The sequence below is a fragment of the Butyrivibrio sp. DSM 10294 genome (genome assembly GCF_028539135.1).
Classification (GTDB): Bacteria; Bacillota; Clostridia; order Lachnospirales; family Lachnospiraceae; genus Butyrivibrio.
The window spans coordinates 1-57,671 of the sequence record NZ_JANSWL010000033.1; the positions used below are offsets into that span (position 1 = coordinate 1).

Genomic DNA, 57,671 nt, shown 5'->3' on the forward strand with positions numbered 1-57,671 from the left:
CGCAAGCAGTAAGACCCCTTAGAGAGTATGAGGTTAGATAGGCACAAGGTGTAAGCACGGTAACGTGTTCAGCTGATGTGTACTAATAGGTCGAGGGCTTATCCAACGAATAGTTGGTATAGGAACAAAGGGAAATGGATTTAAGATATTCAGTGTTCGGTTTTCAGGGTACAAACCTTGAAAAAGCCGGAACTTTTCAGTTCCGGCTTTTTTCATATGCAATCTGTTTGAATAGATTGAAAAGACCGCTTTTGATAGCGTTATTATCATGATCTGCACCTGTGATCTCATACCAGATATGGTCGGCGCCGTTAGCTTCAAGAAGTTCATGATACTGCTTGGGATAGGTTCCGACAACGGAATCTCTGGTTCCGCAGCACACAATAAAAACGTCCGGTGTAACAGCATCCTCGGCAAATCTCATCTCACTCTCAGCCATCTGTCCGTCATGAGTCATGAATTTATCCTTAGTCGGTACAACTCCGGGAGCAGAGGAAATGGCGCATACATATCCGAACAGCTCAGGACGCTTAAGTGTGATATAGATAGTCTCTCTGCCGCCCATCGAGAAACCTGCAAGATAGGTGTTCTCTCTGCCGGTGAGGACTGAGTAGCTGCTCTCGATATGCGGCATCAGATCAGTTACAAGATCATTGATGAAATTGTCGTAGGGAAGGCAGCTCTCGTTATCGAAGGCCGGCTTCTGATTCGGGTCTTTGGCGGCATACATGTTGGGACAAACGATGATTGTCTCCTGAATGAGGTCATCAGCTGCCATATTACCGACAATCTCTTTAATTTTATTGGAACCATCTCCGGAAAAAGAATACTCATCTCCGAAAATTCCATGAAGCAGATACAGAACCGGATATTTCTTATCTTCGCTGTAATCCGAAGGAAGAAGAATGCTGTAGCCACGGTCCATTTCGCAGGTTGTGGAATAATAGGTTCCGTGAGTGAATTCTCCATAGGAAACATCGGATCTATGTGCTTCGTAGGTTATAGGGCAACGCTCCTCAATTTGGTCGTTAAGGACAAATTCGGTGTCTGAGCCGGTTTCCGTATCCTCTGTTTTGATACCTGAGGCAAAAGAACTCATATCCTCGGTGCTGCTTGTTGAGGCAGTGTTGTTTTCTTCGCTGCTGATATTGCTGTCTTGTGTCATTTCTGTATCCCCCTGATTGATATTTTCGGATGTACTTACGGAAGTATTTCCACAGGCGCATAATGTTGCGGTCATCACAGCTAATAGAACTAAAGAACTTTTCTTTTTCATATCAAATCCCCAATCCTTTTAATCACGCGATTAGCTTAAATTATATACAATTAGCGCACTTCTTACAATTTGACATTTATGCGTTTCTATTATGTCAAAATATGATGTAAAATTAATTTATGCGTAGGGAGGGGCATCATATGGGAATTTTCTCCAAAGTTTTCCACGGTAATACAATTGAAATTGCTGCGCCTGTTTCAGGTGAGATCGTACCGATCCAAAGAGTTCCAGATCCTGTTTTTTCTGAAGAAATGGTCGGTAAAGGAGTTGCGATAATACCTGAGGATGGACGTTTTTATGCACCTGCGGACGGCGAGCTTGCGGCTTTTTTTCCGACAGGACATGCTTTCTGCGTGCTGACTAAGGACGGAGCAGAGGTTCTTGTTCATATAGGAATAGATACTGTGAAGCTGGAAGGGCGACATTTTACCACCCATGCTGCTAAGGGTGATACTGTCAAAAAAGGTCAGCTCATCGCCACGGTGGATCTTGAAGCGGTAAAGAGTGAAGGCTTCGAAATAATTACACCTGTTATTATTACTAATCCCGATAATTTCAGCAGTTTAGATAAAAAAGAAGGCAAAGTAGCACAGGGGGATGCGGCTATAATTTTGGAGAAACAGGAGGAAAAATAGTATGATGAAGTATTTGCAGAAAATTGGAAAATCTCTGATGCTTCCGGTGGCGGTACTGCCTGCAGCAGGCATCATGTACGGAATCGGCTATTGGATCGATCCTAACGGATGGGGAGCAAACAGCGTGATCGCGGCATTTCTTATCAAGGCTGCTTCTGCAATCATTGATCAGATTCCGATCCTTTTTGCGATTGGTGTTTCCGTTGGAATGGCCAGGGAACATGACGGAACCGCTGCACTTTCAGGTCTTGTTTCTTTTCTTATGATCACGACACTTCTTAGTACAGATGCGGTTGCAATGTTTAGAGGAGTTGATGCGGCGCTGGTGCCGGCGGCTTTTGGTAAGATTGGCAATGCCTTCATAGGTATTTTATCGGGAATTATAGGGTCAAGCTGCTATAATGGCTTCAAAGATACGAAACTTCCGGATTTTCTGGCATTTTTCAGCGGAAAAAGATGTGTTGCAATTGTTACCGCGGCGGTATCCATTGTGGTTTCACTTATTCTGTATTTCGTGTGGCCCATTGTTTATGCAGGCCTTGTTGCCTTTGGCACAGCTATTATAGGTCTTGGTCCCGTAGGTACCGGAATATACGCGATGCTGAACAGAGCGCTTATTCCGCTGGGACTTCACCATGCACTTAATGCGGTATTTTGGTTTGACACTGCAGGAATCAATGATCTGGGGCTGTTCTGGTCAGGTGCAGACGGCGCTGTTAAGGGCGTTACCGGACAGTACATGACAGGTTTCTTCCCGGTTATGATGTTTGGACTTCCCGCAGGTGCTCTCGCGATGTACCACACAGCACAGACCAAGAAGAAAAAAGCGGTGGCATCCCTTATGCTTGCAGGCGCCATGGCTTCCTTCTTTACGGGAATTACGGAGCCCCTTGAGTTCTCATTTATGTTCCTGGCTCCGGGGCTGTACCTTGTCCACGCGGTTCTTACGGGAATCTCGGCGATGATCTGTACCATGCTTCCCTTTAGACTCGGCTTTAATTTTTCCGCAGGTTTTGTTGACTGGTTCCTTAGCTTCAAGGCACCAATGGCAGTTAATCCATGGTTGATAGTGCCAATCGGCGCGGTATATGCCGTCGTTTACTATTTTGTATTCCGCTTCGTCATTCAGAAGTTCAATCTCAAGACTCCGGGGCGCGAAGACGAGGAGGAGACAGAAGCAACCGAGCGCAAGATTGAGCTCTCCGGAGATGATTACACCGCAATGGCTAAGATAATACTGAAGGGACTGGGCGGAAAAGAGAACATCAAGGATTTCGACTATTGTGCAACCAGAATTCGTGTAGAGACAGTGGACTATACTCTTGTGGATGAAAAGTGTATCAAAGATGCCAAAGTTGCCGGAATTGTAAGGCCCGCCAAGAATGCAGTTCAGGTCATTGTAGGCCCAAAAGTTCAGTTTGTGTATGACGAAATGAAAAAGCTGATGCAATAATTTTTATTTAATGTATTGCATTACCGTGTTAAAAGGTGTATAAAGAGTAAGACAAATTTAACAGACGGGAGCTTGTATTACAGGCTGAGAGGAAGGTGTGACCTTCGACCGATAACCTGATTTGGATAATGCCAACGTAGGGATGCCTGACAATAGGGATTTTTTGAGCGGAAGCAACCACATTGGGGGCTTCCGCTTTTTTGGTGCCCACAAAAGCAAAGCTCACCGTCTGGGAAAAGAGGAATGACATGAAGAAAAACAACTACTTACTGAGGATGGTGACTCTTGCCATGTTTGTGGCCCTGGGGGTGGTCATCTCCCCAATCCTTCGTATTGAAGGAATGTGCCCCATGGCCCATCTTATCAACATCACTTGTGCGGTGTTCCTGGGGCCTGCCTATGCTTTTGTATGCGCCCTTCTCATCGGCATCATCAGAATGTTGATCATGGGAATCCCGCCTCTGGCCCTTACCGGAGCCATCTTCGGAGCCTCTCTGTCCGGAATTTTCTACAAGCTGTCCAAGGGAAAGATCATCGCTGCTGTCCTTGGAGAGATCATTGGAACAGGAATTATCGGCTCCATCGTATCTTACCCTGTAATGACTTATCTCTGGGGAAAAGAGGGACTTACCTGGTTCTTCTATACTCCCTCTTTTATCTGCGGAACTCTGATAGGCGGAAGTATCGCATTTTTGCTGCTTCTTAAGCTGCAGCAGGCAGGAGTCCTCACTAAGATCCAGAGCAGTTTAAGAAATACTGACCCTACCGATGACAAAAAGGATAAGGTGGCATAATGGCAGATCTGATCCATTGTATAACCAATCCAATATCCATGATGCAATGTGCCAACGCAGTCCTTTCCCTGGGAGCCTGCCCCATTATGGCTGAACATCCGATGGAGGTTCGTCAAATTACAGAGACCGCATCTGCGCTCCTACTAAACACGGGCAATATTTCCGACAGCAGGATGGAGGCTATGGAAATATCCTATGAAACGGCTCTTGAGAAAAGCATTCCCATAGTAATCGATGCTGTGGGAGTTGCCTGCTCGGATCTTCGAAGGGATTATGTTTTCAAGCTTCTTAATAAGCACCCGCACCATGCAAAGTCTTTTTTGGTGCTAAAGGGCAATTATTCTGAGATCAAGGCTCTGGCGGTGAACTCTTATAAAGGAAAAGGCGTGGATGCCGATAAGAGCATCGAAGCCGGAAAAATGCAGGAAATTGCGCAGAAACTCGCAGCAGATCTTGGGACTGTGATTCTTGCAAGCGGTGAGACAGATATTGTTACGGACGGAGGCAAGACTATTTTGGTAAAAGCCGGAACGCCAATGCTTGGGCAGATTACCGGGACAGGATGTATGCTGGGGGCTGTATGTGCGACATTTCTGGCTGGAGAGCCTCGTATAGAGGCCGTGGCAGGAGCCTGTGAATTCTTCGGAAACGCCGGGGAGAAGGCATATAAAAAGCTATATGAAAAAAACGGAGAGGTAGGAGCCGGAAGCTATCTGATAGGACTTCTGGATTCCCTGTCCTTCGAAAAATATGGAGAAACCAATGAAAAGAATAGACAGTAAGGACCTAAGGCTCTACCTTGTGACCGACAGCAGCGGTCTATCCACAGAGGAGTTCCTGCAAAAGACTGAAAGCGCTATCCAAGGCGGAGCAACCATAGTACAGATAAGAGAAAAGGATAAGACCACAAGGCAGTACATGGAACTGGCCGGGAAACTTCACGAGATAACAAGGAAATACAATGTTCCTCTGATCGTGGATGACAGGATTGATGTGGCAATGGCAATCGGCGCCGAAGGAGTGCACCTGGGGCAATCTGATATGCCTGTAGACATTGCAAGGAATATTCTTGGCCCGGACATAATAATCGGAGCTACCACCAAGACCGTGAGCCAGGCATTGGAAGCCTACGACAAAGGAGCTGATTATCTTGGAGTAGGGGCAATTTACCCAACTACTACTAAGGTTAAAACGGTGCTGACAAGTGTCGAAACCCTAAAAGATATCTGCGCAGCCGTTCCAATTCCTGCGAATGCAATAGGAGGCCTTAACAAAGATAATATCGGCATTCTGAAAGGCACTCCAATAGCCGGAATATGCGTTGTTTCAGCAATCATGAAAAGTGAAGATCCCCAAAAAGCAGCGGCAGATCTCCGCAGCGCGTTTGATGAATTGGAGGAGACATGAAACAGAGAACAGTTCTGACCATAGCAGGGAGCGATTCCTCCGGTGGTGCTGGGATACAGGCGGATCTCAAGACAATGGAGGCTCTGGGAGTATACGGAATGAGCGTCATCACAGCCCTTACAGCCCAGAATACGCTGGGAGTCAGGGGCATTTCACCGGTTGAGAAGTCTTTTATCAGCTTGCAGTTGGAGACAGTCTGCAGTGATATGCCTGTGGACGCCGTCAAGATAGGAATGCTGCCGGATATAGGTGCCATGGAGGCTGTAGCTAAGGGGATAGACAAATTCGGACTTACAAATGTGGTGCTTGATCCGGTTCTTAGTTCTACGTCAGGAACTGAGTTCACTAAGGAAAATACTTATGAATATTTGAAAAAAGAGCTGTTTCCAAGGTGCCTCATCATTACTCCGAACATACCCGAAGCACAAATCCTTACGGGAAGGGACATCAATTCAAGGAAAAATGCAGAGGAAGCTGCTGCGCATATTTATGAAAGCTGCGGCTGCAATGTGCTGATAAAGGGTGGTCACAGCTCTTTTGACCAAATAGGCGTCTCTGCGGATCTGTTCTACAACAGCGATGCTATATGGATAGAAGGTCGGCGCTATGAGAATCCAAATACCCACGGCACGGGTTGTACGCTCTCAAGTGCCATTGCGTCAGGCCTTGCCATGGGGCTGGAACCTGTAAATGCCGTGATTCAGGCAAAGAAATATATTGAAAAATGCATCGCTGCATGTCTTGAATTGGGACATGGAAGAGGACCATTATACCATTCTATGCGAGCAAATTAGCTCTTTTAATGAATAACGATTGATATTTATACACATCGCAGGTATAAAGCTAAATAATTACAAAATAGGTATAAAAAAAGAAAAGGGGAAATAGATAATGAGAAATTACACAACACAGATGGAGGCAGCCCGCAAGGGAATCATCACTCCCGAGATGGAGAAGGTTGCAAGGGATGAGTACCGCACACCCGAGGAGATCAGGGACCTGGTCGCCAAAGGACAGGTCGCCATCTGCGCCAACAAGAACCACACCTGCCTTGACGCCAAAGGCGTTGGCTCTATGCTAAGGACCAAGATAAATGTCAATCTGGGAGTATCCCGCGACTGCAAGGACTACAACATTGAGATGGAGAAGGTAATGGCTGCGGTCAACATGGGAGCTGATGCTATCATGGATCTGTCTTCACACGGAAACACCCAGCCCTTCAGAAAAAAGCTCGTTGAGGAATGTCCTGTAATGCTGGGAACAGTGCCTGTTTACGACAGTGTAATCCATTATCAGAGAGACTTATCCGAGCTTACAGCCAAGGATTTTATTGATGTTGTAAGGCTTCACGCTAAGGACGGCGTTGACTTCGTGACTCTTCACTGCGGAATCACCAGAAAGACAATAGATCAGATCAAGAAGCACAAGAGAAAAATGAATATCGTATCAAGGGGCGGATCTCTGGTATTTGCCTGGATGAGCATGACAGGCGAGGAGAACCCTTTTTACGAATATTATGATGAGATTCTTGATATCTGCAGAGAGTATGATGTTACCATTTCCCTTGGCGATGCCTGCAGACCCGGTTGCCTTGCGGATGCCAGTGATGTATGCCAGATAGAAGAACTGGTAAGGCTGGGCGAACTCACCAAACGCGCCTGGGAGAAAGATGTGCAGGTAATGGTGGAGGGCCCCGGCCATATGCCGATGGACCAGATCGAGGCCAACATGAAGATGCAGCAGACAATCTGCATGGGAGCGCCTTTCTACGTACTGGGCCCCCTTGTTACCGATATTGCACCGGGTTATGACCATATCACTTCCGCTATCGGAGGCGCAATAGCAGGAGCGGCAGGGGCATCTTTCCTGTGCTATGTAACACCGGCTGAACACCTTGCACTTCCCAATGTAGAAGATGTTAAGCAGGGAATAATCGCATCCAGGATTGCAGCTCATGCGGCAGATATCGCCAAGAAGATACCACATGCCATGGACATCGACAACAAGATGGCCGATGCCAGAAAGGCTTTTGACTGGGAGGGGCAGTGGGACTGCGCTTTGGATCCGGAGACTGCCAGAGCAATCAGAGCCGACAGAGCTCCCGAATATGATGACACCTGCTCCATGTGCGGCAAGTTCTGTGCGGTAAGGAGCATGAACAAGGCTCTTGCAGGTGAGCATATTGATATTTTGTGATAAAACAGCGCACGAAAAAAAGTTAATATGTGAAATATGCATGAATAAAAGGATTTTCATACTGACATCCCGATGAGTTTTGGGTATAATGCTTAATTGAGGGGCGCAAAGCGGGGAAAAAAATCAAAGGCACAAACTAGAAGGTGGGGTACAGACATGATTTTTGCAGTTGATTTCGACGGCGCACTTAGTATGGGGCAGTGGCCTGAACTCGGGCCGGCTAATTTAAATCTTTTCGAGTTTCTTATATGGAAGAGAAAGCTCGGACACAAAGTGATCCTGTGGACCTGCAGAGAAGGCAAGTCACTGGAGGATGCAGTGGATTTTTGCAAGGACTTTGGACTTAGGTTTGATGCAGTTAATGACAACCTTCCCGAAGTAATTGAGAAATACGGCAGCAATCCAAGGAAGATCACTTGTGACGTTTATATTGATGCAAAATCCTGTTACGTGGACGAATTCGAATTCCTGGGTGATGTGAACATCGGCAGGATAGAGACGGCACTTAACAGATTTGCCGAAAAAGTGACAATGGTCGGATAACATGAAGAAAAAAGGCTATCATAATCCTTTCAAGGCACGCAGAGTCAGACAGAAAATGGAAAGAGACCGTGCCCTTCGGGCTTTTCCTCAGGAGGAGTTCGAGGAGTACTGGAAGAAACATTCTGATGAAGTGTGCAAGGCCGTGTATGAGGCATTCCTTGATACATTGGCCACAGAACGAATTTATATGACGGTTCACACCGCTTTCGGGCAGACCCAGAAGCAGGAGATTCACAAGGGAACTATCGGTAGATTCTGCGAGACAATTCCTGACAAATTTAACGGCGTCATCCTTAGAGAGATGATGCCGTCTCTTTCTCATGTCATATACAGTGTTTTACTGAACTGTGACAACATGCCGCTGGTGGACTTTATCATCACCGGTTCTGAGAAAACAATTTCCAAGATTATAATGACATATCTTCGCGAATCCAAGAAGAGCCGCGACATTGTAGACTATATCAAGCCACGTCTTTCTGAGATAGTTGTTTTTGAGCAGGTATCTCATAATCCGAGGTATATTCATGCTGCTGAGAGGCACAAAAAGACCATGGCAGCCAAGAGGCTTCTTTTTGAGAGCATTCAGACCTCAACTCCTGATGATTACACGCAGCTTTTTCCTCTTGCAAGGCAGATGAAAAGGCATTTTATACTGCATATAGGTCCCACCAATTCAGGTAAGACCTATCAGGCCATGCAGGAGCTGATGAATGCAGACAGCGGAATTTATCTGGCGCCGCTTCGTCTTCTTGCCTATGAGCAATATGAGAAGATGAACAGGCAGGGCTGTCCTTGCTCAATGATAACAGGAGAGGAGCGTATACTAATGCCCGGATCCTTCCACCAGTCCTCAACCATAGAGATGATGAACCTGGATGAAGACTGGGATATGGCCGTTATTGACGAGGCCCAGATGGTTTCCGACAGGCAAAGAGGCGGCTCCTGGACCGCAGCGATACTGGGGCTCAAGGCCTCAGTCATTCATCTGTGCGCATCTCCGGATGCAGAGAAGCTTCTGATCCGTATGATCACTTCCTGCGGAGATGACTATGAGGTTCAGTATCACGACAGGAAGACACCTCTTCAGATGGATGATGAGGCGGTGGATTTCAGATTCCCCGAGGACGTCAAGAAGGGCGATGCACTCATCGTTTTTTCCAGAAAAGATGTACACAGCGTTGCCGCAGAGCTTCAGGCCAATGGCATTACCTGCAGCATTATCTACGGATCTCTTCCTTACGACGTGCGCCACAGGGAGGCCGGTAAATTCGCAGACGGCACCACAGATGTGGTAGTTGCAACAGATGCAATAGGAATGGGTATGAACCTTCCCGTAAGACGAATTGTCTTTTTACAGACTATCAAGTATGACGGGGTAAAAGAGAGACCGCTCACTCCCTCAGAAGTCAAACAGATAGCCGGAAGAGCAGGCAGGTACGGTCTGTACGATACGGGCTACGTGACTTCCTACTATGATTATGAGGTAATTGAGAAACTCCTTGAACACAAGCTGATTCCGCTTAATACAGCTATGATCAACATTCCGGAGCAGTTTCTTGAGAAGGACGGCAAGGTCTCCACTATTCTTGAGCTGTGGAACAAGATTCCCGCAGCTGAGTACTATGACAAGGGCGATATCGATGAGAAGATCAAACTGGCAAGAGCCCTTGAAGCCATTGACGACAACAGGGAGCTGATCCGCAAGTTCATAAGGATTCCGGCAAATACCGATAACAAAGAGATCTTTGATATATATTCCAAATATTATAGAGCCCAGGCTGAAGGAGAACCGGTGGATCTGCAGGAGACAATCCGGCAGTTTAACACTGCCTTCGCTGATCCTGAATTCAGACAGTCGCTCCAGACACTTGAGACCTGTAGCGCAGTCTTTGATTTCCTATATTCCTATACGAGGCTCTTTGGAGATGAAGAGGATCTTCCTCAGATCCTGGAGACCAAGAGAGCAATCTCAGAGCGAATCTTCGAGATTCTGGACCTTCAGAAGCTTAGCATGAAGTCCTGCATCTACTGCGGCAAAAAACTGAAATGGTCCTATCGTTACACCATGTGCCAGGAGTGCTACAGGAAGCATAAGTATAGGAAGTATTCGTAAAAGAAGAAATTGTTGTTCAAAGAAGTCCATATTTTAGAAATGTAAACGCTTACAATTGCATTGTTTGCCATGCTATGATTTTTTCAAGGTTATTTGTGTTTGTGAAAAAAATGTAGAATGGAGGATTTGGGAATATGAAAAACGCAATTGTAGGACAATCCGGCGGACCGACAGCAGTCATCAATTCTAGCCTCGCAGGTGTATTTGAGGCAGCTAAGAACCGTGGCGCTGCCAAGGTGTACGGAATGTGCAACGGAATTCAGGGTTTTCTTGAGGACAGATATGTTGATCTTACTGAGATTTTTAAGAAGCCCATCGATATCGAGCTTCTTAAGAGAACGCCCTCAAGCTACCTTGGAAGCTGCCGTTACAAACTCCCCGAGCTTGGCGCTCCGGGGGCTGAAGAAGTATTTGATACAATCCTTGAGAAACTTGAAAGGCTCAATATCGGATACTTCTTTTATATTGGCGGAAATGATAGTATGGATACTATAAACAAGCTGGCGGCCTATGGCAAGGAGAAGGGGAGTGATATAAGATTTATCGGCGTTCCCAAGACCATAGACAACGACCTGACCGTGACGGATCATACTCCCGGTTATGGCTCAGCTGCCAAGTATATTGGCGTAGTAATGAAGGAAATCATCAGAGATGCTACGGTCTACGGCACCAAAAATGTAACGATCGTTGAGATAATGGGCAGAAACGCCGGGTGGCTCACTGCATCAGCTGCCCTTGCCAAAGACTACGACTGTGAGGGCGTTGATATGATCTGCCTTCCAGAGGTACCTTTTAATGTGGACAGATTCGTTGAAAAGGTACGCAGAATACAGGAAAAAAAGAACAGCATCGTCATTGCGGTTTCTGAGGGTGTTAAACTTGAAGATGGCCGTTATGTCTGCGAACTCTCTGATGATGTCCGCGCTGTGGATGCCTTTGGCCACAAGAGTCTTACAGGAACAGCGCGTTTCCTGGCTAATACCGTCGCAAGGAATCTTGATACCAAGACAAGATGCATCGAATTATCAACATTACAGCGCTGCGCAGGTCATCTTGCCAGCCGCACTGATATTACAGAGGCTTATCAGGTGGGCGGAGCAGCAGTGAAGGCAGCTTTTGAAGGTCATACAGGAGAGATGGTGGCCCTTAAGCGAATCTCCAATTCACCTTATCAGTGCACTACTGAGCTTCATCCCATCTCAGAGATAGCTAATCTGGAGAAAAAGGTTCCCATTGAATGGGTGAATGAGGATCATACAGGAATGAAGCAGGAGTTCATAGACTACGCATATCCTCTGATCCAGGCAGAGCTTACTCCAATTTTTGTTGGAGGACTTCCGCAGCATATATTCTTAGGCGAATGATCGGAATCTCTCAAGTTTTTTTGAGGAAGAACAGGTAATATGGAACAGAAAAATAAGATTTATTATCATCTTCCGGGATTATTTGAATTTTATAACCTGTACAGTGAGTTTCTTCCGCTGTTTAGGAAACACAGGGAATATTTCTATGACTGGTGCGAAATAGGTTCCATCTATGGCGCACCGGCCGATTGCCTGTGGGGCGGAGGACGTGTGGGCTTCGGCGAGGAATCCCCCTTGAAGGTTGTGGAGCTTATGAAGGAGTATGGAATCTCCGCAAGGCTCACCTTCAGCAATTCCCTGATTACCAAGGAGCATCTGTCCGACAGAAGATGTAATGAACTGTGCAGAATCTTCGAACAGAATAGTTATGCGAACAATGGTATAATAATATATTCAGACCTCCTTCTGGATTATATCAAAGAAAGCTATCCCGATTTCTATTTCGTTTCATCCACAACCAAGGTAATTACTGACTTCGCAAAATTTACTGATGAATTAAACAGGGTAGAATTTCGCTATGTTGTACCCGATTTTAGATTAAACAAGGAAATCGCCAAATTAACGGACCTTCCGTCTGAACTTAAGTCCAAAGTAGAGTTTCTTTGCAACGAATGTTGCTGGTATGGTTGCTACGATCGGAAAAAATGCTATGAGAATGTCAGTCGCAAGAGCCTTGGAGAAGAATGCGAAGACCACATCTGTGTTTCTCCTGATGCCGGAAGAGGCTATCGCTTCTCAGATGCCATGAAGAATCCCGGTTTTATCGGAATTGATGATATATTGAACGTATATGCTCCCGCAGGCTTTTCCAATTTCAAGATCGAAGGCCGCAGCCTCGGCAGTGCAGTGATACTGGAATTTCTCCTGTACTACATGACAAAACCGGAATACCAGCTCAAGGTCAGGGAGGAGATCTATCTCGACAGTATGTTGGATTTATTCTGATTCAGATTCTTTTTTGCCAAAAAAGAAAAATAAAACCGAAATTTTTGCAAAGGCAACAATGTATTCCTTTCCTGGAGAAGAATATACTTAATTTATCCTTAAGTAAAATCAATCCAATGAGAGGAGGGTGACAATGAATAAGTTTATGAAATGGATTCTTTTTACATTGCTTATTGTCTATGTTGTTTCGCCTGTGGATTTCGTGCCGGGACCTGTTGACGATATCCTGGCAATCTTCCTTTTGCTGGCGGCCAACAAGAGCAAACTTGCAATAGGACGACGCGATGAAGAGCGTATCGAAGTTGTTGATGTAGATGGTTCAGAGATTTGAGGAGAACAAAAGTTATGGAAAAGAAATTATACAGAAGTAATGAAAGAAAGCTTTACGGTGTGTGCGGAGGTCTTGCAGAGTACCTGGGAATTGATCCTACGATCGTAAGAGTTTTGTGGGTGTTATTTATTCTTTCAGGAGAAAGCGGAATACTTATTTATTTCATTGCAGCACTTCTGATGGATAACAGACCTGATTACGTTAGCCGTTATGATAATTGATGGATTGCATACATAATAAAAAAAAGCTTCAGAGCCAAATGCTTTGAAGCTTTTTTATTACAGTAGTCATAATACTTGCATTTTGAATTAGCATATGCTAACATGATGTACTGGTTAAAAATAGATTTTTGATATAAAACAATAGAAAATATGAGGTAATACGATGGTTTCAAACGGTCTTATAATATCAGGTCTTGCAATAATATTGTTTCTCGCTATTAGAGGCTCCGTTAAGCATTTTCTGGGGCAGGGCAGCTGCTGCGGTGGCGGAAGTTCCACTGTCAGAGAACCTGACAAAAAACTTAAAGGTCCCGTTATTAAGACCAGGGTGTTCAAGATTGACGGAATGCACTGCGAGAACTGCACCAATCGAGTGAAGAGGGCAATCAACAGGATTGACGGCGTATCTGCAAGGCTAAATCTTCGCAAGAAAGAAGCAATTGTACAATTTGAGGCAGACCTGGAAGATACAGTCATCACCTCGGAAATAGAGAGGCTTGGTTATCAGGTTCTGCAGGTCATCTCTAAATAAATGTAAGATATATCCTCAGTATGATTGACATATGGGAGGATGGGAATTATCCGCCGTTGGACACTGAAGAGATTACTGTGGAAGGAACTTTTTCCCTGTATGAGGAGAATAACGAGATGTACTGCACTTTGGCAAATGCCAGGCTCGTGGATTAAGCTTTATTAATTGTTTCTAAACATTGTCGGAATATCAATCAATACACTTCCCTTAAATGGTAAAATAAATAATGGTTCACTATAATTATTTTGCCCATGCAGGAGGTGCTTCTCGTGGAAAAATACAGATATGACGACAAAGAACTTGCATTTCTGGAAAGAAGCCAGGTTCCATTTGCGGTATATCAGTTTATTAATAAAAGAGTAGTTACCATAGCTGTTTCAGATGGCGCTATTAAGCTCTTTGGCTATACGGATATGGCCAGAGCGGATCTCTATGACCTCATGGACAATGATATGTACCGCGATATTCACCCGGATGATCTGTCGGACCTTGGAGATGCCGCATATAGCTTTGCTACGGGCGGAGATGTTTATGATGTGATTTACAGGTCCTATATTAATGGACAGTATCGGATAATTCATGCCTACGGAAAGCATTTTGATAAAGAAAATGGCATAAAGCTGGCATTTGTATGGTATACAGATCAAGGCGCTTATGATGAGGATAACAATGCTCAAAAGGATGGCATCTATAATTCCCTGATCAACAAATTGGCCAACAGAAGTTATAACGTGAGAGTGGAGCACGATTATCTGACGGGGCTTCCTTCCATGACCTATTTCTTTGCTCTGGCAGAGGCAGGTTGCAGGGAACTTCGGCAAAGCGGCAAGATGCCTGTCATTTTGTTCCTCGATTTCGACGGAATGAAGGTGTATAACCAGACCTACGGTCTTCAGGAGGGCGACAGGTTCCTTAAAAATTTCGCATCCGATATCATCAAGCTGTTCAGTCATGAAAACTGCAGCAGATTCAGCGCAGACCACTTCTGTGTATATACCTACGAAGAAAAGGCCAGAGAGAGCGCAGCCAAGCTCATAGAAGCAAACAAAGCGATTGAAGATGAGAAAAAAATGCCTCTGCGCGTTGGTATGTACCTGTACGAGGATGACACCATCAGTATCAGCGGAGCCTGCGACAGAGCCAAAATAGCCTGTGACTCAGGCAAAAATAATTATTCTTCAAGGTTCCACATTTTTGATAAGAAGATGATGACTGCCATGGAAGACAAGCAGTATGTAATCGAAAACATTGACAGAGCGATTAAAGAAGGTTGGATCAAGGTCTTTTATCAGGCTATTGTAAGAACCGCCAATGGTAAGGCCTGTCATGAAGAAGCGCTTGCAAGGTGGGTGGACCCTGTAAAGGGCATGTTTAGCCCTGCGGCGTTTATTCCTGCGCTTGAGGAGACCAATACCATTTATAAACTCGATCTGTGTATTGTTGATCAGGTACTAAAAAAGATGAAAGAACAGGCAGACAATGGTATATACGTCGTGCCTGTATCCGTCAACTTGTCCAGAAGTGATTTCTATACCTGCGATATCGTTGAGGAGATAAGGAAGCGTGTAGACAGTGCCGGCATTGGCAGAGACATGATCGTTATCGAGATCACAGAGAGTATTGTGGCGGATGACGTTGATTATATGATCAAAGAGATCGGGCGTTTTAAGGAGCTTGGATTTGACGTATGGATGGATGATTACGGAAGCGGCTATTCATCCCCAAGTATCCTGCAGAAGGTGCCCTTTGACCTCATCAAGATTGATATGCAGTTCGTAAGACAGATGGATGAAAGTGAAAAGGCCAGGATCATCCTTACGGAACTGGTAAGACTTGCTATGTCTCTTGGAATGGATACGGTGGCAGAGGGAGTTGAAACCGCAGAGCAGGCGGATTTCCTCAAGGATATCGGATGTACCATGCTTCAGGGATACTATTTTTCCAAACCTATTTCTTTTGAGGAAATACTGGAGAGAGGTAAATCGGGCATGCAGATAGGCTTTGAAAACCCTGAGGAGTCAGGCTACTATGTCCTTCTGGGAAAGGTAAATCTCTATGACCTGTCTCTGTCCAGCACCGATGATGAGCAGCACACAGACTATTTTGATACCTGGCCCATGGTCATGGTGGAGTGTGGCAAAGACAACATTCTGTCTATAGTAAGGGCCAATATTACCTACAAAAATTATATTGCTGACTATTTCCCCGGTATCTCAGGCAAAAAAGAATTCGATGCATCGAAGCTCAAGGATAAGCCCGGCACACGGTCGCTCCAGGCAGTACTGAACTGCGCAGAGGACGGAAAAAGAGTTATTGTTACCGATGTAACAGCAGACGGCAAATTGATCCAGATTCTGGCATGGAGAATTGCTGTTAATCCGGTTACAGAAGTGGCAGCAGTCATGATAGCCATCCTTTCTTCAGCGGAGGTGAGAGGTGGTCTCCCAGATGAAACTCAAAAAAGAGAATTACACAAGATCTCAGGGGAATATGCCAAGCTGCAAAAAGAAAATGAACTCCTTAAGAAAGAAGCTGACAGCAACAGGAAAATAGCGGAACTGAAAAAGTCCGTGTCCGATCTTCTTACGAATATGCCTGCAGTGACCTTCTCCAAGGATGTTATCACCAGAAAGTATCTGGCCTGTAACCAGGCCTTTGCCGATTATGCTCACAAGGAAACTCCGGAGGGCGTGGTAGGGCTCACGGATTTTGAGATTTTTGACGAAGCCACAGCCAGACACTTTATCGAGGATGATAAAAAGGCACTGTCTATGGACAAGCCATATGTTTTCTATGAGGACGTGCCCGATGCTGAAGGTAATCCCAGGCAGTTCCAGACCACCAAACTCAAGTTCACGGACGATACGGGACGTGAATGCCTTCTGGGACTGTGCCAGGATGTCACCGAAGCTATGCGTATCAAACTCGAATATGTCGCTAAGCTGGCAAAGGTACAGGATCAGGCCTATGTTGATGTCCTTACGGGAATAAAGAACAAGAATGCCTATCAGCAGAGGGAAAAAATTATTGATCGCAGAATTAAGCAGAATCGTCAGGCAGAATTTGCTCTTGTGGTTCTGGATGTCAATGATCTTAAGAAGATAAACGACACTAAAGGTCATAAGGCAGGAGATGAATGCATCATTAATGCCTGCGAGGTCATATGCAGCATTTTTAAAAGAAGCCCTGTATACAGAATCGGAGGCGATGAATTTGTGGTGCTGGTAACAGATGAGGATTATGAACGGGTAGATGAGCTGGTGGAGGCTGTCGCCGCTTATGATAAGGATGCCATTGCCAACGGAGGAATCGTAATTGCCTGTGGTATGGCTAAATACAAAAATGAAGACAGCATGGAAGCTGTCTTCATGAAAGCTGACAAAAATATGTATGATAACAAGAGTTATCTAAAAGAAGCATTCTGAATTATTGACGGGAATTGTGTTGAGTTTTTTAATCCCGGATCTATATCAATCAAGATGATATATGCAAATTCACCGGTTGTGGGATTAAGGAACCAGCTGTCATAAGCAACTCCGGATTTAAGTCCGTCGGTAAAGGTAACATGATGTGTATTACCTATTGCATCTGCAGGTCTTACATCATCATCTATCATATCGCCCGCCTGCATGTCATCGGAATCACCAATGAGTACCTGTACGATAAGGCCATCGATTGTTTCATCAAAAAGTGTTTCATACAGGTCTTGATATTCAATGAAGGCTTCAAGCATATCCTCGTCGTAGGTCTCTTCGAAAATTATGATAGCTGCAGTACTGTCTTCGGTCTGGTACATTACTCCGTTTTCGTCTTCCATGTCAGCAAGTTTGAAGTCATCCGAGAAGTCGAAGGTATATCCGGCAATCTCGATACCTGCTGCCGTATCAGGTGCATTTAAGTAAGCAGGAGTCTTGTGACCTTTGTCTGAGTCTGAATCGCTTGAGGATGGAAGATCGCTGTTTCCCACGCCTGATCCATTTCCCAGAAGAGAAATGTATTTATCAATATCAGCCTTGCTTTTGTCTGAAGAAGATGATGAATCGTCATCGTCCGATTTGCTTTTTTCCTCGCTGGAAGATGACCCTAATGTCTTATCATCATCCTTTTTCTTATAATCATTATCGTCCTTGGAGTCATCGGACTGTTTAGATGCGACTTCTTTTTCATACGGTGCCAGGGGCCCAAGATTCTGAAATTCCTCAGGTAGTTCCCCGGTGCAACCGGCAAGTAGCATAGCTGATGCCATAATCGCTATAACACATTTTTTCATTACATTTCCTCCCAATAAGAGAATTAAATCTTACAGATTAGATGTAATCCATTATATGAATGGCGATATGACTTGTAAACATTTCTGTTGGTGAATTAAGCTATTTTATTTTTTTATTACGCATCTTTGTAATCCTCGGCGGATTCGCCGGTCACTTCGCAGTATCTTTTCAAAAGATCACTGTCTCCCATGGCTTTTAGCTCATCGGCATTTCCATTGCCAAATTCCACAATTACACCAATAGCTTTTTCTCTGAATTCATCACTCATCGTAAGTCCTCCTTTTTTTCCGCCCCGGATAATTCTTCAGGCTGTAATCATAAGTCAGTTACTAACTATACTATCCGAATATGTACAGGATGCGAATGCAAAATTAAACATTCATAAAATCGTTAATTCGATAATAGATAGACATTATAGTAATAGGTGGCAAAGCGCATATTTGCTTGACTTTCTGTGATAATTAATGCTATGTTATTTTGAAATTTTTAAAGAAAGTATTGGGGAAAAATTGTGATTCAAAAGCAAATGAAGCAAAATATAATCGTATTGATTGTCGGAATAATACTGGCAGCAGCGTCAGCGCCGGGCTATGTTGGACACTGTATTGCATGAGATAAGCAGGCACAATCCGCAGGTGATAATCGGCAAAAAATAAGCAGGAGTAGTGATATGAATATTGTAGTATATTTGGGATCAACATCCGGAAACAACAAGCATTTTGAAGAAGCGGCCGTGGCCCTTGGCACATGGATTGGTAAGAGCGGCAACACACTTGTATACGGCGGCGCAGACAGAGGCCTGATGGGTACTCTTGCCGATGCGGTATTGGCTGCAGGAGGAGAGGTTATTGGCGTTCTGCCCGACATTCAGAGGATTCTGGACAGAAAGCACAAGAATCTTACTAAATGTTTTGAGACTGCGTCAATGGCAGAGCGCAAGGCCAAAATGATAGAACTCGCCGATGCCTTTGTTGCTCTCCCCGGAGGAATAGGAACAATCGATGAGATCACAGATGTACTGTCTCTTGCCAGTCTTGATGTGATCAGCTGCCCTATAGTTCTGTACAATACCGACGGTTATTATGAGCCCTTCAGGACACTTATCAGAAACATCATTGATAACGGTCTTGGCAGAAAAGAGTATTTCGAAAGTGCTCTTTTTTCAGATGATATCGAGGAAATTGCTGCATTTCTTACTGCAAAAAAATCGGTGTGAATCTGCCGGAAATAATGTAAAATAGAATAAAGATGGGGATTTGTGACGGAACATTAGAACATAAGGGGGATGCTATGCAATATGTACTGTCATATGATATAGGCACAACAGGACTTAAATCCTGTCTGGTGGAAATAGGAGACACCGCTACTCTCCTCGGAGGAGAATATGAAACCTACGGCCTCTACATTCTGGATAACGGAGGGGCTGAGCAGGACTGCGAAGAGTGGTGGACAGCTATGTGCAGGAGTACCAGGAGGCTCATTGCAGCAACCGGAATATCACCTTCTGATATCTACGGTATTTCTTTTTGCTCTCAGATGCAGGGCCTTGTTCTTGTGGACAGGAGCGGAAATGCACTCCGTCGCCCTATGAGCTATATGGATCAGCGAGGCGGCGAGGTTATGAGGAAGACCGAGCAGTTCGGCCTTACCGTGTCCGGAGTTAATTTATCTATTCTTTTAAAGAGTCTTATTGCCACTCATGCGGCATCAACAAGCGTAAAAGATCCACTGTGGAAATACAAATGGGTTCAGCAAAATGAGCCTGAAATATATGAAAAAGTCTACAAATGGCTTGATGTAAAAGAGTACCTTATCTGCCGAATGACGGGAGAGTGCGTGATGACGCCGGATTCTGCCTATTCGACTTTCCTCTATGATACCAGAAAGGGGAAGATGTGCTTCAGCAGATCTCTCTGCAAGACCTATGGCGTTAAATACGAGCATATGCCAAGAGTTGTGGGCTGCAGCGAAGTTGTTGGGGGACTTAGGAAAAAACAGGCAGAAGAGCTGGGGCTTATCGAAGGAATACCCGTATACGGAAGCGGCGGCGATGCAACCCTGATAGGAATAGGAGCAGGGGCGACAGAACTGGGAGATACCCACATCTACTGCGGAACTTCAGGCTGGGTCAGCACCGTCATCGACAAGCAGGAAGTGGATATTTTCTCAATGATAGCCGGGATTGTGGGAGCTCAGGAGAACAGATTCAACTATTTCGCTGAGATGGAAACTGCAGGAAAATGTTATGAATGGGTCAAGGATCACCTTGCTCTTGATGAGATCGACATTTATCTTAGCAAGGCGGATGTGGGACACTCATCGGAAAGTAAGTATTTGAGCCTCTATGACTATCTGTCGGAGGTTATAGCGCAGGTTCCGCCCGGAAGCGGCGGTGTTATCTTTACGCCCTGGCTTCACGGAAACAGATGCCCCTTCGAGGATCCCAAGGCTGCAGGAATGTTTTTTAACATAGGTCTTGATACCGGTAAGAGACATCTTCTAAGGGCCGTTATCGAAGGAATATGCTTTCACCTTCGCTGGATGCTGGAAAGCCAGGAGAAGAAGATTGATACCTCCCGCATGATCAGATTCGTTGGGGGCGGCGCTCTTTCGCCGGTTACCTGCCAGATTCTGTCGGATATTCTGGGCCGCGAAGTTGCTACGGTTCCTTATTCCAAGGACGTGGGAGCCATTGGTGCAGCTATGCTGGTGGCGGTAGGAAGCGGACAAGTTAAGGACCTGGCATCCATGAAGGAGCATGTCAGGGTCAGTGAGACCTATTCGCCAAATCCGCAGAACAAGGACATATACGACAAGCAGTACAAGGTATTCCAAAAACTATACAAAGCTAACGCCGCCAATTTTGCGGCTTTGAATTCATAGGAGGAAGGAATGGGGGAAACAGAATTAAGGAAACAGATTGTTGAAACAGGCCTTTTATTATTAGAAGAAGGGCTTGTGGCAAGAACCTGGGGAAATGTCAGCGCAAGGACCGATGAGACTCATTTTCTGATAACACCAAGTGGTCTTAGCTATACCAGAACAAGGCCCGAGGATCTGGCGCTGTATGACATGAAGAATGAGACCTATGAGGGCAGTTACAAGCCTTCCAGCGAAAAGGGCGTTCATGCCTGTGCATATGCGAATTTTCCCGAGGTTTCTTTTGTGATCCATACTCATCAGAACTACGCTTCAGCCTTCAGTGTTTCGGGAATCGCAGAGCTGATGATGACTGATGAGGAAAAAGAGAAGCTGGGAGGCATCGCAGTTGCATCCTATGGCCTTCCCGGAACAGGAACCCTCAAGAAGGCGGTTAATTCCTGTTTCGCGGGCGGTGCGCACACAGTCCTTATGAGCTGCCACGGAGCGGTGGTTGCCGGTCGTGACAAGGATGAAGCCATGGAGAGAGTTCAGCTGTTGGAGGAAATCTGTAAGAGAAGTTACAATGGGCATGACGGGTCGGAGACTGCAGCTGTAGCATATTCGCGGCTTGATATTCCTCTTAAGGCTCAGCTGGATGACATGGCTCAGATGATAGGCAAAGAAATCCCGGTCGTAAAAGACAACCCAGAGGCCGCGCTCTCCAAATATCCTGCGGTTCTTGTCCCGGGAAAGGGCATACTTGTAAAGGGAAGGGATGATGACGATACCAAGGCCCTTGAACTCCTTGCGGAAAAAGCCGCCATCACAGCGCTTCACTGCAGATCCCTTGGTATAAAAACCAAGCTTCCATGGCTCGATGTGGCGATCATGAACTACGTATACAGGAAGAAATATTCCAAGAAAAAGGAGGGCTAGGATGAGTGGTGATAAGAAAAAAGAACTGGTGAGGATAATCAAGTTCGTGTTCTTTTCTATATCTGCGGGGATCATTGAGATCGTGAGCTTCGCAGTCCTTACCGAGTTTACACCTTTGCGGTATTGGCCCTGCTATCTTATAGCTCTGGTGCTGTCGGTTCTCTGGAATTTTACCCTGAATCGTAAATTTACCTTCCAGAGCGTAGCGAATGTTCCTGTCGCAATGATGCTGGTGGCAATGTTCTATGCGGTTTTTACCCCGGTGACCACCATAGGAGGGAACTTTCTTGTGGAACACCTTAAATGGAACGATTATCTCGTAACCGGAATCAATATGGCTCTGAATCTATCCACAGAGTACTTGTATGACAGATTTGTAGTATTCAGAAAATCAATAGACACCAATATTTCCAAAAACAGGAGGCCTGAAAATGAAGAATTGCGGAATCAGTCGTTGGGATGATCCCAGTGAGATCAACAAAAAGCTTAAAGAGCTGACCTCTCAGCCCATCTGGGAAGTCACAGACGAGTATTACAACGAAGAAATAATGCCTTATTACAACGAAAAATGTAAGCAGAGCCATGCCGTTTTTGAGGAATCTCAGAAATATATTCCGGGCGGTGTTCAGCACAATCTTGCTTTTAACAAGCCTTTTCCCATGTGTATGGCCAAGGCTGATGGCCCTTATCTCTATGATAAAGACGGCAATCAGTACATAGATTTTCTGCAGGCCGGAGGTCCCACAATTCTTGGAAGTAACTACAAACCGGTAAGGGACAAGGTATTTGAACTTCTGAACGAGTGCGGCCCTGTGACGGGGCTGTTGCATGAGTCTGAGATGCTGATCGCAAGAGAGATCAACAAGCATATGCCAAACGTTGAGATGTTCCGTATGCTTGGATCCGGTACAGAATCCGTTATGGCATCTCTTCGTATAGCAAGAATCGCAACGGGCAAAAAGCATATCATCAAGATCGGAGGAGCTTACCACGGCTGGTCAGATCAGATGGTATACGGACTTAAGATTCCGGGAAGCCGCGCACTTCTTGAATCTCACGGTATTCCCAACAGCAGCTTCGGCAAAACCGACGAGGTAAGGCCTAATGACCTTGATATGCTGGAGAAGATGCTTAAGAGAAACCGTTTGTCAGGCGGCACTGCAGCTGTGCTCCTTGAGCCTGTGGGCCCTGAGAGCGGCACAAGACCTGTTGCCCATGATTATAACAAGGGTGTAAGAGAGCTCTGTGACAGATACGGTGCTCTGCTTATCTTTGATGAGGTAGTTACCGGATTCCGTGTTGCGCTGTCAGGTGCTCAGGGCTACTTTGGCGTTGTTCCGGATCTTACCATCTTTGGTAAGATCATTGCAGGCGGATATCCTGCTGCCGGTGGTGTTGGCGGTAAGAGAGAATACGCTTCCCTTATGGCTGCGGGCCTTGCTACAGGTAAGCATCGGGCCTATGTCGGCGGAACCTTATCAGCCAATCCTCTGTCCTGTATCGCAGGCTACACCGCTATTCAGGAAATCGAGAGGACCAATGCCTGCGAAGTTGCCGGCAAGATGGGAGATCGCCTCTGCGACGGCCTGAAGGAACTTATAGACCGCTACGGACTTCCTTTTGTAGCCTATAACCAGGGTTCCATCGTTCACCTTGAGTGCACCGGAGCCATGAGCTTTGACTTCTCATCAATGTCCTTCATCAAGTCCGCAACGGGCCTTCTCAAGCACAAAGACATGATGTATGTCCGCAAGGATTCCATGGAGAAAATGGGAGCAGCCTACATGGCAAACGGCATCGTAACCCTGGCAGGAAGCAGACTCTATACGTCACTGGCCGACACTCCCGAAATCATTGATGAAGCTCTTAACAGATTTGAGAACGTATTTAAGCATGTTAAGAAGACTGATAAGGGATTGGTGGAGTAATTTTTTAATTGAATTATAAGTACATTGAGATAACTCCGACGGGTTTGATATCCGCCGGAGTTTTTGATTTATTTACCTTAATTGTCAGTTGTGCTATAATTTCGAGCGTCGCGCAGGTGATTTTCGCGATGAAAAAAGTATATAGGGGTACATTAACGAACATGAAAAAGAGAATTGTAAATTGTTTGCTGATCTTAGCAATGATTACAGCAACTTGTGGTTGCAGCATTCTTCCCGGGCAGACTAATACCGATAAGGAGACGAATACAGAGGATGTATCGGTAGAAAAATTAATAGAATTTGCTGCTTCGGATACAACTATAGAAGAGAAAAAAGAAGAGAAAACAGAAGAAAAAGTACAGGAAAAATATGATCCTGAAATTAACGATGATCTTCTTGGAGCAATAGAGCAGCTGGCTCTTTCTTTTGATGAATTTAACTCAGAAGTAGATACAAAAAAGGATTATTGGCAGCGAACTTTTATCGATCACTATATCCGTGGCAATTGGGATGGATATAGCTATAAGAAGATGCTGGAGAAGGACTATAACGGAATTGTCACTAAAGACCAGGTTGAATATATTCATAAATCCCTGACCGGCATCGATCTTTCCTTTGATTCAATGAAGGATGATGAGACTATTGACGTATACAATTCTGTGAATGCTACAAACAACAGGTATTGTAATATCTTAAATTATGAGGTGACAGAAGGCGCAGCATCAGGGGCAGGCACCACCTGTATCTCTGCACAGATTGAGATCGGAAGCGGAAATAGTGACCATGTGAAAACCTATGATATGTATGTTTATCTGAAGGAGAATCCCGACAGCTGCTTTGGCGGATATAGCGTTACTTCACTTACTAAGACGGAAACCACAGTATATGCTGAAGGCGATGGACAGGAGCATTCCTTTTACGGCTGGTACATGAGTGACCTTGATGTAGAAGGCGAAGTTACTATCGAATTTGGCGATTCAGAGGATGAATTTGAATATGGTCATTTTGTCACAGTTAAGGTAACTGATGAGCAGAAAAAGAAGATAGTGGATATCGGCACCTCTGACCGCATTGAAATCACATATCTTTTCTCAGATGGAATGACAGAGCCTGTGGACGAGGTAACAGCTGTTGATGTCAGATTATTCGCAGTAGAAAGGCTTTTTGAATGAAACTTAAGCAGCTGAGTAAAGATGAGGTCATTACTCTTTTCAATGAAAGAATCGTTAATGATTTTGCCAAAGAGGAGATCAAACCTCTTAACATCATACTTAAAGCTATGGATGACGGAATATATGAGTGCCTCGGTCTTTTTGATGGTGACGCCATTTATGGCTATACATTCCTTGTCAAAATGGGAATGAACTATCTTGTAGACTATGTTGCAGTCTACCCTGAGCACAGAAATAATGGTGTTGGCAGTAAGATGCTGTCTTGCCTTTCCGATTATCTTGCTAAGGCAGACCTCGTAATTGGAGAAGTAGAAGATCCGGATTATACAGAAGACGAAGAGCTAAAGTCCCTGCAGAAGCGGCGTATCGAGTTCTACAAAAGAAATGGCTGCAGAGATACCGGACTTCGTGTCAGATGCTTTGGTGTTCCATTCATCATACTGGAAACAGCGGGTAGTACCGGCGCAGGGAAAGATGAACTGTGGGAGGTATATCAATCTTTTTACAAGGCAGTGCTACCCAAGGAAATGTTTGAGCGTAACGTAGAATACGTGGATTATAACAATTAAAAGAAGTATACCAATGGGGACGGTTCTGTTTGGTATAGTTTTCGCTTTTACAAAAACTATACCAAACAGAACCGTCCCCATTGGTATACTTCTTTTTCACAGCGAAAGTCTTCCGGGATATGTCAACAAGACAACATTGCTTTAGATTGACGCTTGTTTTCCTGAAGTATAGAATTAATGCGGTGTGATTCAGCGCACCATCAAATGAAAAAGAGGGGAGAATTGTCATGAGAAAAAACGTTGTGGGACGAGTGCTGGGATTATCTCTGGCACTTATCATGGGCATGTCAGTGCCCGTATGTGCTTTTGCCGAGTCTGGCGAAAGCAATCAGGAAGTAATTATTTCAATTGAAGAAGAGGAGTTCTGTGAGGAAGAACCTCTGGCCGAGACTAATGAGGATGAGATGATCGATGAGAGCTCCGAAGTCGAAATGGTCGAAGATGCTGATGATTTCACAGAAGAAGCAGTCTCAGAAGAAGCAATTGTAGAAAGTGATGTAATCGAAGAAACAGAGCTTCTCGAGGAAACAGCCTCAGACGATGTAACGGAGGACGCAAATGTTTCCGAAGAAAGTGTTTCGGAGGAAGATGTTTCGGAAGAGAGCGCCACTGCGGTTAATGAATCCAAGGTATCCGAACCTGCCAAGACTGAAACATATACAATAACATATGATCTTGGCGGAATAGAGGGCGTCACTGTTGTTAAGCCGGTTAATTCATACAAGACTGGCAAAAAAGTAACCCTTCCCAAGGTTAAATGCCCCGGTTACACCTTCAACGGCTGGCTCTTTGATCCTGCGGCAGAGAGCATTCTCGTTACCAAGAAAACTAAGGTTGCCGGAACCGAGATGACTTTTGCCACAGCTCTTAATAAGACTGCAGCACAGGATATGACTTTCACAGCAAGCTTAACACCTATCAGCATCAAGGTTTCCATAGCTGCTAACGGTTCCGGAGTATACAAGCTTGATGACACCAACAAAAAGATTAAAGTATCCGGTAAGAAGCTCCTTGGAACAGTTGATTATACCGGTAACAGAGATGCTGAAAAGTGCGATTTTTCCTGCAAGAACTGGAAAAGAACCGGCTATGAGCTGGTAGGCTTTTCCGCCAATCCGAAGGCAAAAAGGGGCGATAAATTCTATGGAGTTGATCTTGAAAAAGAGGACCTCTCCAAGCTTTCAACCAAAAAGACTGCCACTTTATATGCCATCTGGTTCGGGGATATGTGGGTCATTGATTACACTAAGAAAGCAATCCTTCTCGATGGAAAAAATGAGACTGAGATTGACTATGTGATATCCGATATCTGGCCGGGAAATACCGAGTACGGAACAGTTCTTAAGCTTCCTAAAGCAGAGCTTGAAGGATATACCTTCCTTGGATGGAGAGCAGTTAATACGGTTAACGAGAACAAACTCAAAAAAGCAAAAGGCTATGTAACTGCAGTAAATGCCAACAATATGGCTGACGTGGCTCTTCAGCCTGTTTTCAAACAGCTTACTTATAAACTCAGCTACAATGCCCAGGGCGGCACATACAACAAGAAAAAGAAGGGTGTCCTCAAGGCTTCTGTCGGATACTATGAAGACATTGCCGAACTTGTAGCTCCTTTAAACAGCACAAATATCAAGAAAAAAGGCTATGATCTTAAAGGCTTTGCTCTTGATGCCAAGGGCGAAACAGGTCTGGTTATAGGCGCAAACGGTAAGCCCATTAGCGAAGATGGCAAGCTGATCCTTAAGGCAGTTAAAGCAGCTACTTTGTATGCAATCTGGGAAGACCATAAGATTCCTGAAGTTTATGTGCTGTCTAAGGTTATAACCAAACTCGGCAGCGACCTGGAATTTTGGGACAGCTCGTTTGATGAAGGTACTCTGACCCTCAAATATGATGAAAACGGTATTTGTACCAAAGCAAAATATAAAAATCATGATGGCTGGCTAGTTGGCCAATCTTATGAGGATATCTTATACGCTGTATTACGTCCGCATCCGCTGGATGAATCATTATTAAAAGATCCAAGAACCGAAATAGTATATGATGATGAAGGAAGAATTACATTTCAGTGGTATTGGCAGCATTGGGACTTGGATAATACCTGTGATGATTGGTACAAGGAGTATTATACCTATGATGAAGCCGGAAGAGTAATTCGTTATGAAGGCTATTACATGTATTTTGATAAGGACGGCAATCCTTTGAGGAAAGAGCCTGATTATTGCATCTATGATTACGAGTATTCTCTTTTGAAAGACGTACAAGGATAAAAAGAAATAATAAAGCCGGGAAGTCACTGATAATTAATGATTTCCCGGCTTAATTTATACCTTTTTGAGACAATATTATTCATCCAATGTGCTTCTCCCAAGCAGTTCCTCATAGCTTACATGCATTGTAATGAACCCTGAAGAAAAAGGTCCCAGATCATAAGGATAGAACATGAAATCAATTCCACCTTCGGTAAACTTAGCTCTGTCGTCAATCGCTGCTGAGTCATAGGCCTGCTGAGCTGCTTCTTCTGCGGTCTGGGCAAAATAGGTGGTCTCTTCAGCGTTGGCAAAATCATCTTTTACCTTATCAGCGATCAGGTGCTTAAACTGTTCCTCGGTACCTGTGTAAAAATCTGCAAGGTGGTATCTTAGTCCTGTTGTAAGGTCGAAGAGGAACTGACCTCTCATAGGCTCTCCATGAGCGCCGCCGCTGTAATAGTAGCTGCTGTAATCTACCGCAAGATATCTGTCTTCAATTATGCAAACATCTGCAACATGGTACTCCGAGGTCTCACAGTGCAGCTCAGGAGATTCCAGATGGTCGTCGCAGGAACTATTGGCAAACGTAAGGCTGTTAGTGTCTGCATTTTGGCTGCCGTCTATGTAGTCGGAGATAACCTTGTTGATGTCATCGGCGTAGTCAGAGTATTTGGAGTCTAAGACAAATTTCTCGCCGTAAAACTTATTCAGAGTTGTGTCGCAATCAGGGCATTTGTAGTCAGATGAAACGTATTCCACTGTTCCATAGTCAAAAACAGGGAAAGTATCTGCTACGTAGCCAAGAGACTTAGGTGATGGATTAGCTTCTTTTGGATCAACAACGTTCCATACATACTTGTTATCCTCAAAGACAGGCACAAAAAATCTGTTTCCAAATATGGAGGTATACGGACTTAAAATGTCCGTTGTATTCGTTCCGGGAACCGTTGTTTCTTCAAAGATGAACTTGCTTGAACCGTCGGTAAGATCGTAGGCATAAACCTTTCTTTTAAACATATCAAGACATATCGACTCGTCTTCACAGTAATAGCAGTAGTTTCCGTAAAACACCATGGTCTGTGGCTCATTGCCTTCGAAAATAGGCCTGGTCTCTTTGTTTGCAAGATCCAGTACAAAATATCCAAGTGATAAATAGTCCTCGTCATATAGCTGCATAACTGCCAGGTCTTCGTTAAAATGGCAGAATGTTACATTTACGCCGGGGGCCGCCTCATAAACAGGAGTAATATTGCCGTCACGATCAGCTCTGTATATGTTCTGATCCTTTTTTACAAGATTAAATCCAAGTTCACTAAATTTCCTTAAAGTGCAGTCACTGATTCCATTACTGTTTCTGCCGCAGGTATCGCAATCTTCAGTAGCCTTGTAATAGGCGTCGAGCCCGGCACTTGCCTCTTCATATTTAAGGCCGTCTTTAATCTCATAGCAGTGCTCTACAAAATGGCTGCTGCCTGAAGGCATAGTCAAAAAGAAAAGCTTGCCGTCAAAAATATCAACGTTCTGGATATATTCTTCGTCAATTCTGCAAATCTCGGCCGCCTCGCCGCTTACCGGATCCATTGCATAGAGTGAACCAAAGGAAGTCTCGGAGTCATTATTCTTATAATGATAATTTTTAAAGTACAAAATACCATTGTCATAAAAAGTATAGTCACTTGCTTCAATGCCTACCCCCGGGAACTTGTCAGAGAGCTGTTTTCCAAGCTGCTCCAGGTCGTATTCATTGGTGAGATTGCCATCTTCATCGACCACATACAGAGTGGTGTTATTGTAGTTCAGGCTGTAATTACGCTGGGATTCTGTTGCAGAATTCTCTACAGGCATTTCTGTTGTATTGTCTGTAGGTGCTTCTGTAGACTCTGTAGAATCAGTCGTTTGACTGTCATTTATCATTGGGATGTCGCTTATGGGATTCATAGCAACAGGTTTTTCATCATTGGCGCCGCAACCGGCTACAACCGTCAGCATTGCTGCGGCAAAAATCAATGCTGTTATTTTCTTTGTTTTCATAAAAAATGCCCCTTCCAAAACTTTCTCAGAACATTATACAGGATTTTTAATAGTATGCCAGTGTTTTACTTTTGGGTAGGCACTCTTTCTTTTGGAGTATTGATTTTTACGTGTCCGTGGGTTAATATAACTTCAAAATTGCGCACAATATAATAGAACTAAACGCATGAAAGTAGTAGGAACAAAAAAATAGAAGGGGATAGGAATATGACAGAAGCGTATTTTGCAGGCGGATGCTTTTGGTGCGTTACACCAATTTACAAGATGTACGGAGTGGATAAGGTCATCTGTGGCTATGCAGGAGGAGATGAGGAAAATCCTACATATGAGCAGGTGAAACATCAGGAAACAGGACACAGGGAGACTATTAAGCTCGTCTATGACCCAGAGAAGGTTTCCTATGAGAAACTGCTTGATATCTACTTTGCCAACGTGGATCCTTTCGATGCAGAGGGCCAGTATATTGATAAAGGCTTCTCATATACACTGGCAATCTTCTACAACAATGAGGAAGAAAAAGAGATATCGGAAAGGAAGATAGCAGATATTGAAAAGAATTCAGGTAAAGAGACTCACGTAGCTCTTTTGCCATATAAGAATTTCTACGAAGCCGAAGAGTATCATCAGGATTATTACCTTAAGAATCCGGAGGCATTTGAGAAAGAGCTGATAGAATCGGGAAGGAAGCAATAATTGACAGGTTGTTTTACAGTACTTCTTTCTCTAAGCAGATGAAATAGGAGCTGCTGTTAGAACAATTACTAGGAGCATTTGAACATGAAAATAAGAACAGCAACAATAGAAGATCTGGATGCGATAGCTGCAGTTGAAGCGGAGTGTTTCCCTGCTGCAGAAGCAGCATCAAAAGAGGAATTCGAAGACCGACTTGCATATTACGCAGATCACTTCTGGCTGATGTTTGATGAAGACAAGCTCATTGCCTTTGTGGATGGCTTTGTGACCAATGAGCCGGATTTGACCGACGAAATGTATGCAAAAGCTGATATGCATGATGCCTCCGGGCGTTGGCAGATGATATTCGGAGTGAACACGCTTCCTGACTATCGCAAGCACGGATATGCAGGTGAGCTGATTCGAAAAGCCATAGATACTGCAAGGGAGCAGAACCGTGCAGGTCTTGTCCTGACCTGTAAGGATGAGCTGGTAAGCTACTATGCAAAGTTTGGCTTTATGAATGAAGGCCGGAGTGACAAGTCTCAGCATGGCGGTGTAGCGTGGAATCAGATGAGGCTTACTTTCTGATTGGGGTGTTCATGAAAAAATGTGAAAATGTTAGGAGCCGCTGCGAGGGTAACCTGGAATTTTCTGCCTAAAGACATAGGTGGCATGGTTTTTCTTGATAGAATTAACAATTTGTTCAAACCTTGTTTACTCTTTCGCAAGGTAAATGCTTTATCATGGATATCAGATAGAACAAGAAAACACATAACTTCTTTTTCATAATACTTGGGCGGCACCTGATGGTACCGCCCATCCTCCTTGTTAAGGCTGTTAAAGTTTTTGCCGATGCCATCGGCAAAATCGCAGTATATGAAGTTAGAACTTAAATAGTATGCGCTTTATAATCCTCGGAAATGCCATATAAAAGTGGTCAAACCGAGGATTATTTTTGGGGCTTGAAGGAACGTTGATTGAATATGACATGTAATCTGGAAATGTGTTATAATTACATATAAATAATACATTACAACAACCATGTAATAATATATATAGGTGTAAAATAGCATGAAAGAGTTATCCGATCTTATCTTCAATGCATTTGGAATAGGGTTTAGTATCAGTGAACTGTCAGACAGGACCGGTCTGCCAAGATACCTGTCCTCTGGACGGGAAATCTATGTCGGCAGATCTGAAGAAGCATCCATGCTCATAGTAAGACTTCAGGAACCTGTTGACAGCAGGGTACTCTCAAGAGAACAGACGGTATATGAGAATACTTTCAGGATGCCTGTGGCTTTTTTGTTTGATACGCTTAATAAGAGCTACAGAAATGCGTATGTGAAGCATCATATACCGTTTATCCTTGTTCCGACGCAGGTTTATCTGCCATTTCTGGGGATACTGTTTAGTAAAAAGTTTTCCGGGGAGTCATTAAAAAGCAGAAAGAAGCTTACTCCCAATGCGCAGCTTGTTTTGCTGTTTATGATCTACAACGAGAAAAAAGAATATGCAAAGCAGCCTTTATCTGAAAAGCTTGGTCTTAACCCGGTGTATGTTACCAGAGCGACCAAGGAACTTGCAGATCATGGGCTATTGGAAGAGAGAAAAGTCGGAAGAAACTCATTTGTTTATAGGACTATGGCTGCAAAAGACCTTTTTGAACTGTCAAAGCCTTTTCTGGCGAATCCTGTTCATGAAGTCATTCATGTAAGAAAAGAGAAGGTCGTTGATAGCATGCCTTTTGCAGCTGATGAAGCACTGTCACACCTTGGTATGTTAAATCCTCCTGAAATAAGTGTCCGTGCATGCTATAGGAAAAATGATGTTATAAAAGCCCTGAAAGAGGCTGAAGACCCCGCATGGGAAGAGCCTTGGACTGTCTGCAGCATCCAGCTATGGAATTATGATCCGGAGTTATTGAAGGCTGATGCAGCAGTTGATATAATATCACTCTACTGTTCACTGAGAGATTCGCATGATGCGCGTGTTTCAGGGGAGATTGAGCGACTTTTGGAGGAATATGAATGGCTGTCATAGGACTTGATGATTTTGCAAAATATTTTGAAGAATATGAGGACTGTTATACGATAATCGGCGTTGCAGCCTGTGAGCTCCTTATGTCACAGACGCCTGTTGATTTCAGGACCGGTTCCTTGAGAATGTGGTAAAAGAGGAAATTATCTTTGCCAATCTGGGGATCAATTAAGATATGCAGACTGAAGTTGCTGCACTCAGAGAGACATATATAAGAGTTTAAATGATATTTGTAATGATTATGGGGCAGGACATCGATTGATGTCCTGCCCCGTTTTGTTAGGAGTAAGCTGCCATTTTTTTGAGGGGGACGGGCAGCTCTGAAATGAATAATGAAAAAGTATATGTGTTTGGGAGGTTTCAAGCTATTTACTTGATGAGGTTATGATACAAGGTAATCCTAAATTCGACCTAAAAGAGAAAAGTTTTTTATAAGCATAGGGCTGAAGCATGTAATGGACGCGATTATTGGTACTGAGAAGTTTTGAATGGAAATATTAATTTTGTGATGAAGTACACAATATCTTTTTATCCAAATTAGCACTCTCTATTGACGAGTGCTAATCGCGGTGTTATACCATAAGTAGAACAAAGGAACAGAGAAGACCGTTAGGACTTAAGGCTTCCGATGATCTGAACCCTCCGTCCCAATGCTCATTAACAGTTAATCAATTGTTTATGTGCAAAGGAGGTAAGCATTATGTTAGCACCTAGTATTTTTGAAGAGAATTTCATGGATGATCTGTTTGGATTCCCTTACATGAAGGATTTCGAAAACATGGAGAAGAAACTCTATGGCAGAAAAGCTTCAAGGATGATGAAGACCGATATCAGGGAGAAGGATAACAACTATGAAGTAGTAATTGACCTGCCGGGCTTTAAGAAAGAGGAGATTGAAGTAGAACTTAACGACGGTTACATTACAATCTCAGCAGCCAAGGGACTTGAAAAGGATGGAAATGACAAGAAGGGCAAACTTCTTCGTCAGGAGCGTTATGCAGGATCAATGCAGAGAAGCTTCTACGTTGGGGAGAACATCGAAAAAGATGATGTAGAGGCAACCTACAGACATGGTGTTCTTACTCTGACAATTCCTAAGAAAGCTCAGGAAAAGAAACTTCCGGAAAAGAATCTGATAGCAATTGAAGGATAAAATGATTTTGAAAGCCCTGCCGTTCATATAACGGCAGGGCTTTATTATACTTATTCTTCCTTACACTTCCTGACCACCAGAAATGCCACAACCATCATAATTATATAACCAATGATAAGACCCGGAAGAAAGAAGCTAAGTTCAGAACTGGCTGATGTGACTTCTGCTGCCGTCAGACCATAATATTCCTCCAGCTTAAGGCCAATGGCATAGGTGACATGAATCTCTCCGCCTGAGCTGCCGATTCCGATTATAAAGCCGGCGAGCTGGTACATTCCAAGGTTGAGTAAGTAGCAGACTAGCGTCAGACCTGCTGCCAGGATGATAGTAAGAATCGGAGTATTCACTTTTTTAATAATCCTCATTATAAATCCCCTTTATAATCGTATGATTTTATGAAAACGAGTGTTTTCTGTTAGAAGTATAGCATATTGCAGACTACAAACAAGCTTGCATACTGCAGTTTGTAATTAAGTTTGTCATAATCATTTGTGGCAATACAGCCCTGTATTTTGCAGTTTCCATGATACACGTTCTGCCCTGAATATCCTATATTTACTTTGTAATGACAACTTTTTTAGGGGAGGATACGTGTAATGGATACTGAAAGATTGTTTTTGTATCTACGATTGATAGTAATTATTCTCATATGCCTGATTGTAATTATCAAAAAGAAGCTCTTGGATAAACCACTGATCTTTTTTCCAATAGCATTTATCGCAGGGTTCCTTACTTGGGTTTGCCTTCAGAGCGCGTTAAATTCCATAGATTTCCTTGATTTCCATGAAATTGCGATTATCCTCCAGATTTATATTCCGTTTGTTGTATTGCCTCTTCTTTTGAGGGCGCTTCCGGTGATAGTGCTCATCGCACTGGGGATTATTGCAATAAGACGTATCAATGCTCTTGAAAAAAAGAATAAGCAACAAGAGGCAGATAAGCAGGAAGAAAACGAGCTATGACAGTGCACGCCGCTGCGGAAATACAGCCTCATATTTCGCAATGTTTACTCTTCATTTTCCGGAGCATATATCGTATACTGTTAACTCGTAAGGAAAAAATACTTTTCCATAGGAGGGCAATATTATGACAAAAAGAAATGTTGGATGGGTACTGGTAATCATCGGATTATTCATGCTGTTCAAGATGGTGAGGGTTTCATCATTTGGTTTCTACCGTATCGGCAGGGTGAGCACATCTGCGATTGTACTGATACTTCTAATCCTTTCAGCGATAGCAGTAGTAGTTAACAAAAACAAATTTACGGTTGGATGCCTCGTAATGTCACTGATCCTCTTGGTAGCAGCACTGGTACTTGGAACGGAACTCTATTTTGCATATTCATCACTTACAGATGTGCTTTTGGTATTTGTTCCCGTTGTAATCGGTGCAGGACTCATTATCAAGAGCGCATTTGAAAGACATGGCAAAAAGAAAACTGAACTTGAGTACTAAAACATTTTATCAATACATATGATCTTGCAACACTGAGAAAGCTCGAGAAAAACGGGCTTTCTCTTTTTTTTTGTTTTTTCGTTACTAGTATTTACTTTTTGTTGGAGGATCCGTTCGATGACTAATAAATTTAATATAGACAACCTGGAAATCATGTCATTATTTTAAAAAGTGTAGTTTATTTAATCGTATTTCCGGTTGATTCTCTTATTATGATATCTGTTTCTACATATGTTTTTTTGTAAGGAGTATTTGGATTAGCAATCCTGGAAAGCAGAATATCCGCAGCAATAAAGCCCATGGAGCTTGAATGGATCTTCACCGTGGTAAGACTTGGCTCGATGATGGTGGCTTCGGGCGCATTATCAAATCCGCAGACCGCAACGTCCTTCGGAACTTTTTTACCAAGCTGCCTAAGGGCCTTTATGGTGCAGATTGCCAGGTAATCGTTGGCACAAAAGAAAACTTCAGGCATTTTCCCAAGCTCGCTGATCCTTGCTGCGAGATAATCTGTATCTTTGTACGGACTCGAGTCATCATCAAGAATACAGGATCCGGTGTCGATGCCAATCCCGCTATCTGTCATGGCTGAAACGTAGGCCTGCCACCTCTCATGGAAGGACTGGCAATGGAATCTGTCACCAACAAATGAGATGTTTCTCTTTCCGCTTTGGATAAATGAACTGATCAGGCGGTAGACGCTTGTAACATTCTCCATGTAGAGAGTATCAGCTGCCAATCCGAATTTCTGAAGAACAGGGGTATCTACAAAGAGAATGGGAATATTCAGGCTGCAGAGGAATTTGCTGTATTTTTCGGAAAAGAGCTCTATACAGAGAATTCCTGCTATATTGTCCATGGAAAAATTAGTTGGGAGGCTTAAGGATTCAATATCATTATCTTTAATAATGTTGATTGAAAGCTTGTAGCCCAGTGAATCTATTCTGTTCTGAAATGCCTCAAGAAGCTTGGTTCCTGAATGGGATGCACCGGGAAAAGAATGAGTGAACAGGGCTATTTCTGTCTTGCCGTCCTTTAATGCTAAGAGCGTACTTGTTGCTGTATCAGCGGTATCAACTAAACTAAACTGCTTGTAGCCCATGGCTGTAGCCATCTGACAGATCTTACTCCTGGTTTCCGAAGATACGCTTCCTGAGTTGTTAAGTGCTCTGGAAACAGTATTTCTTGACATTCCAAGTGCGTCTGCAATTTCCTGTAATGTTACTCTTTTTCCCATAATGGATGTCCCCTCAATACTTTCTGAGTCTTTTTATATTCGGTAAATATCATAACGCTGCAATAACGATGTGTCAAATGCACCAATTTCTGTATGACAAGTGTGCATAATTCACAAAAAAGAAACCCATAAAACACTGAATTTCACGAAAATATGTGTCATATGCACTTTTAGATTGATACAAATGACACATAATGCTATATTGTTTTTGTCAAGTGATAGTGCAAAAGCACTAAGGGAGGGATTATGCATAGAATAAAAACATTGCTTTTGATTGGCATTATGACCATCGCCAGTGTTGGATGCTCATCCAAAGCCGCAGAATCGGATACTGCTTTAGATGAAACAACAGAGGAAAACGTGCAGTCAGCGGATGAAAAGTATCTGGGAGAGAACATTGAAGATCATATCGTTTTTCCGGCATCAGTGGAGGGACTTGTGGGCGATACAATGCCGTTTTACGACGAGGGAAAGTACAATGTCTTTTACCTGGCAGACCAGAGAGACGGTAAGCAGGGATATCACCCTTGGGGGCTGATCCAGACTACAGACTTTGCCTCATATGATGACAAGGGAGTTGTTTTGAATTATGGAGACGCTGTAGAAGACCAGGACATAGCTCTTGGAACCGGAAGTGTAATAAAGGGAAATGACGGTAAGTACCATGCTTTTTATACAGGACATAACGATATGTTTGAGCCAAAAGAAGCAGTGATGCATGCTGTCAGCAGCGATCTTATAAATTGGGAAAAGATTCCCGAAGATACACTTTATGCAAACGAGAATTATGCACAGAACGACTTCAGGGATCCGTTTGTTTTCTATGTTGAATCAGAAAAGTGCTATTCAATGCTTGTTGCAACAAGACAGAACAACATCGGAGTCATTGCAAGATACACTTCAGAGGACTTAAAGAGCTGGGAAGATGCCGGTGTTTTCTTTGAAAATGATATGGGAACCGATTCAAATCTGGAATGCCCGACACTCCTTTCTTATAAAGGAAAGTGGTACTTGTCATTCTCTGATCAGTGGCCTCACAGGCTTGTTCATTACAGGATAGCAGACAATTTTGAGGGCCCGTTTGAGATCCCTTCACAGGACATCTTTGACTGCAATGGCTTCTATGCAGGAAGAATGGAGACAGACGGAGAGAACTTATATGTTGTCGGATGGAACGGAACGAAGAAAAAGCATATAGACAGTGAGGACTACGACTGGGGCGGAAATATGGTCACTCATAAGCTTGTGCAGCATGAAGATGGAAGCCTCACACCTGTTTTAAACCCTGAGCTTGAAAAGCTTTTATCTAATGAGCTTTCGCTTACACCGGTCAAAATGACTGATTCAGCTTCTCTTTCGGAGGGCGTTATATCTTTTGCCGGTGAAAAATATGAGATGGCGGGATTTAAGGAACTTCTTGGCAGTTACCTTATTAAGACCACGATCAGGGGTTTTGATAAAGACGGTATGTTTGGGTTCTGCTTTGATACAAACGAAGAAAGTGTCGGAAGCCTGAACATTGTGTTTAACGGCGCCAACAACAGGATTGAGTTCTACAACGGCAGCAATATTATGGAAAGAACTGCTCAGTCATATGTTGATTTCAATTTAGCAGATAAAAATGAGCTGAATGTTTCACTGCTTGTTGCAGACGGCGTTGTGTGCATGTATGTCAACGATGAGATTGCTTTCACAACAAGAATGTACATGTCACAGGGCTCTGATTTTGGGGTGTTTAGTGTTGAATCAAAGGCAAGTTTTGAAGATTTGAAGGCATTTAAGTAAGGAAAGATAGTTATCTTTTGGGAGAAGACTTAGGAAGCAGATATCGTTTATAGGAGTGGAATGTTATGGGGTTAGATTTAAAAAAAGTAGTGGCAGTTGCATCAAAATATAAAGTTGCACTCGGAGGAATGCTCGCGATCGTTGCAACCTGCACAGGAACTATGGCATGCGGAATTAATGAAGAAGCGCTTCAGCAGTCAGCTATAGTAACAATCGAGGATGAGATTGTTGCGCTTGCGAGTTCATGGCCTTCATCTTTTATTTCGCATGACTATATCGAACCGGAATTTGTTGATGATGAAAACCGCACCAATAATGCTTTTAACGTTGCAGATTTTGGAGAGCAGGGAAATAACGGATGGTTTTACAGATATGGATCATCACAGGACCCGGCAAGGTCTAAGAGACTTGAATCCTATGATGGAGAGAGATACTTTCAGCCCGGACAAAAGGGATTAGAGATAAAGTCCAATTTTATTCATACCGCGGAGGAAGTTGCATCAATACTGGAGTGGCGAGCTGCAAAGGGCGGAGATATAAATATTGACCTTGCATATGTCAAAAACGTAAATAATGATAAAAATCCCATGTATCCTGATGGCGTAACACTGTATGTTTACAAGGGGGATGAACCTATCGGAAGATACAAGGTCGATGCAAAGACAGACAAGGAAGAAGTTGTAGAAGAGTCCTTAAAAGATATACATGTCGATGAGCTGGAAAGCCTGTACTTTGTTGTGGATCCGAACATGAACAACGCTTACGACGGTGGTTCATTATATGTTGCCATTTCCGATGTAAATGCCGGCGGTCCTACAGCGAAAAAGGATACAGACAGAATTGATAATAATGCTTATTCCATTGATGATTTCGGCCATCAGGGGAATAACGGCTGGACTTATATGTGCGGAAAAAGCGTTTCACAGGCGAGACTTGTATCAACAGAAAAGAACGGAGAGTACATGAATTCTACATCTCCAAATCTTTCAATCAGCCAGTTCTTTATTCATCCATCAATAAATGATGAGGCAATGCTATGCTGGCAGCCTGCAGTCGATGGTGCCGTTGAAATAAGAGGAACTTACACCAAGTTTGAGCAAAACGACGGAAATCCTGACTGGCCGGATGGTGTAACTGTCTCTGTCTACAGGAACAGAGAAAAGCTTTTTTCCCAAAAAGTTGCAGCACCAAAGAAGGGCAAGAATGAGATTTCTTTCAGGGAAAAGAATGTAAGCGTAAGCACGTCAGACAGATTATACTTTGTGGTTGATGCAGGAGGAAATGCGTCTTACGATGGCGGCGCATTCGATATTGCAATCCTTGACAGGACCGGTGCAACAACCGAAAAAGACGTTGTTATTGCCGGAGATGATACAAGAGAAAACTACGCAGACGTTAAATATGACTTTGGCAAACAGGGAGAAAACGGCTGGTTCTACCAGGAAGGTTATGGAGATGACCCAAATGATGTATGCAATATGCGCATCTTTAACGAAAAGGAGTACAGATATTTTGACAGCAGCTACCTGGAGATAAAGAACGATTTTGTAAGTCCCGGAAAAGGAAAATCTGCTGTGATCAAATGGAAGGTCGCAAAAACAGGAACAATCAGGCTTAATACTTCCTATACCAAGTTTAAGAACGAGGATAAGAATCCAAGCTGGCCGGACGGAACCAGGGTTACTCTTTATCATAATAATACGGTTCTTGCACAGGAGGAATTTGCGCCAGACACCAAGCAGGAAATATCTAAGCGCATGGATGTTGAGTCTTTAAAAGTAAAGAAGGATGACTATATTTCCATGGTCATCAATTGTAAGAAAAACAACGCCTATGACGCGGGAAAATACGAGTTTTCCGTTTTTGACCTCACTGATGTTACCACAGAAAATGATATATCGATCAACGAATGCGAGACAAGGCAGAACTTTGCTGATGTTAAATATGATTTTGGTGAGCAGGGGAAAAATGGTTGGTTCTACCAGGAAAGCATAGGAGATGCTCCGTTCGTCGCCTACAATATGCGAAAATACAGTCCTGATGAAGAGCGATACATTGATTCACGCGATCTGGAGATAAAGAGAGATTTTGTGAATCCCGGAAAGGGCAAGTCCGCAGTTATCAAGTGGAAAGTGGCCCAGAATGGAACGATCAGGATTGATGCTTCATATACAAAGCTTAAGAACGAGGATAAAAATCCGGATTGGCCGGATGGAACAAGGGTGACACTGTATCATAACGGCACAGTTTTAGTTCAGCAGGATTTTGATGCTGAACTAAATGAAATTACCAAAAGACTTGATGTTGCAGGACTTGATGTTGCCAAGGATGACTATATATCAATGGTCATCAATTGTAAGGAAAACAATGCCTATGATGCAGGTCTTTATGAGTTTTCCATAAAGGGATTGTCTGCGCTTACGGGACAGACAGAGAGAGACGTTATAAATTGGGATAAAGGCCGTTCAAACAACGCATCACTCCAGGATGATTTTGGAAAGCAGGGAGAAAACGGCTGGTGCTTCCAGTCAGGATACTATCAGGATCCATACTTTGCTGTGAACGTTGAGCGACTTGAAGAAAATGGCGAGAAATACACGACTCTTGACGGAATAGAGATAAAACGTGATTTCATCATGCCTGCTAACAAGGGAAGATCTGCAAATGTGAAGTGGGTTGCAGCAAAAAACGGCAAGATCGACATAATGGCATCCTATACAAAACTTCTTAATGAAGATAAAAATCCGGATTGGCCGGACGGCGTGACAGTGTATCTTTTCAAGAACAGAGAAGTCCTGAAAAAAGAGGATTTCGCGCCACTTACCGATGAGAAGATCACGAAGGATCTGTCAGTAGAGGATGTTGAGGTATGTGCCGGAGATTGCATTACTCTTTTGGTAGATGGAAAGGCAAATACCGCTTATGACGGCGGAAACTTCACTTTTGTGATCGAAGATGCAGAGCTTAGGACCATGAAGATGGTCAATAACAGCGGGAGGAACTATGCAAATCTTTCTAATGATTTTGGGGAGCAGGGCAGTAACGGTTGGTACTATCTTGAAGGCAGAAGAATAGACAAAGCAGAGGTTTTGTCAAAGAAGACTGCTGATGGAACAGGGTTTATTTCAAGAAAATTAAGCGGCCTCGAAGTGAAGAAGGACTTTGTGCAGCCAAGGCTCAATGCCGATGCAATGTACAAATGGGTTGTGGCAGTTGACGGAGAAATAGATATAACCGGTCAGTATGTGAAGTTTGGCCATGAAGATCCCAATGCAGACTGGCCTGACGGCGTAACTATCGAGATCTTCAAGAATAACTCCAGACTGTATAACACTGTTTGCAACTGCTCGAAAGGTAAAGGAAACGATAATGCAAGAGCTGTAAACATCGCAAAACTGCAGGTTAAGAAGGGAGACATCCTTACTTTTGACATAGGCTGCAATAGGAATAATGCCTGGGACGGAGGAAGGCTTGAAATTGATATTGCTGATTCTGAAGGAATCAAGGTTTCAGTAGGCGATGAAGTCAGGACCAACAACACTGTACTCGGTAATCTTGAATCATTCGAGCAGGGTAAGGACGGATGGTGGTTCCTTGAAGGAAAAGACTTAAACAGTGCAAAAGTCCTTGTATATGCTAATGAGGATAAGACTGCTTTTATTTCTCCTTCCAATAAGAATCTCGAAATGAAGAAAGACTTTGTTCATCCCGGAGAGAAGAAGGCAGCAATATATCAATGGGTAGTGTACGAAGATGGAAAAATCGATGTGCTTGGCGACTATACCAAATTCGGGCAGACTGACGCAAATCCTGATTATCCGGATGGTGTGGGACTTAAGGTGTTCTTAAATGAAGAGCTTCTTGAGGAAAAAGATATAGCGGTTTTGCAGGGAGATGGTAATGATAACAAGGCAGACTTCATGTTTACTCAGCTTGACGTCAGGAGAGGTGATAAGCTTTCATTTGTTATTGACGGAAAGAATAATATAGCCTATGACGCAGGTAGATTGTCTGTGAGTGTTTATGCGGCAAAAGAGAAGGCTGAAGATGAAAAGCCGCGGACTAACAACACTAATCTCTTTGAATCATTTGGTGAGCAGGGCTCAGATGGTTGGACCTATGGAATGTGCGACTGGGATGGAAAGAACTTTGAAGAGCTTTCCTATGATCCTGATAATGAAAGATACTATAATAACGGAAAACCTGAGCTGAAAAGGGATTTTGTAGAGCCCGGAAATGGCAGAAACGCTGCATACAGATGGGAAGCAGCTAATACAGGTAAAATAAAGGTTTGCGGAAGCTACACCAAGTTTGCCAATAATGAAGACCCTGATGCCAACGGCATTTGCATGAGAATTTTCGTAAACGGTGAAGAAAAGAAGTGGTTTGGTGGAATTACCCAGGGCAACTTTGATTCTGAAAAAGAGATAACATTCGATGAAGAGTATATCGTTCACGAAGGTGACATCGTAATGTTTGCCGTAGATCCTGACGGAAACGACAGCTACGATGGCGGAAGACTTTCTGTAGTTATCAAAGATGCTGACAAGAACTCAGATGATGAGGAAAATGGAGATAAGCCCGAACCCGGTGAAGACCCTGTGAATCCCGGAGAAGATGGCTCTGATAGCGAAGGCAGGAGCAATAGCACAAGTATTGCCGGCGCTTTCGGCGAACAGGGCTCAGATGGCTGGCACTACGGAATGTGCGACTGGAACGGCAAGAATTTTACAGAGCTTTCCTATGATTCTGATAATGAAAGATACTATAATAGCGGAAAACCTGAGCTTAAAAGGGACTTTGTAGAGCCGGGAAATGGCAAAAATGCAGCTTATCTCTGGATCGCAGCAAACGATGGAAGTATCAGGATCAGCGGAGAATATGTGAAGTTTCCTAACAGCGAAGATCCTGATGCCAACGGAACCTGTATGAGAATATTCCTTAACGGGGATGAGAAGCTTTGGATTGGCGGAGATACGCAGGGCAATTTCAGCTCAGAGATCAAAAAAGATTTTTATCAGGAATATGAAGTGAAAAAGGGTGACGAGATCATATTTGCTGTGGATCCTGACGGAAACGACAGCTACGATGGAGGAAGACTTTCTGTAAGTATCGAGCCTGTGGAGTAAGGAAATGTTGTTATAGCTTCAGCCGTCCTTGATACCATAAATCACTAAATGGTACCAGGTACCAAGAACTTTCCATTAATGGTTATGGGGCAGGACATCGTTTGATGTCCTGCCCCGATTCGTTAGGAGTAAGCTGCCATAATATTGGGGACGGGCAGCTCTGAAATGAAAAAGTGTGTTGTGTGGGAGGTTCTCAAGCTCTTTGCTTGATGAGGTTATGATACAGGGTAATCCTTAATATAACCTTAAAACAAAAAAATTTTTAAATAATATCTGGGCTTGCTATAGGGATGCGAGCAGATTACAGTGAGTTCAAGTTCAACTTGAATTTCTGATTGTAACTTAAACTCATACTCGCTAGAATTAATATGATGCAACCTCTATTATGAAGCCATAAGGAGGAACGAAGTCATGAGTATAGGGATAAACATAAAAAGTTTAAGGGAGATATCTATAAAAGATTGATGTAAAGGAGACACCACATGAATATAAAAATATCCGGCTTAAGGTCGGGCCTTAATTACAACGATATGCTCAATCCCATAACCGGAGGATTCATCGAAGATATAGAAAAAAAGCTTGGCTGCAGCCTTGCCATGAGCGATATTGCAGACTACGACTGTGATCTTAAGCTCATCTTCATTCAGTCCGGCGGAAGTGAGAATCTTTTTTTACAAAACAAGGACAAACTTAAGGAGCCATATTATCTGCTGACCAACGGTTCCAATAATTCCCTTGCCGCATCTCTGGAGATCATGACTTATATCACAGCCAATGGCAAACAGGGCGAGATCCTTCACGGAGATATTGACTACATTGCACAGCGTATAACAACCCTTGCCAAAACTGAGCAGCTGAAAAAAGAGCTGGCAAAGACCGTATTCGGAGTGATGGGGCGCCCTTCAGACTGGCTCATTGCTTCGGTTCCGTCCTATGAAGAGGTCACCCGCAAGCTGGGCGTAACCTTTAAGGACATTTCTCTTGACGAGGTAAAAAAGGAATATGACCGCGCAGTAATGGTAGGTAAAGACCTGCTGCCCGGAGTGTTTGATGATGCTGAGAAAACCAAGGCTCTTAAGACCTACGCAGCCTTCAAAACAATCGCGGAAAGGTATGGACTATCAGGCTTTACCGTCAGATGCTTTGACCTTCTGCAGCCCCTGGCAACCACCGGATGTGCAGGCCTTGCCCTTCTCAATGACGATGGCTTAACAGCTACCTGTGAAGGAGATATAGCAGCCCTCATTACCATGCATATCGTAAGGCTCCTTACAGGACAGCCTTCATTCCAGGCCAACCCATCAAGGATTTCTCCTTCTGATAACACCGTGGTTCTGGCCCACTGTACAGTTCCGCTGGCAATGACCAAAGACCTGCGCCTGGATACACATTTTGAATCCGGCACAGGCGTTGCGATAAAAGGCTATCTCAAGGAGCAGGATGTTACCATTTTCAGGCTTTCCGCTGACCTTAAACACTATTATGTCAGTGACGGAACAATCCTCAAAAACCTTGATGAAGCTGACCTGTGCCGCACACAGATCCTTGTAAAATTCCAAGAAGACGTCTCTGAGATCTTAAGAAAGCCCTGCGGAAATCACCATATTGTTTTCTATGGCCATCATGCAGAAGAGATCAGGCGTGTAATGGACGCGATTATTGGATCGGATAAGTGATAGGACAAATAGAAGCCAAAGCGGTTGAAGTATTCCTCAAGCTGCAGTTCCGGCCAGTCGAAGTAATAAAGGTCGCCCTCTATCTTGGAGACAATGGGCCTGTTCTTGGTAACAGTACCTCATTATTCACTCCGGCTCCAGAAACCTCGGAAAGCAGGTGGCTGAGATATATCAGAAGCTTGCTGTGGATCTTGACAGAGGTATACGGCAGGAATCTTGCAGAGTTTATCAGAAGAACAGAGTGGTAAAAAGAGTACATTTTATGCTCTTCAGGCAACTTTCTTCTTTTTTAGATAAATCATCAATCCGGAATAAACCAGTATTGCGAAGATGGCTCCGGCGATGAGGACGGCATAGTTTTTTTCCATAAGGAGTTCCCCGCCAAAGGTATAGACGAAGATGTGCGGGAATCTAAAAATATAGGTCAGGATGAACCAGACCGGTAATGATTCCTTGGAATAAAAGCCTATCCAGGCGTAGGTGTCCTTGGGTAGCGGAAGCAGCATAAATAAGAAATGGATAAAGACAGGATTTTTAGCAATGATCCTGTCTTCTATTTTTCGTATTCTTTCTTCTGAAAACATGAAATAGAGCGGCTTCGCCCCAAGACGGCGTCCGATGCCAAAGGCAATTGTGTTACCAATGGTTGCTCCAAGATCACAGAGAAGAGCTCCTTTCAGTCCACCCAGCATGAAGCCGGCCGCAAGGTAGAAGGGGGTGCCGGGGATACAGGTTGACATTGTCTGAACTACGATCAAAAGACAGAATACTACCCAGCCCAGAGCGCCTCTTGATGCTATGAATTCTTGTAATGATTCTCTATCATTAACGAAAGCAAGTATAGGCTGTCCTATGCAGAAATATACTATTATCAGGAATAATATTATAAATAGCGCAATTGCTATTCTTTTGATAGTTGTCTTTGACATGAGAAACTCCTAAAATTCTTTGTAGATATATTTTAGCATATTAAAAAGGAGACATTGTGAGCCACCTCGGAGTAAAAGAGATTAAAAATCCAAATGGTTTTCGATATAATGCTTTGAAGATTTTGAAAAATTTCGGAGATAAACAGGTCCAAAATACCTTGGAAATATCCGTTCTGGATGATTTTGATGGAAAAAAGGCTCTTTTAGTCATAGATGTTCAGGAAAGATATATGCATAAATATGATCCGAACCTGATTACAAGGATCAATAACCGTATCAGCGAAGCGGATAACGATGGCATTTTGACCATATATGTAAAAAACGCAGGTGATCCCGGGTCAGAGGACCAATATGCCTTAGCGGACGATCTGCTCATTGTTTCTGAATATATTTTTGAAAAGAAATTCCCCAGTGCCTTTACTTCTGAGGAGTTCAAAAGCTTTTTGGAGGAACAGAAGATAACAGATCTGGAGCTTATTGGCGTCGATGGCAGCTCCTGCGTTGCCAAAACAGCTTTTGCCGCAAAAGAGAACGGATATGAGGTAAGTGTTAATCTAAACTGTGTTTCCAGCGTGAATGATAAGATTTTTAAAGATACACAAGTTAAAATGAAAGAGGTTGGAATCAGACTTATAAAGGATGCGCTAGGAGCAGAATATGAAGCATGAAATAAGACTGCGAAAAATGAGTGAAGAAGATTTTTCCCGCTTCAAAGAGTATAGCATTTCCGATTACGCAGAGACTATGTTCAAGGCAGGAAACATTGATAAAAAGCAGGCGCTTCTCGAGGCTGAAGGCGAATTTATCAAGCTGCTTGAAAATGGACTTCATACCCCAGATCAATTTTTGATGGTCATAGAAGACAGTAAGAAGAGCTCAGATATCGGCTGGATCTGGTATATGTATGAAGAGGATGATTCCTGTAAAAAAGCATTTATCTGTGACTTTCTTATATTCGAAGAGGAACGACGAAAGGGTTATGCTACTGAAGCTCTCCGCGAGCTTGAGCGCATGGTAAAAGAAAACGAGCGATCATTAATAGCTCTTTATGTATGGAAACATAACGTTCCGGCATCCAATCTATATAAAAAATGTGGTTATGAAATTGCTGATAACCAGGATGACGGTGCGTACATGATAAAGCAATTGTAATGTTGGAGACAAAATATGGCATTATATGCATTTGGTGATCTCCACCTTTCATTTGGGGCCGACAAGCCAATGGATATGTTTGGAAGGTCTGGAGAAACCACGAAAAGAAGATAGAGAAAAACTGTAACAAACTCATTACAGATGAAGATATTCTTGTTCTTGTAGGCAATCACAGCTGGGGGAGAAAGCTGGAAGATTGCGAAGCTGATCTACGATTCATCGAGGATCTTCCGTGAAAAAAGGAGCAGATTCACACTGATCGCAGAAGCATATGAGGTGGACCAGGTAATATACGCCCATTGCCATGGGAAAGAACGATTTCATGACAGCTTTCTGGGAAATGTTAATGGTATCAAGTATAGCCTGGTGTCGGGAGATTACCTGGATTTCAAGCCACAGTTGATTCTAAAGTAAGGAAAATAAAATGATACTTGTTACAGGAGCTACAGGCTTTGTAGGAAATAAAATAATGGAAATCTGCAAGGATGTCGTTGCTGCGCCATCGCTCAGGAATGCATCTGAAGAGCAGATAAAAAGAATAATCGAAGAGAGTGGTGCAGATACTATTGTTCATACTGCCGCCATATCCGATATAGGCACGTGTGAAGCGGATCCTGAGGCATCTTATGTCGCAAATGTTTTGATACCATGCTATATTGCAAAAGCTGCTAAGGGACGAAAACTGGTTTGTTTCAGTTCTGATCAGGTATATAGCGGGCTTTCGGATGAAGGACCTTATACTGAGGAAATCGTAAAACCGGCCAATACCTACGCGGAACATAAACTTGAGATGGAGCAGCGGGTATTGGATATCTGTCCCGATGCTGTTATGCTGCGTGCGGAATGGATGTATGACTACTATCTCAAAAAGCCCAACTACTTCATGAACATCATAAATGCTAAGGAATCGGTAGCTTTCAGCTCAAAACAGTTCCGAGGAATCACCTATGTGAAGGAAGTGGCTGAAAACATTGAAAAAGTCATTGCATTACCAGGCGGAGCATATAACTTCGGAAGTGAGACAGAAAAGTCTATGTATGAGATCACTAGGGAATTTGTCAGTGCTCTGGGACTTAATATACAGGTAAATGATGCGCCTGCCAGACATAATCTATGGATGGACTGTTCCAAGGCAAAAAAGCACGGAATCGTATTTAGCAGCATTTCAGATGCTATATTACTATGTGCTAAAGATAATACTTATAATTGAAATACGTGTTATATTTGGGAAAAGTTACTCATAAATGCAAACTTTCCCCAAATATAACGCATATTATTGCTTATAATTGGGGGAAATATTATAATTATATTAAAGATTATTGCCTTGTGAGGAAAATGATGAAAATTATAAGCAGAAAAGAAGAAAAGAAGGAACTGGAATATAGCGAAAAATCCAAAAAATCTGAACTCGTTTGTGTCTACGGGAGGCGAAGAGTTGGGAAGACCTTCCTTGTAGAGCAAACTTTCAGGGATTTTGCTTTCAGGGCTGTTGGCTTAGAAAAGGGCACAACAAAGCAGCAGCTTAAATCATTCGGCCAGAGACTGATTGAGTATGGTGATGATACTAATCATGCTCCCAAAGATTGGTTTGAGGCATTCTCAAGGCTGGATAAATTATTATCAACGGATTCAGTGCGACGTTCTCCGAATGGGAAAAAGGTAGTATTTCTTGATGAGTTTCCATGGTTCGCGACGAAGAGGTCAGATTTTTTGGTTGCCTTCGAAGATTTCTGGAATCGCAAAGGTACTATAGATGGAGATCTTGTTTTTATAATATGTGGTTCAGCAACTTCATGGATCATTAAAAATGTAATAAAAGATACCGGAAACATGTTTCAACGGGTTACAAAAAAGATCTATATTGAGCCATTTACTCTTGCAGAGACAGAACTGTTTTTTGAGGATAGAGAATTCGACTGGCCACGTGAACAGATAGCTGTATGTCAGATGATTTTTGGCGGACTTCCTTTCTTTTTTGACCTAATGAATACATCACAGAGCCTTGCTCAGAATATAAACAGGCTGTTGTTTGATAAGGATGCACTCTTCAGGGATGAAACCAATAAATTGTTGGAAGCCACCCTTAGTGCGTCGCCAATATACGAGCAGATACTGGCTAAATTGGCCGATTCCAGGTATGGAGTAAAAAAATCAAAACTACAGGAAGAAATTGGCGCTTCAAATGGATCTTATGGGCGAGCAATACAGGATCTTGTAGATTGCGGATATGTATTAGAGTATAAGAAACAATATGAAGAATATAATCCTTTATATATTCAGCTCGTAGATCCATTTATATTGTTCCATTATCATTATTTGTCCAAAGAAAAACGAATTGATAGCTATGAAGATCTTGTGAGCAATATGGGAAGATTTGATAACTGGAGAGGACAGGCCTTCGAATTGTTGTGTTTTAATAACTTGGATAAAATAAAATCTGCATTGGGAATAAGCGGAGTTAAAACAGAATGCTATCCTTGGTACAATTCAGAGGATATAAAAGATGAGCGTGTTCAGATAGATATGATAATTGAAAGAGCAGACATGATCACAAACCTTTGTGAGATTAAATATACTAACAAACCATTTGTGATAGATGCTTCCTATGAACAGCGGCTATTAAGAAAAAGGGACATTTATAAGGGAAAAACCGGAACATCACAGGCTTTAAAGATAATTATGATTTCAGCTAAAGGACTATCCGGAGCAACGCATACTTCATATATTGCTGATGTTATAACCCTTGATGATTTATTCGAAGGATAATCAAAAAATATGATAAAACTATTAGATCTAATGCTATTTTTATTGGGTAAAGGAGCGAAATATTCATGAAAGCATATCAGCTGAAAATAACGATCAAGAATTCAAAACCGCCAATCTGGAGAAGATGTATAGTGCCTGCAGGTCTGTCTTTTTCGCAGCTGACCCATGTGATCCGGGAAGTAATGGGGTGGACGGGATATCATTTAAGTGAGTACAGTTTCAATAATCTTAAGATAAATCTTGTGGAAAATCCTGAATATGACAGGTTTATGTGGGGCTATGTCGATCTTGACGCCTCAGAGTACATAATCGATGACTTTCTGGAGACAGTTAAAACATTTACTTATACCTATGATTTTGGTGATGACTGGACTCATGAGGTCAGGATTGAGGCTGTTTTGGAGGATTATGACAAGGACTGTCCTTGTGTAGTTAAGTTTAAGGGCGATACTCCTCCGGAGGACTGCGGCGGAATCTGGGGGTATTATGAACTGATGGAGGCCCTGAATGATCCGAAGAATCCAGACCACGAGGAAATGAAGGACTGGTATGGAGAAACTCCCCACTCTGCATATGACATGGACCATGTAAATGATACTCTTTCTCAAATGATGGTCACTGAGAAAAAAATAAAGCCCATTACTGAAAGCGAGCTTAATGATATATATTTTAGCAAGGGGAAAATAACCCTGGATAAGGTAAAGGGGAAAACTCTGAAATCCTTTAAAAAAGCTGCTGATTCAGGAAAAGGCACACGCAGCAAATATGGCGATGAAATGGCAATTCTGTCAGAGTTGTTTGATGGTCTGGTCAAAATGTCCAAAGGCAGTGCAGGCAAAAAGAGCGAGTTGGATAGGCTCCTGTCAGAAGGCATTGAGAGAACACCGGATTTTGGATTTGATTTTGACAAATGGAGTGAGGTAAGTGTAGAAAAGTCCGGAAACCTGATACAGGACTATCTTCTGAATCTTCGGGAAATTGACATTGACAATTTCACCAAATACCTTCAGCTTTCTGTAGGAAGAGGCAGCACCAAGCTGTCCAAGATAAAAAGACTGGTTGAATTCCTTTCTAAGAATCCGGGCTATTATCTGTTTGCTTTTAATGAGAATTCTCTTAAGGTGCTATTTGACATTTTTGCCGGGAAAACAGATGAACTGGGCTTTGGTGAATATGTTCCCGACGATGTCGCAGAAGCTATACAGATTGCATCAATGCTGGGACTTCTGCATGTAAAGGATAAAGGGAAAAAATGCATACTTCAGCTTGCCGAGGATGCATATAATATTGCAGACTCCATAAAAAAGGTAAATGCGAAGGAAATCTATGAGAGGCTTGATGTCTTCGATGACAAGCTTGGAGCGGTAATTCGAAACTATGGCTTTATTGAAGTTGATAATGCTCTTGATATGGTCCGTGGTGAATTCCCGAGAGTGAAGGATACAAAGGAATTAAAGAGAATGCTTTACTGGCATTCCAGGATGATGAATATGGTAACAACCGGTACAAATGAGATAACCGGGGAAACATTTGCCACAGCACCCGGCTACCCTGCGGAAGAAATCCTGGAATATCGCAGCAAATACAAAATAGACGATAGTATAGATTATAAACCGTTGGATCTGAATGATCCTTCAGTCCTTAGCAGAAACGTGGCGCAGCAATTTTATTGCTGGGATAATCTGGCAGATGTTTTAAAAGAGGGAATAGGACTTGACAACAGTGAAATAGCAGACTGCGTGGAAAGTCTGTTTTCTGATGTCATCAGAGGAAAGAGTGCGGCCTATATTTATGACAGGCTGATGGACGAATATCCTGTGGACGATCCGTTTATCCGTACTATGTACTGGCATGCGGCCTTCGCCTGCGTAGGAGAGATGGCCCTTCCACAGCTTAAGGGCTATACCAAATATGAGTTTTACAAGAAAACAGGAAAGTATCCCGAAGGCCTTCCTATGGGCGAAAAGCTTGGACGTGGCAAAAAGATAGGCAGAGACACACAGCTTAAGAATTTCCCGGAAGAAGATCAGTGGGCTCTTTATTCTTTGAGGCTTGAGAATGAACTTAGGGATCACAGAGAAGAATCCATAAAACTTGCAGATGAGCTTCTTGATAAATATCCCGATAACAAACAGCTTCTGGCTTATCTTCCCGAAGCATATATGGCTCTTGATGAGCGCTCCAAAGCAAAGGAAATTTTGCAGAAGCTAAGATTAATGGATCATTCTCTGGAAAAAGAGATTAAAGCCATGCTTCGGGTGATAGATTCCGGCGCGAGGCTGCCGTATTTTGAAGACTTACCCTTCGGCGATGAAAGTAACTGGGATTTCGGGGGATATGTTCCCCGGGAGCCGGTGGTTCGTCAGCTTCCCAAGGTGGGCCGCAACGATCCCTGCCCCTGCGGCAGCGGTAAGAAATTTAAGAAGTGTTGTATGGGTAAAGGAATTTATGATTGATAATAACAGTGGTACCAGGTAGTGCGCCCAGCTAAGGGTGCTTCATTTAGCGGATTGCAAACGTCCGCTCAATAAGCCGTGAGCCGCGGCATTGGAAGCGAGTCTTGCGTGAGATACGGCAACGCACTCTTGCGAAGCGTAGACAGCGTGGTTGCAGGGATAGTGATTGAGCACTGAAAGACCATACATCCAGAGGATGACGCGGTTGCCTGTGCGGAAGTCTATATAGATAGAATCGTAATGGCGAGAAGCTTAAAAAGACTAACTTATATAAGTTGGTCTTTTTTAGTTTGAAACAAATTTGCATTAATGATAAACGGTATTGAAATTATATTTTATCGGTGCTAAGATTATTTTTGATGGCGATATCGTCAATAACTATTGGGAACAAATATAAAAAAAGGAGGTAATGAGATGGAAAGGATGAACGTGAAATCCAGGATCAGATCTACGATGAAATTGTTACTGAGTAGCTTACTGGCAATTACTATGGTGCTTGGAATGCTTAATTTATCTGCATTTAAGGTAAAGGCAGTTGAAGGTGATGCTGAAGATAAATATACAATTTACTTTGAAAATGACAGACCAGGTTGGACCAGCCCTAATTGCTTTTTATGGAAAGGCACAGATAAATATAAACAAGTAAAGCTGGAGCTTTGTGATGAAGAAAAAAATCTCTATAAGGTTGATATTTATCCAAGTGAAGGCTATGAGAAGATATTATTTTCAGCGATTGTAGGGGACGGATCAGGACTTTACGAGCTTCCCGGGCAGGATGCTTTATTTAAGATTGGTAAAGTAAAACAAGAACCACGTAAACAGGAAAATGGTAATTCGATAGTTGAATTCGTTAATACACTTGGTTGGGACGATGTATATATTTATACAATTAATGGTTTATCAATAGCTGGTGTTGCTTCTGACTGGCCCGGAGAAAAGATGGAGTTAGTTGACCAGGAAAATGGCATTTACAGATATGTTTTAGATGGAAGCAAGTATAAGTGGTCAGAAGTTATCATAAATAATGGAGCAGGTAAGCAGGCAGGTTTATATAATGTGAGACAACGCTCAATCAGAGTTACTCCTATTGATCCTGAAGGCTGGGTAATCGAGAAGAAAGAAGATAATCTCAAGATTGTAGAAGAGTGGGGCAATCTTTACTGTGAAGATCAGGATGGCAACAGAGTTTACGGTCTTCAGACTGTAGATGGCGATCTTTACTATTTTGGCGAAGTAGGAGATGGCATGATGAAGTTTGGCCTCTACTATGTAGACGGAATGCCTTATTACTTCGGTGAGGACGGAAAGGCTCCAAAGAGCCGGTTCGTAACACCATATTATGACACTTATTATTTTGACGCAGATGGAAAAGCACATACAGGCTGGCTTGAACTTGATGGTGAAAAATACTACGCAGATGAGAGGGGAACTATTTTAAAGGGCGTACAGACAATTGATGAAAAGACCTTTCTCTTTAACCGTAACGACGGTGGTAAGATGGTCAGAAACACAATGGCTCACGACTGGTGGGGCGATCACTACTACGGCGATGACGGCGTAATGCAGACAGGCTTTATCACCTTCGAGGATAAAACTTACTATTTCTTTGAAAACGGCGATATGGCCCATGGTTGGCAGACCATCGATGGAAATACTTATTTCTTTGGCGATAACGATGGAATCATGGCTAAAGGTACTACATTCATTTACTGGAGAGATTACGAATTCGACGAGAACGGAGTTCTTCAGGAATAAATAATATAGGAGTCTTTTACAACGTGAGTGTTATAAAAGACTCCTATTTTTTATTTAAAGACTATGACTGGACCATTAGATAGATTATTTGCAAACGGACCATGTAACCATAGACCTGTGACGATAGTTCTGTAAATTTGACAAGAGACTTAGTAAAACCAGGACTGCTCCGGCAACTGGGTAGACAACAATAAGTGAATTGGTTGTGCCATAGATTGCCAATACACCAGCAAATATGCTCCCAATGCTGAATGTCGCAATAGCAGTATTCCAGAGGTTTAGAAACCTTCTGTCCGGATATTTTTCCTTAAATAAAAGGATAGAATAGGGTAGTACTCCCATCGTAAGAGGTATGGCAAATGCATACAGCATGAAGTAGGAGTATACTTCATGACTGAAGATTTCATATATTGCTCCAAACAGTGCAAGGAAGCAGGTTCCAATGATATTGAAAAGCAAATGTAGTTTTAGTTGTTTTTCCATTTTAGTTTTCCTCCTGCCAAAATTCTTTAGATATATACAATGTCGCTGACACTTCGTTCTTTGATGCTTCCTCCGGTGGTGGGATTGTTGACCACATATCCATTGAAGTACATGGTGGAAGATCCGCCACCGTCAAGGTTATAGGCTGTTTCAACGCCAAGCTCCTTCATGAAGGTTGCAAGTTCATAAAGACTAAGTCCTTCGCTCTCAGAAGTTCTTCCATCAGACACAACAAAAACAAAGTGATTGGCATCTATGACGCCTATAGCAGTTCTTGGATTGCTTGCCTTTGCCTTGGCAACTTCGGTATTTTCATCTACTGTAACAGAGTTGTCTTCTACAAGAGCCGGGCCAAAGGAAAAAGCTTGCCATACTCCCATTGAAACCAGTTCTTCGGCTGAGTACTCAGTGTCATTTACGACTTCCATTGTTCCATCTGTATAAATGCATAAAACATCTGATCCGCTTGCACTGTCGCGGTAGACAATTCCGTTGCGTATTACATATCCATTTTCCTGAACGCCGTAGTAATCGCCGTTTATGGCTAGTACAGCATTGTTATTTTCTGCAATCGTAGAAGTTGTGGCGGTGACGTTTTTGCCGTAAGTGTCATTGGCAAATGCCGTCTTTAAGTACTGAGCAGAGGAAAGAGTAACGTCTGCCACGTAGATTTTGGTGTCGTTCTGATAATATTCAGTTAATGTAATGCTATAGTTATCTGAACTTACAGTGTTTTCGCCCGAATAGGACTCTGAGGCGTTAATACCAGATGTGCTTTCTGTGGTTTCTGAAGAAGTTACTGACCCATCTTCAGACATACTTGTTTTGGAATGTTTCCTGCTGGATCGAGACTTGTGACTTTCTGAGAGACCTGAATCTGAACTGCTATTGGAAGCAGTACTATCAGTTGCTTTTGCAACTTTAGGTTCTGTGCTTTCCGATTGCGTATTATCTATGGATCCGGTTAATGAAGTGGTGCTGTCAGTCTGATCAGCGAACATGGACGTATTAATTTCTGTGGCATTGGAGTTGTAGCTCTTGCTTATAACAAAGGTGTCGAGGGAAATATAAGTCGTAAATGCTACCAGGACAAAAGCTGAACATATAGCCCAGAGGTGTTTTTTCATATGATCCTGCCTGCCTTTCTTAAAAATAAAACTGTGTTGTATAAAGTAACTGAGTACAAAAAGTGCAAGTTCGGTGATGATTTTTGCAACATATGCTGCAAGGCCCATTCCGGTAAGCAGCTCAAGGATAAATGTGTTAAGTATGAGTATTGCAACCACCAGAGCAGAGTATTTTATGGCAGAAGTGGCAACATCTTTTTGAGATTTGAAAACTACTTTTCTGTTAAGTGAAAAATTCAGAGTCCCACTGATTATACGTGCAAGGATATTTGCCACAATAAGTGAACCTGATACCGCAGATATCAAGCAGAACAGTCCATAGTCTACAAGAAAACTTATAAGGGATGAAGCACAGAAGCATAGGATTTCTTTGTATATCTTTATGGAATCTTTAACAGGATCAAAGTGAGAACTCTCATTCTTTCCTATATAAACAGTATTTATCCATTCTTCTTTGATCTCTATTCCCTGCTTGGGGAGCTCCATGAGCATATTCATCTCATATTCGTAGCGGCTTCCGCTTATTTGAAGAAGTTTCGGTACCAGCTTATCACTGTATGCTCTAAGCCCTGTCTGGGTATCAAAAACTATATTTCCGGTTGTGAGCCTATATACAAAGCGGGTAATGGCATTTCCAGCGCGGCTTTTAAACGGAACTTTTCCTTCCATTTTTCGGCTGCCTAGAACAAGGCATGAACGGTTTGCTTCTGCTACAGATATCACGTTGATGATATCTTCAAGTTTATGCTGGCCATCTGCATCAGCATTGACTACAGTGTATGGCGCATCATAGGTGTTATGAATGTATGCAAGCCCTGTTTTTAGAGCTTCACCCTTGCCCTTATTTTCATTATGAACAAGTATCCTGGCATATCTGGATGCGTCAGAAAACACCTTACTAAAAGTCTCCGGGCTACCATCATTTACTATTACGATTTCAAAACCCTCCTGATACAGGCCCTTAGAAACATCAATCAGTTTTTCATCTGGCATGTATGCGGGAATCAAAGCGATCCTGTTCATTATTAATCCTTTCCTTTGAATATATTGACCATAATTTGATAATAAACATGGATCCTAAAATCAACCTAAATAGGTGGTAATGACTCTTGTGGGATTCGGATCAGATTCTGAAGTAGTTGGTATGATTCGGGCATAACCGCTTACCGAACCATGCGCATTACGACGCACAAAGTGTCGACATTGGTGCCTGGCAGTGCGCCCAGCTAAGGGGGCTTCATTTAGCGGATTGCAAACGTCCGCTCAATAAGCCGTGAGCCGCAACATAGTGGTGCCATGCACCGTAACCATCCTGCGAACACTCATATCAGCCGGACTGGACAAGTCCGGCTGATATGTTATACTTCTAAAAGTAACAAGAAATTCACCAGGCTCATACCGAGCAGAAAGGAGGACAATCATGAGACACATGACGACTAACGTAACTACTAACAGCATAAATACCAGAGGCATGATTGTCCGCCGTCATTTTTCCTGATTTTTCTATCAGATTTTTCACGGATTTAAACAGGTGGGACAGATTATAGCCTCTGAGAAGAAAGAGGTTTAATTTTGTTACCTATAAAAGGAAAATTTACAGACGCACTTATCATGTGCAATGAGGAGCTGGAGGGCTCCGAAGTGAATCAGTACGCCCTCGCACAGGTGCAGATGATCTGCAATAACAAGGCATCCGAAGGCTCTGTGATCAGAGTTATGCCGGATGTTCATCCGGGAAAAGTAGGCCCCATCGGTCTTACCATGACCATCGGAGAGAGGATTCTCCCCTCTCTGGTAGGCATCGACATCGGCTGCGGAATGCTGGCGGTTAAGGTTGGCAAGATCCGCAGTGATTTTCAAAAGCTTGACACTGTAATAAGGGACAATGTCCCTGTTGGGTTCAAGATCAGGGAAAAGGCCCACAGGCAGGCGTCGGAGTTCGACTTTGAAAGGCTCCGCTGCTGCAAGCACATCCGCAGTGACAAGGCTCTTTTGAGCATCGGCACCCTGGGCGGCGGCAAC

The 57,671-nt window shown here is 43.2% G+C and carries 50 protein-coding genes, 1 rRNA gene and 1 riboswitch (1 of these 52 running past the window's edge); of the genes, 42 read left to right on the forward strand and 9 right to left on the reverse strand.

Features of this window, described 5'->3' with window-relative positions:
• A 23S ribosomal RNA gene (locus tag NXH67_RS00845) occupies window positions 1–106 on the forward strand; the annotation flags it as partial.
• 90 nt (window positions 107–196) lie between these two features.
• Here the strand turns inward: NXH67_RS00845 and NXH67_RS00850 are convergent.
• Entirely contained in the window at window positions 197–1,165 is a 969-nt protein-coding gene (locus NXH67_RS00850) for an alpha/beta hydrolase (protein WP_272796030.1), read from the reverse strand.
• Window positions 1,166–1,416: 251 nt separating this feature from the next.
• Between NXH67_RS00850 and NXH67_RS00855 the strand changes: the two genes are divergently transcribed.
• The 16 genes from NXH67_RS00855 (at window position 1,417) to NXH67_RS00930 (ending at window position 17,235) form a co-directional block, all read left to right on the forward strand.
• Window positions 1,417–1,911 (forward strand): PTS sugar transporter subunit IIA, encoded by a 495-nt coding sequence (locus NXH67_RS00855; RefSeq protein ID WP_272796031.1) that lies wholly within the window; start codon window positions 1,417–1,419, stop codon window positions 1,909–1,911.
• A gap of 1 nt (window position 1,912) precedes the next feature.
• A complete protein-coding gene (gene nagE / locus NXH67_RS00860) occupies window positions 1,913–3,364 on the forward strand; it encodes an N-acetylglucosamine-specific PTS transporter subunit IIBC (RefSeq protein ID WP_272796032.1) in 1,452 nt (483 codons plus the stop codon).
• A 56-nt stretch (window positions 3,365–3,420) separates the two neighbouring features.
• Window positions 3,421–3,525: riboswitch (TPP riboswitch) on the forward strand.
• Between the two features lie 87 nt (window positions 3,526–3,612).
• Window positions 3,613–4,158, forward strand: coding sequence for an energy coupling factor transporter S component ThiW (gene thiW, locus NXH67_RS00865; RefSeq protein ID WP_272796033.1), 546 nt, complete (start codon window positions 3,613–3,615; stop codon window positions 4,156–4,158).
• Window positions 4,158–4,940, forward strand: a complete 783-nt coding sequence (gene thiM, locus NXH67_RS00870; RefSeq protein WP_272796034.1) for a hydroxyethylthiazole kinase — start codon at window positions 4,158–4,160, stop codon at window positions 4,938–4,940. The genes thiW and thiM overlap by 1 nt, the downstream gene beginning before the upstream one ends.
• Complete coding sequence (gene thiE, locus NXH67_RS00875) at window positions 4,921–5,565, forward strand: thiamine phosphate synthase (protein WP_022779498.1); 645 nt, start codon at window positions 4,921–4,923, stop codon at window positions 5,563–5,565. Before thiM ends, thiE begins: the two co-directional genes overlap by 20 nt.
• Window positions 5,562–6,359 (forward strand): bifunctional hydroxymethylpyrimidine kinase/phosphomethylpyrimidine kinase, encoded by a 798-nt coding sequence (thiD, locus tag NXH67_RS00880; RefSeq protein WP_272796035.1) that lies wholly within the window; start codon window positions 5,562–5,564, stop codon window positions 6,357–6,359. The genes thiE and thiD overlap by 4 nt, the downstream gene beginning before the upstream one ends.
• A gap of 97 nt (window positions 6,360–6,456) precedes the next feature.
• Complete coding sequence (gene thiC / locus NXH67_RS00885) at window positions 6,457–7,761, forward strand: phosphomethylpyrimidine synthase ThiC (RefSeq protein ID WP_272796036.1); 1,305 nt, start codon at window positions 6,457–6,459, stop codon at window positions 7,759–7,761.
• A 156-nt stretch (window positions 7,762–7,917) separates the two neighbouring features.
• Window positions 7,918–8,304, forward strand: a complete 387-nt coding sequence (locus NXH67_RS00890; protein ID WP_022779501.1) for a hypothetical protein — start codon at window positions 7,918–7,920, stop codon at window positions 8,302–8,304.
• Window position 8,305: 1 nt separating this feature from the next.
• Entirely contained in the window at window positions 8,306–10,417 is a 2,112-nt protein-coding gene (locus NXH67_RS00895; RefSeq protein WP_022779502.1) for a helicase-related protein, read from the forward strand.
• 134 nt (window positions 10,418–10,551) lie between these two features.
• On the forward strand, window positions 10,552–11,781 hold the full coding sequence (locus NXH67_RS00900) for a 6-phosphofructokinase (RefSeq protein ID WP_022779503.1): 1,230 nt from the start codon (window positions 10,552–10,554) through the stop codon (window positions 11,779–11,781).
• 39 nt (window positions 11,782–11,820) lie between these two features.
• Complete coding sequence (locus NXH67_RS00905) at window positions 11,821–12,726, forward strand: hypothetical protein (RefSeq protein ID WP_272796037.1); 906 nt, start codon at window positions 11,821–11,823, stop codon at window positions 12,724–12,726.
• A 133-nt stretch (window positions 12,727–12,859) separates the two neighbouring features.
• On the forward strand, window positions 12,860–13,057 hold the full coding sequence (locus tag NXH67_RS00910) for a hypothetical protein (protein ID WP_022779505.1): 198 nt from the start codon (window positions 12,860–12,862) through the stop codon (window positions 13,055–13,057).
• A gap of 14 nt (window positions 13,058–13,071) precedes the next feature.
• Window positions 13,072–13,278, forward strand: a complete 207-nt coding sequence (locus NXH67_RS00915; protein ID WP_272796038.1) for a PspC domain-containing protein — start codon at window positions 13,072–13,074, stop codon at window positions 13,276–13,278.
• Window positions 13,279–13,441: 163 nt separating this feature from the next.
• Complete coding sequence (locus NXH67_RS00920; RefSeq protein ID WP_272796039.1) at window positions 13,442–13,810, forward strand: heavy-metal-associated domain-containing protein; 369 nt, start codon at window positions 13,442–13,444, stop codon at window positions 13,808–13,810.
• Between the two features lie 20 nt (window positions 13,811–13,830).
• Window positions 13,831–13,965 (forward strand): hypothetical protein, encoded by a 135-nt coding sequence (locus NXH67_RS00925; protein WP_272796040.1) that lies wholly within the window; start codon window positions 13,831–13,833, stop codon window positions 13,963–13,965.
• 114 nt (window positions 13,966–14,079) lie between these two features.
• Window positions 14,080–17,235, forward strand: a complete 3,156-nt coding sequence (locus tag NXH67_RS00930; protein ID WP_272796041.1) for an EAL domain-containing protein — start codon at window positions 14,080–14,082, stop codon at window positions 17,233–17,235.
• Here the strand turns inward: NXH67_RS00930 and NXH67_RS00935 are convergent.
• Together NXH67_RS00935 and NXH67_RS00940 are read right to left on the reverse strand one after the other, a co-directional pair.
• Window positions 17,214–18,080, reverse strand: a complete 867-nt coding sequence (locus NXH67_RS00935; protein WP_272796042.1) for a hypothetical protein — start codon at window positions 18,078–18,080, stop codon at window positions 17,214–17,216. The genes NXH67_RS00930 and NXH67_RS00935 overlap by 22 nt on opposite strands.
• 116 nt (window positions 18,081–18,196) lie before the next feature.
• Window positions 18,197–18,349: a hypothetical protein gene (locus NXH67_RS00940; RefSeq protein WP_272796043.1), complete on the reverse strand. Its 153-nt coding sequence runs from the start codon at window positions 18,347–18,349 to the stop codon at window positions 18,197–18,199.
• Window positions 18,350–18,751: 402 nt separating this feature from the next.
• On the opposite strand from NXH67_RS00940, the gene NXH67_RS00945 reads away from it, so the two are divergent.
• The 8 genes from NXH67_RS00945 (at window position 18,752) to NXH67_RS00980 (ending at window position 27,818) form a co-directional block, all read left to right on the forward strand.
• The gene (locus NXH67_RS00945) at window positions 18,752–19,297 is read left to right on the forward strand and encodes a TIGR00730 family Rossman fold protein (RefSeq protein WP_022779510.1); all 546 of its coding nucleotides are present in this window, start codon (window positions 18,752–18,754) and stop codon (window positions 19,295–19,297) included.
• A gap of 74 nt (window positions 19,298–19,371) precedes the next feature.
• Window positions 19,372–20,964, forward strand: a complete 1,593-nt coding sequence (locus NXH67_RS00950; RefSeq protein ID WP_272796044.1) for a xylulokinase — start codon at window positions 19,372–19,374, stop codon at window positions 20,962–20,964.
• Between the two features lie 9 nt (window positions 20,965–20,973).
• Window positions 20,974–21,879: a class II aldolase/adducin family protein gene (locus tag NXH67_RS00955; protein WP_022779512.1), complete on the forward strand. Its 906-nt coding sequence runs from the start codon at window positions 20,974–20,976 to the stop codon at window positions 21,877–21,879.
• Between the two features lies 1 nt (window position 21,880).
• Window positions 21,881–22,342 carry a GtrA family protein gene (locus NXH67_RS00960; protein ID WP_022779513.1) on the forward strand — a complete coding sequence of 154 codons (462 nt, stop codon included), beginning with the start codon at window positions 21,881–21,883 and terminating at the stop codon, window positions 22,340–22,342.
• On the forward strand, window positions 22,311–23,807 hold the full coding sequence (locus tag NXH67_RS00965) for an aspartate aminotransferase family protein (protein ID WP_022779514.1): 1,497 nt from the start codon (window positions 22,311–22,313) through the stop codon (window positions 23,805–23,807). The genes NXH67_RS00960 and NXH67_RS00965 overlap by 32 nt, the downstream gene beginning before the upstream one ends.
• A gap of 200 nt (window positions 23,808–24,007) precedes the next feature.
• The gene (locus tag NXH67_RS00970; RefSeq protein WP_272796045.1) at window positions 24,008–24,979 is read left to right on the forward strand and encodes a hypothetical protein; all 972 of its coding nucleotides are present in this window, start codon (window positions 24,008–24,010) and stop codon (window positions 24,977–24,979) included.
• Entirely contained in the window at window positions 24,976–25,548 is a 573-nt protein-coding gene (locus tag NXH67_RS00975; protein WP_272796046.1) for a GNAT family N-acetyltransferase, read from the forward strand. Before NXH67_RS00970 ends, NXH67_RS00975 begins: the two co-directional genes overlap by 4 nt.
• Window positions 25,549–25,775: 227 nt before the next feature.
• A complete protein-coding gene (locus NXH67_RS00980; RefSeq protein WP_272796047.1) occupies window positions 25,776–27,818 on the forward strand; it encodes an InlB B-repeat-containing protein in 2,043 nt (680 codons plus the stop codon).
• 75 nt (window positions 27,819–27,893) lie between these two features.
• Here the strand turns inward: NXH67_RS00980 and NXH67_RS00985 are convergent, their stop codons facing one another.
• The gene (locus NXH67_RS00985; protein ID WP_272796048.1) at window positions 27,894–29,831 is read right to left on the reverse strand and encodes a DUF3298 domain-containing protein; all 1,938 of its coding nucleotides are present in this window, start codon (window positions 29,829–29,831) and stop codon (window positions 27,894–27,896) included.
• 207 nt (window positions 29,832–30,038) lie between these two features.
• Between NXH67_RS00985 and msrA the strand changes: the two genes are divergently transcribed.
• From msrA to NXH67_RS01010, 5 genes are all read left to right on the forward strand, one after another.
• Complete coding sequence (gene msrA, locus NXH67_RS00990) at window positions 30,039–30,524, forward strand: peptide-methionine (S)-S-oxide reductase MsrA (protein ID WP_022779519.1); 486 nt, start codon at window positions 30,039–30,041, stop codon at window positions 30,522–30,524.
• A gap of 84 nt (window positions 30,525–30,608) precedes the next feature.
• The gene (locus NXH67_RS00995; protein ID WP_272796049.1) at window positions 30,609–31,094 is read left to right on the forward strand and encodes a GNAT family N-acetyltransferase; all 486 of its coding nucleotides are present in this window, start codon (window positions 30,609–30,611) and stop codon (window positions 31,092–31,094) included.
• A gap of 483 nt (window positions 31,095–31,577) precedes the next feature.
• Window positions 31,578–32,549, forward strand: a complete 972-nt coding sequence (locus tag NXH67_RS01000; RefSeq protein WP_272796050.1) for a hypothetical protein — start codon at window positions 31,578–31,580, stop codon at window positions 32,547–32,549.
• Complete coding sequence (locus tag NXH67_RS01005) at window positions 32,537–32,680, forward strand: hypothetical protein (RefSeq protein WP_272796051.1); 144 nt, start codon at window positions 32,537–32,539, stop codon at window positions 32,678–32,680. Before NXH67_RS01000 ends, NXH67_RS01005 begins: the two co-directional genes overlap by 13 nt.
• Window positions 32,681–33,246: 566 nt before the next feature.
• Window positions 33,247–33,699 (forward strand): Hsp20/alpha crystallin family protein, encoded by a 453-nt coding sequence (locus NXH67_RS01010; RefSeq protein WP_272796052.1) that lies wholly within the window; start codon window positions 33,247–33,249, stop codon window positions 33,697–33,699.
• 50 nt (window positions 33,700–33,749) lie between these two features.
• Here the strand turns inward: NXH67_RS01010 and NXH67_RS01015 are convergent, their stop codons facing one another.
• On the reverse strand, window positions 33,750–34,064 hold the full coding sequence (locus NXH67_RS01015; RefSeq protein WP_272796053.1) for a hypothetical protein: 315 nt from the start codon (window positions 34,062–34,064) through the stop codon (window positions 33,750–33,752).
• Between the two features lie 231 nt (window positions 34,065–34,295).
• Between NXH67_RS01015 and NXH67_RS01020 the strand changes: the two genes are divergently transcribed.
• A complete protein-coding gene (locus NXH67_RS01020; RefSeq protein ID WP_272796054.1) occupies window positions 34,296–34,661 on the forward strand; it encodes a hypothetical protein in 366 nt (121 codons plus the stop codon).
• A gap of 124 nt (window positions 34,662–34,785) precedes the next feature.
• Entirely contained in the window at window positions 34,786–35,154 is a 369-nt protein-coding gene (locus NXH67_RS01025; RefSeq protein WP_022779460.1) for a hypothetical protein, read from the forward strand.
• 178 nt (window positions 35,155–35,332) lie between these two features.
• Here the strand turns inward: NXH67_RS01025 and NXH67_RS01030 are convergent, their stop codons facing one another.
• A complete protein-coding gene (locus NXH67_RS01030; protein WP_026516833.1) occupies window positions 35,333–36,391 on the reverse strand; it encodes a LacI family DNA-binding transcriptional regulator in 1,059 nt (352 codons plus the stop codon).
• Between the two features lie 246 nt (window positions 36,392–36,637).
• On the opposite strand from NXH67_RS01030, the gene NXH67_RS01035 reads away from it, so the two are divergent.
• The 3 genes from NXH67_RS01035 to NXH67_RS01045 all read left to right on the forward strand — a co-directional run bounded on the left by NXH67_RS01035 (window position 36,638) and on the right by NXH67_RS01045 (window position 44,981).
• Window positions 36,638–38,176 (forward strand): glycoside hydrolase family 32 protein, encoded by a 1,539-nt coding sequence (locus NXH67_RS01035; protein WP_272796055.1) that lies wholly within the window; start codon window positions 36,638–36,640, stop codon window positions 38,174–38,176.
• Between the two features lie 65 nt (window positions 38,177–38,241).
• The gene (locus NXH67_RS01040) at window positions 38,242–43,305 is read left to right on the forward strand and encodes a hypothetical protein (RefSeq protein WP_272796056.1); all 5,064 of its coding nucleotides are present in this window, start codon (window positions 38,242–38,244) and stop codon (window positions 43,303–43,305) included.
• A gap of 482 nt (window positions 43,306–43,787) precedes the next feature.
• Window positions 43,788–44,981: a hypothetical protein gene (locus NXH67_RS01045; protein ID WP_272796057.1), complete on the forward strand. Its 1,194-nt coding sequence runs from the start codon at window positions 43,788–43,790 to the stop codon at window positions 44,979–44,981.
• Window positions 44,982–45,250: 269 nt separating this feature from the next.
• Here the strand turns inward: NXH67_RS01045 and NXH67_RS01055 are convergent, their stop codons facing one another.
• On the reverse strand, window positions 45,251–45,910 hold the full coding sequence (locus tag NXH67_RS01055; protein WP_026516841.1) for a TVP38/TMEM64 family protein: 660 nt from the start codon (window positions 45,908–45,910) through the stop codon (window positions 45,251–45,253).
• 113 nt (window positions 45,911–46,023) lie between these two features.
• On the opposite strand from NXH67_RS01055, the gene NXH67_RS01060 reads away from it, so the two are divergent.
• The 6 genes from NXH67_RS01060 to NXH67_RS01090 all read left to right on the forward strand — a co-directional run bounded on the left by NXH67_RS01060 (window position 46,024) and on the right by NXH67_RS01090 (window position 54,039).
• Window positions 46,024–46,578, forward strand: a complete 555-nt coding sequence (locus tag NXH67_RS01060; RefSeq protein WP_272796058.1) for a cysteine hydrolase family protein — start codon at window positions 46,024–46,026, stop codon at window positions 46,576–46,578.
• Window positions 46,568–47,062: a GNAT family N-acetyltransferase gene (locus NXH67_RS01065; RefSeq protein WP_272796059.1), complete on the forward strand. Its 495-nt coding sequence runs from the start codon at window positions 46,568–46,570 to the stop codon at window positions 47,060–47,062. The genes NXH67_RS01060 and NXH67_RS01065 overlap by 11 nt, the downstream gene beginning before the upstream one ends.
• A gap of 424 nt (window positions 47,063–47,486) precedes the next feature.
• A complete protein-coding gene (locus tag NXH67_RS01075; RefSeq protein ID WP_022779469.1) occupies window positions 47,487–48,272 on the forward strand; it encodes an SDR family oxidoreductase in 786 nt (261 codons plus the stop codon).
• A 14-nt stretch (window positions 48,273–48,286) separates the two neighbouring features.
• Window positions 48,287–49,828 (forward strand): AAA family ATPase, encoded by a 1,542-nt coding sequence (locus NXH67_RS01080; protein WP_272796060.1) that lies wholly within the window; start codon window positions 48,287–48,289, stop codon window positions 49,826–49,828.
• A 65-nt stretch (window positions 49,829–49,893) separates the two neighbouring features.
• A complete protein-coding gene (locus NXH67_RS01085; RefSeq protein ID WP_272796061.1) occupies window positions 49,894–52,284 on the forward strand; it encodes an IS1096 element passenger TnpR family protein in 2,391 nt (796 codons plus the stop codon).
• Between the two features lie 414 nt (window positions 52,285–52,698).
• Window positions 52,699–54,039 carry an N-acetylmuramoyl-L-alanine amidase family protein gene (locus tag NXH67_RS01090; RefSeq protein ID WP_272796062.1) on the forward strand — a complete coding sequence of 447 codons (1,341 nt, stop codon included), beginning with the start codon at window positions 52,699–52,701 and terminating at the stop codon, window positions 54,037–54,039.
• Between the two features lie 84 nt (window positions 54,040–54,123).
• Here the strand turns inward: NXH67_RS01090 and NXH67_RS01095 are convergent, their stop codons facing one another.
• Entirely contained in the window at window positions 54,124–54,522 is a 399-nt protein-coding gene (locus NXH67_RS01095; RefSeq protein WP_022779472.1) for a hypothetical protein, read from the reverse strand.
• Between the two features lie 26 nt (window positions 54,523–54,548).
• On the reverse strand, window positions 54,549–56,642 hold the full coding sequence (locus NXH67_RS18270) for a phosphodiester glycosidase family protein (protein WP_330676541.1): 2,094 nt from the start codon (window positions 56,640–56,642) through the stop codon (window positions 54,549–54,551).
• Window positions 56,643–57,260: 618 nt separating this feature from the next.
• Between NXH67_RS18270 and NXH67_RS01110 the strand changes: the two genes are divergently transcribed.
• Window positions 57,261–57,671: the start of an RtcB family protein gene (locus NXH67_RS01110; protein WP_272796070.1), read on the forward strand. It continues 687 nt past the right edge of the window; 411 of the gene's 1,098 nt are visible here — the first part of the coding sequence; its start codon is at window positions 57,261–57,263; the stop codon falls past the right edge of the window.

Excerpts from the sequence above, each read along its gene's own strand:
- NXH67_RS01030 (WP_026516833.1), bottom strand. The coding sequence starts at position 36,391 with ATGGGAAAAAGAGTAACATTACAGGAAATTGCAGACGCACTTGGAATG.
- NXH67_RS00895 (WP_022779502.1), top strand. The coding sequence starts at position 8,306 with ATGAAGAAAAAAGGCTATCATAATCCTTTCAAGGCACGCAGAGTCAGA.
- NXH67_RS01090 (WP_272796062.1), top strand. The coding sequence starts at position 52,699 with ATGGAAAGGATGAACGTGAAATCCAGGATCAGATCTACGATGAAATTG.
- NXH67_RS01000 (WP_272796050.1), top strand. The coding sequence starts at position 31,578 with ATGAAAGAGTTATCCGATCTTATCTTCAATGCATTTGGAATAGGGTTT.
- NXH67_RS00985 (WP_272796048.1), bottom strand. The coding sequence starts at position 29,831 with ATGAAAACAAAGAAAATAACAGCATTGATTTTTGCCGCAGCAATGCTG.
- msrA (WP_022779519.1), top strand. The coding sequence starts at position 30,039 with ATGACAGAAGCGTATTTTGCAGGCGGATGCTTTTGGTGCGTTACACCA.
- NXH67_RS00925 (WP_272796040.1), top strand. The coding sequence starts at position 13,831 with ATGATTGACATATGGGAGGATGGGAATTATCCGCCGTTGGACACTGAA.
- NXH67_RS00970 (WP_272796045.1), top strand. The coding sequence starts at position 24,008 with ATGATTACAGCAACTTGTGGTTGCAGCATTCTTCCCGGGCAGACTAAT.
- NXH67_RS00935 (WP_272796042.1), bottom strand. The coding sequence starts at position 18,080 with ATGAAAAAATGTGTTATAGCGATTATGGCATCAGCTATGCTACTTGCC.
- thiD (WP_272796035.1), top strand. The coding sequence starts at position 5,562 with ATGAAACAGAGAACAGTTCTGACCATAGCAGGGAGCGATTCCTCCGGT.
- NXH67_RS01095 (WP_022779472.1), bottom strand. The coding sequence starts at position 54,522 with ATGGAAAAACAACTAAAACTACATTTGCTTTTCAATATCATTGGAACC.
- thiW (WP_272796033.1), top strand. The coding sequence starts at position 3,613 with ATGAAGAAAAACAACTACTTACTGAGGATGGTGACTCTTGCCATGTTT.
- NXH67_RS00960 (WP_022779513.1), top strand. The coding sequence starts at position 21,881 with ATGAGTGGTGATAAGAAAAAAGAACTGGTGAGGATAATCAAGTTCGTG.
- NXH67_RS01075 (WP_022779469.1), top strand. The coding sequence starts at position 47,487 with ATGATACTTGTTACAGGAGCTACAGGCTTTGTAGGAAATAAAATAATG.
- NXH67_RS01045 (WP_272796057.1), top strand. The coding sequence starts at position 43,788 with ATGAATATAAAAATATCCGGCTTAAGGTCGGGCCTTAATTACAACGAT.
- NXH67_RS00850 (WP_272796030.1), bottom strand. The coding sequence starts at position 1,165 with ATGACACAAGACAGCAATATCAGCAGCGAAGAAAACAACACTGCCTCA.
- NXH67_RS00975 (WP_272796046.1), top strand. The coding sequence starts at position 24,976 with ATGAAACTTAAGCAGCTGAGTAAAGATGAGGTCATTACTCTTTTCAAT.
- NXH67_RS00890 (WP_022779501.1), top strand. The coding sequence starts at position 7,918 with ATGATTTTTGCAGTTGATTTCGACGGCGCACTTAGTATGGGGCAGTGG.
- NXH67_RS00950 (WP_272796044.1), top strand. The coding sequence starts at position 19,372 with ATGCAATATGTACTGTCATATGATATAGGCACAACAGGACTTAAATCC.
- NXH67_RS01025 (WP_022779460.1), top strand. The coding sequence starts at position 34,786 with ATGACAAAAAGAAATGTTGGATGGGTACTGGTAATCATCGGATTATTC.
- NXH67_RS01010 (WP_272796052.1), top strand. The coding sequence starts at position 33,247 with ATGTTAGCACCTAGTATTTTTGAAGAGAATTTCATGGATGATCTGTTT.
- NXH67_RS00920 (WP_272796039.1), top strand. The coding sequence starts at position 13,442 with ATGGTTTCAAACGGTCTTATAATATCAGGTCTTGCAATAATATTGTTT.
- NXH67_RS01085 (WP_272796061.1), top strand. The coding sequence starts at position 49,894 with ATGAAAGCATATCAGCTGAAAATAACGATCAAGAATTCAAAACCGCCA.
- NXH67_RS00940 (WP_272796043.1), bottom strand. The coding sequence starts at position 18,349 with ATGAGTGATGAATTCAGAGAAAAAGCTATTGGTGTAATTGTGGAATTT.
- NXH67_RS00905 (WP_272796037.1), top strand. The coding sequence starts at position 11,821 with ATGGAACAGAAAAATAAGATTTATTATCATCTTCCGGGATTATTTGAA.
- NXH67_RS01040 (WP_272796056.1), top strand. The coding sequence starts at position 38,242 with ATGGGGTTAGATTTAAAAAAAGTAGTGGCAGTTGCATCAAAATATAAA.
- NXH67_RS00915 (WP_272796038.1), top strand. The coding sequence starts at position 13,072 with ATGGAAAAGAAATTATACAGAAGTAATGAAAGAAAGCTTTACGGTGTG.
- NXH67_RS00910 (WP_022779505.1), top strand. The coding sequence starts at position 12,860 with ATGAATAAGTTTATGAAATGGATTCTTTTTACATTGCTTATTGTCTAT.
- NXH67_RS00945 (WP_022779510.1), top strand. The coding sequence starts at position 18,752 with ATGAATATTGTAGTATATTTGGGATCAACATCCGGAAACAACAAGCAT.
- NXH67_RS00955 (WP_022779512.1), top strand. The coding sequence starts at position 20,974 with ATGGGGGAAACAGAATTAAGGAAACAGATTGTTGAAACAGGCCTTTTA.
- NXH67_RS00900 (WP_022779503.1), top strand. The coding sequence starts at position 10,552 with ATGAAAAACGCAATTGTAGGACAATCCGGCGGACCGACAGCAGTCATC.
- NXH67_RS01020 (WP_272796054.1), top strand. The coding sequence starts at position 34,296 with ATGGATACTGAAAGATTGTTTTTGTATCTACGATTGATAGTAATTATT.
- nagE (WP_272796032.1), top strand. The coding sequence starts at position 1,913 with ATGATGAAGTATTTGCAGAAAATTGGAAAATCTCTGATGCTTCCGGTG.
- NXH67_RS00965 (WP_022779514.1), top strand. The coding sequence starts at position 22,311 with ATGAAGAATTGCGGAATCAGTCGTTGGGATGATCCCAGTGAGATCAAC.
- NXH67_RS00855 (WP_272796031.1), top strand. The coding sequence starts at position 1,417 with ATGGGAATTTTCTCCAAAGTTTTCCACGGTAATACAATTGAAATTGCT.
- thiC (WP_272796036.1), top strand. The coding sequence starts at position 6,457 with ATGAGAAATTACACAACACAGATGGAGGCAGCCCGCAAGGGAATCATC.
- NXH67_RS01055 (WP_026516841.1), bottom strand. The coding sequence starts at position 45,910 with ATGTCAAAGACAACTATCAAAAGAATAGCAATTGCGCTATTTATAATA.
- NXH67_RS01065 (WP_272796059.1), top strand. The coding sequence starts at position 46,568 with ATGAAGCATGAAATAAGACTGCGAAAAATGAGTGAAGAAGATTTTTCC.
- NXH67_RS00995 (WP_272796049.1), top strand. The coding sequence starts at position 30,609 with ATGAAAATAAGAACAGCAACAATAGAAGATCTGGATGCGATAGCTGCA.
- thiE (WP_022779498.1), top strand. The coding sequence starts at position 4,921 with ATGAAAAGAATAGACAGTAAGGACCTAAGGCTCTACCTTGTGACCGAC.
- NXH67_RS01005 (WP_272796051.1), top strand. The coding sequence starts at position 32,537 with ATGGCTGTCATAGGACTTGATGATTTTGCAAAATATTTTGAAGAATAT.
- NXH67_RS01015 (WP_272796053.1), bottom strand. The coding sequence starts at position 34,064 with ATGAGGATTATTAAAAAAGTGAATACTCCGATTCTTACTATCATCCTG.
- NXH67_RS00980 (WP_272796047.1), top strand. The coding sequence starts at position 25,776 with ATGAGAAAAAACGTTGTGGGACGAGTGCTGGGATTATCTCTGGCACTT.
- NXH67_RS18270 (WP_330676541.1), bottom strand. The coding sequence starts at position 56,642 with ATGCCAGATGAAAAACTGATTGATGTTTCTAAGGGCCTGTATCAGGAG.
- NXH67_RS01035 (WP_272796055.1), top strand. The coding sequence starts at position 36,638 with ATGCATAGAATAAAAACATTGCTTTTGATTGGCATTATGACCATCGCC.
- thiM (WP_272796034.1), top strand. The coding sequence starts at position 4,158 with ATGGCAGATCTGATCCATTGTATAACCAATCCAATATCCATGATGCAA.